The 57,671-nt window shown below is 71.1% G+C and carries 43 protein-coding genes, 2 tRNA genes and 3 pseudogenes (2 of these 48 cut by a window edge); 42 read left to right on the top strand and 6 right to left on the bottom strand.

What is annotated here, in order from left to right:
• The 7 genes and pseudogenes from mrdA to QF034_RS13355 all read left to right on the top strand — a co-directional run.
• A protein-coding gene (mrdA, locus tag QF034_RS13385) for a penicillin-binding protein 2 (RefSeq protein ID WP_307175163.1) crosses the window boundary here: on the top strand, positions 1–967 show its end. 1,280 nt of this gene lie to the left of the window's left edge; only the last 967 of its 2,247 coding nucleotides appear in the window; its start codon lies off the left edge, out of view; its stop codon occupies positions 965–967.
• Positions 964–2,166 (top strand): rod shape-determining protein RodA, encoded by a 1,203-nt coding sequence (gene rodA / locus QF034_RS13380; protein WP_307175162.1) that lies wholly within the window; start codon positions 964–966, stop codon positions 2,164–2,166. Before mrdA ends, rodA begins: the two co-directional genes overlap by 4 nt.
• 21 nt (positions 2,167–2,187) lie before the next feature.
• Positions 2,188–2,796 carry a hypothetical protein gene (locus QF034_RS13375; protein ID WP_307175161.1) on the top strand — a complete coding sequence of 203 codons (609 nt, stop codon included), beginning with the start codon at positions 2,188–2,190 and terminating at the stop codon, positions 2,794–2,796.
• 67 nt (positions 2,797–2,863) lie between these two features.
• Positions 2,864–4,368 (top strand): annotated as a pseudogene (locus tag QF034_RS13370) (CYTH and CHAD domain-containing protein).
• 98 nt (positions 4,369–4,466) lie between these two features.
• The gene (locus QF034_RS13365; protein ID WP_307175160.1) at positions 4,467–6,431 is read left to right on the top strand and encodes a TIGR03960 family B12-binding radical SAM protein; all 1,965 of its coding nucleotides are present in this window, start codon (positions 4,467–4,469) and stop codon (positions 6,429–6,431) included.
• A gap of 57 nt (positions 6,432–6,488) precedes the next feature.
• Positions 6,489–7,268: pseudogene (locus tag QF034_RS13360) on the top strand (hypothetical protein); the annotation flags it as partial.
• A gap of 72 nt (positions 7,269–7,340) precedes the next feature.
• A complete protein-coding gene (locus QF034_RS13355) occupies positions 7,341–8,786 on the top strand; it encodes a hypothetical protein (protein ID WP_307175159.1) in 1,446 nt (481 codons plus the stop codon).
• Here the strand turns inward: QF034_RS13355 and QF034_RS13350 are convergent.
• Positions 8,772–9,758, bottom strand: a complete 987-nt coding sequence (locus tag QF034_RS13350) for a hypothetical protein (protein ID WP_307175158.1) — start codon at positions 9,756–9,758, stop codon at positions 8,772–8,774. The two genes, QF034_RS13355 and QF034_RS13350, sit on opposite strands and share 15 nt — an antisense overlap.
• A gap of 635 nt (positions 9,759–10,393) precedes the next feature.
• Here QF034_RS13350 and QF034_RS13345 point away from each other — a divergent pair.
• The 11 genes and pseudogenes from QF034_RS13345 (at position 10,394) to QF034_RS13295 (ending at position 28,266) form a co-directional block, all read left to right on the top strand.
• Positions 10,394–11,461 carry a hypothetical protein gene (locus QF034_RS13345; protein WP_307179872.1) on the top strand — a complete coding sequence of 356 codons (1,068 nt, stop codon included), beginning with the start codon at positions 10,394–10,396 and terminating at the stop codon, positions 11,459–11,461.
• A 48-nt stretch (positions 11,462–11,509) separates the two neighbouring features.
• The gene (locus QF034_RS13340; RefSeq protein ID WP_307175157.1) at positions 11,510–12,292 is read left to right on the top strand and encodes a TIGR03936 family radical SAM-associated protein; all 783 of its coding nucleotides are present in this window, start codon (positions 11,510–11,512) and stop codon (positions 12,290–12,292) included.
• Between the two features lie 254 nt (positions 12,293–12,546).
• Positions 12,547–16,765 (top strand): annotated as a pseudogene (locus tag QF034_RS13335) (Rne/Rng family ribonuclease).
• A gap of 267 nt (positions 16,766–17,032) precedes the next feature.
• Positions 17,033–17,353, top strand: coding sequence for a 50S ribosomal protein L21 (gene rplU / locus QF034_RS13330; protein ID WP_020269559.1), 321 nt, complete (start codon positions 17,033–17,035; stop codon positions 17,351–17,353).
• Positions 17,354–17,367: 14 nt separating this feature from the next.
• Positions 17,368–17,622, top strand: a complete 255-nt coding sequence (gene rpmA / locus QF034_RS13325; protein WP_010041940.1) for a 50S ribosomal protein L27 — start codon at positions 17,368–17,370, stop codon at positions 17,620–17,622.
• A 126-nt stretch (positions 17,623–17,748) separates the two neighbouring features.
• Positions 17,749–19,185, top strand: a complete 1,437-nt coding sequence (obgE, locus tag QF034_RS13320; protein ID WP_307175156.1) for a GTPase ObgE — start codon at positions 17,749–17,751, stop codon at positions 19,183–19,185.
• Between the two features lie 118 nt (positions 19,186–19,303).
• Entirely contained in the window at positions 19,304–20,839 is a 1,536-nt protein-coding gene (locus QF034_RS13315) for an FG-GAP-like repeat-containing protein (protein ID WP_307175155.1), read from the top strand.
• A 179-nt stretch (positions 20,840–21,018) separates the two neighbouring features.
• Positions 21,019–22,569: an alkaline phosphatase D family protein gene (locus QF034_RS13310; protein ID WP_307175154.1), complete on the top strand. Its 1,551-nt coding sequence runs from the start codon at positions 21,019–21,021 to the stop codon at positions 22,567–22,569.
• Between the two features lie 481 nt (positions 22,570–23,050).
• Positions 23,051–24,547, top strand: coding sequence for a bifunctional cytidylyltransferase/SDR family oxidoreductase (locus tag QF034_RS13305; protein WP_307175153.1), 1,497 nt, complete (start codon positions 23,051–23,053; stop codon positions 24,545–24,547).
• Positions 24,548–24,748: 201 nt separating this feature from the next.
• On the top strand, positions 24,749–26,854 hold the full coding sequence (locus QF034_RS13300; RefSeq protein ID WP_307179871.1) for a CDP-glycerol glycerophosphotransferase family protein: 2,106 nt from the start codon (positions 24,749–24,751) through the stop codon (positions 26,852–26,854).
• Between the two features lie 203 nt (positions 26,855–27,057).
• Entirely contained in the window at positions 27,058–28,266 is a 1,209-nt protein-coding gene (locus QF034_RS13295; protein ID WP_307175152.1) for a glycosyltransferase family 2 protein, read from the top strand.
• Positions 28,267–28,350: 84 nt separating this feature from the next.
• Here QF034_RS13295 and QF034_RS13290 read toward each other — a convergent pair whose 3' ends face one another.
• Positions 28,351–30,423, bottom strand: coding sequence for a CDP-glycerol glycerophosphotransferase family protein (locus tag QF034_RS13290; protein ID WP_307179870.1), 2,073 nt, complete (start codon positions 30,421–30,423; stop codon positions 28,351–28,353).
• A 326-nt stretch (positions 30,424–30,749) separates the two neighbouring features.
• Here QF034_RS13290 and proB point away from each other — a divergent pair, with 326 nt between their 5' ends.
• The 5 genes from proB (at position 30,750) to QF034_RS13265 (ending at position 35,652) form a co-directional block, all read left to right on the top strand.
• Positions 30,750–31,856: a glutamate 5-kinase gene (proB, locus tag QF034_RS13285; RefSeq protein WP_307179869.1), complete on the top strand. Its 1,107-nt coding sequence runs from the start codon at positions 30,750–30,752 to the stop codon at positions 31,854–31,856.
• A gap of 134 nt (positions 31,857–31,990) precedes the next feature.
• Complete coding sequence (locus QF034_RS13280) at positions 31,991–32,449, top strand: DUF8830 family protein (RefSeq protein ID WP_307179867.1); 459 nt, start codon at positions 31,991–31,993, stop codon at positions 32,447–32,449.
• Positions 32,450–32,557: 108 nt separating this feature from the next.
• The gene (locus tag QF034_RS13275; protein ID WP_307175151.1) at positions 32,558–33,844 is read left to right on the top strand and encodes a glutamate-5-semialdehyde dehydrogenase; all 1,287 of its coding nucleotides are present in this window, start codon (positions 32,558–32,560) and stop codon (positions 33,842–33,844) included.
• A 72-nt stretch (positions 33,845–33,916) separates the two neighbouring features.
• Entirely contained in the window at positions 33,917–34,492 is a 576-nt protein-coding gene (locus tag QF034_RS13270) for an SCO2584 family spore wall biosynthesis protein (protein WP_442480574.1), read from the top strand.
• Positions 34,493–34,581: 89 nt separating this feature from the next.
• Positions 34,582–35,652, top strand: coding sequence for an SCO2583 family membrane protein (locus QF034_RS13265; RefSeq protein WP_307175149.1), 1,071 nt, complete (start codon positions 34,582–34,584; stop codon positions 35,650–35,652).
• A 66-nt stretch (positions 35,653–35,718) separates the two neighbouring features.
• On the opposite strand, the gene QF034_RS13260 is transcribed toward QF034_RS13265, so the two are convergent.
• Entirely contained in the window at positions 35,719–36,855 is a 1,137-nt protein-coding gene (locus QF034_RS13260; RefSeq protein WP_307179866.1) for a M48 family metallopeptidase, read from the bottom strand.
• A 125-nt stretch (positions 36,856–36,980) separates the two neighbouring features.
• Here QF034_RS13260 and QF034_RS13255 point away from each other — a divergent pair, with 125 nt between their 5' ends.
• From QF034_RS13255 to QF034_RS13210, 10 genes are all read left to right on the top strand, one after another.
• Positions 36,981–37,142 (top strand): hypothetical protein, encoded by a 162-nt coding sequence (locus tag QF034_RS13255; protein ID WP_307175148.1) that lies wholly within the window; start codon positions 36,981–36,983, stop codon positions 37,140–37,142.
• Between the two features lie 163 nt (positions 37,143–37,305).
• Positions 37,306–37,470: a hypothetical protein gene (locus tag QF034_RS13250; RefSeq protein WP_010041970.1), complete on the top strand. Its 165-nt coding sequence runs from the start codon at positions 37,306–37,308 to the stop codon at positions 37,468–37,470.
• Positions 37,471–37,555: 85 nt separating this feature from the next.
• Positions 37,556–38,299, top strand: a complete 744-nt coding sequence (nadD, locus tag QF034_RS13245; protein ID WP_086559311.1) for a nicotinate-nucleotide adenylyltransferase — start codon at positions 37,556–37,558, stop codon at positions 38,297–38,299.
• 16 nt (positions 38,300–38,315) lie between these two features.
• Entirely contained in the window at positions 38,316–39,995 is a 1,680-nt protein-coding gene (locus QF034_RS13240) for an LCP family protein (RefSeq protein WP_307175147.1), read from the top strand.
• A gap of 104 nt (positions 39,996–40,099) precedes the next feature.
• The gene (rsfS, locus tag QF034_RS13235) at positions 40,100–40,546 is read left to right on the top strand and encodes a ribosome silencing factor (RefSeq protein ID WP_307175146.1); all 447 of its coding nucleotides are present in this window, start codon (positions 40,100–40,102) and stop codon (positions 40,544–40,546) included.
• Positions 40,537–41,208: a histidine phosphatase family protein gene (locus QF034_RS13230; protein WP_307179865.1), complete on the top strand. Its 672-nt coding sequence runs from the start codon at positions 40,537–40,539 to the stop codon at positions 41,206–41,208. Before rsfS ends, QF034_RS13230 begins: the two co-directional genes overlap by 10 nt.
• Before the next feature lie 75 nt (positions 41,209–41,283).
• Positions 41,284–41,356 (top strand) — tRNA-Ala (locus QF034_RS13225).
• A 200-nt stretch (positions 41,357–41,556) separates the two neighbouring features.
• Positions 41,557–41,727, top strand: a complete 171-nt coding sequence (locus QF034_RS13220) for a hypothetical protein (RefSeq protein WP_107400425.1) — start codon at positions 41,557–41,559, stop codon at positions 41,725–41,727.
• Positions 41,728–41,730: 3 nt separating this feature from the next.
• Entirely contained in the window at positions 41,731–41,964 is a 234-nt protein-coding gene (locus QF034_RS13215; protein WP_086559315.1) for a hypothetical protein, read from the top strand.
• Between the two features lie 127 nt (positions 41,965–42,091).
• Positions 42,092–42,164 (top strand) — tRNA-Ala (locus tag QF034_RS13210).
• A gap of 126 nt (positions 42,165–42,290) precedes the next feature.
• On the opposite strand, the gene QF034_RS13205 is transcribed toward QF034_RS13210, so the two are convergent.
• Both QF034_RS13205 and QF034_RS13200 read right to left on the bottom strand, forming a co-directional pair.
• The gene (locus QF034_RS13205) at positions 42,291–43,907 is read right to left on the bottom strand and encodes an NADH-quinone oxidoreductase subunit NuoF family protein (protein ID WP_059416958.1); all 1,617 of its coding nucleotides are present in this window, start codon (positions 43,905–43,907) and stop codon (positions 42,291–42,293) included.
• A complete protein-coding gene (locus tag QF034_RS13200; protein WP_307175145.1) occupies positions 43,904–45,169 on the bottom strand; it encodes a ferric reductase-like transmembrane domain-containing protein in 1,266 nt (421 codons plus the stop codon). Before QF034_RS13200 ends, QF034_RS13205 begins: the two co-directional genes overlap by 4 nt.
• Positions 45,170–45,636: 467 nt before the next feature.
• Here QF034_RS13200 and leuS point away from each other — a divergent pair, with 467 nt between their 5' ends.
• The 9 genes from leuS to holA all read left to right on the top strand — a co-directional run bounded on the left by leuS (position 45,637) and on the right by holA (position 57,460).
• Complete coding sequence (gene leuS / locus QF034_RS13195) at positions 45,637–48,516, top strand: leucine--tRNA ligase (protein ID WP_307175144.1); 2,880 nt, start codon at positions 45,637–45,639, stop codon at positions 48,514–48,516.
• A gap of 138 nt (positions 48,517–48,654) precedes the next feature.
• Positions 48,655–49,416 (top strand): hypothetical protein, encoded by a 762-nt coding sequence (locus QF034_RS13190; protein ID WP_307175142.1) that lies wholly within the window; start codon positions 48,655–48,657, stop codon positions 49,414–49,416.
• A 72-nt stretch (positions 49,417–49,488) separates the two neighbouring features.
• On the top strand, positions 49,489–50,334 hold the full coding sequence (locus QF034_RS13185) for a DegV family protein (protein ID WP_307175141.1): 846 nt from the start codon (positions 49,489–49,491) through the stop codon (positions 50,332–50,334).
• 119 nt (positions 50,335–50,453) lie between these two features.
• Positions 50,454–51,515 carry a ComEA family DNA-binding protein gene (locus QF034_RS13180; protein ID WP_307175140.1) on the top strand — a complete coding sequence of 354 codons (1,062 nt, stop codon included), beginning with the start codon at positions 50,454–50,456 and terminating at the stop codon, positions 51,513–51,515.
• Complete coding sequence (locus QF034_RS13175; protein WP_307175139.1) at positions 51,512–54,184, top strand: ComEC/Rec2 family competence protein; 2,673 nt, start codon at positions 51,512–51,514, stop codon at positions 54,182–54,184. The genes QF034_RS13180 and QF034_RS13175 overlap by 4 nt, the downstream gene beginning before the upstream one ends.
• Positions 54,185–54,188: 4 nt before the next feature.
• The gene (locus QF034_RS13170; protein ID WP_307175138.1) at positions 54,189–55,028 is read left to right on the top strand and encodes an arylamine N-acetyltransferase family protein; all 840 of its coding nucleotides are present in this window, start codon (positions 54,189–54,191) and stop codon (positions 55,026–55,028) included.
• Positions 55,029–55,249: 221 nt separating this feature from the next.
• The gene (locus tag QF034_RS13165; protein ID WP_307175137.1) at positions 55,250–56,131 is read left to right on the top strand and encodes a YceI family protein; all 882 of its coding nucleotides are present in this window, start codon (positions 55,250–55,252) and stop codon (positions 56,129–56,131) included.
• Between the two features lie 38 nt (positions 56,132–56,169).
• A complete protein-coding gene (locus QF034_RS13160) occupies positions 56,170–56,415 on the top strand; it encodes a hypothetical protein (RefSeq protein WP_086561908.1) in 246 nt (81 codons plus the stop codon).
• Positions 56,416–56,470: 55 nt separating this feature from the next.
• A complete protein-coding gene (gene holA / locus QF034_RS13155; protein WP_208641572.1) occupies positions 56,471–57,460 on the top strand; it encodes a DNA polymerase III subunit delta in 990 nt (329 codons plus the stop codon).
• A gap of 11 nt (positions 57,461–57,471) precedes the next feature.
• On the opposite strand, the gene QF034_RS13150 is transcribed toward holA, so the two are convergent.
• Positions 57,472–57,671: the final stretch of a VOC family protein gene (locus tag QF034_RS13150; RefSeq protein WP_307175136.1), read on the bottom strand. 226 nt of this gene lie beyond the right edge of the window; the window shows 200 of its 426 coding nt (coding positions 227–426); its start codon lies off the right edge, out of view; the stop codon is at positions 57,472–57,474.

Genomic DNA, 57,671 nt, shown 5'->3' with positions numbered 1-57,671 from the left:
GGACGGCGGCAGCAAGCCGAAGAAGCACCCGAGCGACTGGTTCTACAAGACTGCGCACCAGTTCGGCCTCGGCAAGGAGACCGGCATCGACCTGCCCAACGAGGTCACCGGCCGCGTCCCCGACCGCAAGTGGAAGCTGGACTACTGGAAGGCCAACAAGGACGCCTGGTGCCGCACCGGCAAGCGCAACGGCAGCTACGCCGAGAAGATCGCCTACGAGAACTGCCTCGAAGGCAACCGGATGCGCGCCGGTGACTCCGTCAACTACTCCATCGGCCAGGGCGACACGCTCGTCACGCCCATCCAGATGGCCACCATCTACTCGGCCATCTCCAACGGCGGCACCCTCTACAACCCCTCCGTCGGCAAGGCCGTCATCAGCGCCGACGGCAGGACCGTCACGCCGATCAAGCCCCGGTCGCACGGCAAGCTGCCGATGACGCGGCAGACGCGCGACCGCATAGACGAAGCCCTCGAGGGAGTCGCCACCCGCGGTACGGCCGCCTGGCGGTTCGGCGGCTGGCCGCAGGACAAGATCCCGATGCACGCCAAGACGGGTACGGCGGAGGTCTACGGCAAGCAGACCACCTCCTGGTTCGCCACGTACACCAAGGACTACTCGATCGTCATGACGATCTCCCAGGGTGGTACGGGCTCCGGCGCCTCGGGCCCCGCCGTCCGCAACATCTACAACGCGCTGTACGGCGTCTCCGAGGACGGCGACATCGACGCGAAGAAGGCCCTGCTGCCCGCCCCGGAAAAGGCCCTGCCGAAGGTCAAGACGGACGGCACCATCGCCTCCCCGAAGGTCCCCAAGGACCCGGCCAAGGACCAGCAGGCGAAGAAGAAGGATCCGAACGCCCCGGCCGACCCGCTCCAGCCGGCCACGTCGGCCCCGCCGTCGCCGGAGAACCGTGACACCCGAAGGCGCCGGCGCCGGCGGGGAAGCCGGAGGTTGCCGACATGACCGGCGGTGTGAACAGCTTCCAGGTCTCCGGCTACGGCCCCGAGCGCTCCGGCTGGACCAGGCTCCTCGCCCGTGACTCGGTGGCGCGGCGACTCGACTGGCCGATCCTGCTGTCGGCGATGGCCCTGTCGCTGCTCGGCACGCTCCTCGTCTACTCGGCGACCCGCAACCGCACGGAGCTCAACCAGGGCGACCAGTACTTCTTCCTCATCCGGCACCTGCTCAACACCGGCATCGGCCTCGCCCTGATGGCCGGCACGATCTGGCTCGGCCACCGCGGTCTGCGCACGGCCGTGCCGGTCCTGTACGGCTTCTCGCTCCTGCTGATCCTGCTGGTGCTCACCCCGCTCGGGTCCACGATCAACGGCGCCCACTCGTGGATCAAGCTCCCCGGCGGCTTCTCCCTCCAGCCCTCGGAGTTCGTGAAGGTCACGATCATCCTGGGCATGGCGATGCTGCTGGCGGCCAGAGTCGACGCCGGCGACCGGCAGTACCCCGACCACCGCACGGTCCTGCAGGCACTGGGCCTGGCCGCCGTGCCCATGCTGATCGTGATGCTCATGCCCGACCTCGGGTCGGTCATGGTCATGGTCATCATCGTGCTCGGCGTGCTGCTCGCCTCCGGGGCGTCCAACCGCTGGGTGTTCGGCCTGCTCGGCGCGGGCACCCTCGGCGCGGTCACCGTCTGGCAGATCGGCGTGCTCGACGAGTACCAGATCAACCGCTTCGCCGCCTTCGCCAACCCCGAGCTCGATCCGGCCGGCGTCGGCTACAACACCAACCAGGCCCGTATCGCCATCGGCTCCGGCGGCCTGACCGGCTCCGGCCTCTTCCACGGCTCGCAGACCACCGGCCAGTTCGTACCCGAGCAGCAGACGGACTTCGTCTTCACCGTGGCGGGGGAGGAGTTGGGCTTCGTCGGCGGCGGCCTGATCATCCTGCTGCTCGGCATCGTCCTGTGGCGGGCCTGCCGTATCGCCCGGGAGACCACCGACCTGTACGGCACGATCGTCGCCGCCGGCATCGTCGCCTGGTTCGCCTTCCAGACCTTCGAGAACGTCGGGATGACGCTCGGCATCATGCCGGTCACCGGCCTGCCGCTGCCGTTCGTGTCGTACGGTGGGTCGTCGATGTTCGCCGTGTGGATAGCGGTCGGCCTGTTGCAGTCGATCCGGGTACAACGACCGATGTCGGCCTAGCGGCAGTAACGGGGGAGTGGAATGTCCGGGGAGTACGTGGCCCTGTGCCCGGTGACCGAGGAGCTGGTGAGTCAGCTCCTCGCGCTGGCGGAGCTGGACCTGACCGACGACGACGCCATCGAGGCGCGGATGCGCGAGGGCGGCTGGCCCGACTGGTCGCAGGCGGTGCAGGGACCGGCGTACGAGGACACACTCGATGTTCCCGAAGCCACCCACGTCACCCCGCAGGGCCACTTCGTCACCTGCGACGGCGACGGCTCGCTCTACCTGCCGTTCGCCTACCTCTACTCGGTCGACGGCGGCCTGCTCGACGAGGACTGCTGGGGCACCCTGCCCGGCTGGACCAGCGAGGAGGGCGCCTGGCGGCCGGAGTTCGACGCGCTCTTCGGCAGCGTGGTGCGGCGCTTCACCGACCGGCTGGGCCTGCCGGACCACGACATCCGGCAGCCCAGGTTCACGACCCGGTACGTCAGCTGGCGCCTGGAGCACAACGTGCTGATCGTCGGACAGGGCCCGGAGCCGCTGTCATACCACCAGTTCGAGGACGCCCACGTGTACCTCGTCTCCCGGACGGTGAAGGACGCGCCCTTCCCGGACGGCGAGGAGATGCGGGCCCTGCTGACGACCTGAACGCGACGCCCTTGGTGAGGGAGCCCACCACTGCCCTCCCGGCCGGTCAGCCACTAGATTCCATGTCATGGCGGAGACGAAACGCGAGGTCGAACGCAAGTACGAATCCGACGAGAGCGGGCTCCCCGACCTGACCGGTGTCGCCGGCGTCGCGACCGTGCTCGACCAGGGCGTCGCCCACCTCGACGCCACCTACTACGACACCGCCGACGAACGCCTCGCCGCGTCGTCCGTCACCCTGCGCCGCCGCACCGGCGGCTCGGACGCGGGCTGGCATCTGAAGTTCCCCGTCGCCCCCGGCGTCCGCGACGAGATCCGCGCCCCGCTCTCCGACACCCTCCCGGGCGACCTCGCCGGCTCGTCCGCTCCCGCGTCCGCGGCGGCCGACTGCTGCCCGTCGTCCGGCTGCGCTCCGACCGCGACGTACGCCACCTCGTCGACGCCGACGGCAAGCTGCTCGCCGAGGTCAGCGTCGACGCCGTACGGGCCGACCGGCTCACGGCCGGCGGCGGTGCAGCGCAGTGGACGGAGATCGAGGTGGAGCTCGCCGACGGGGGAGACCCGGCCTTCCTCGACAAGGTCGAGAAGCGGCTGCGCAAGGCGGGCGTACGGCCGTCGGCCTCGCCGTCGAAACTGGCGCGGGCCCTCGCGGAGACGGCGCCGCACCGGCAGCCCGCGTCCGCCCCCGCCGCGCAGCCGGTGACCGCCTCAGACCACGTCCTGGCGTACGTGCGCGCCCAGCGGGACGCCATCGTCGAACTCGACCCGGCCGTGCGGCGGAACGCCGAGGACTCCGTGCACAGCCTGCGCGTCGCCACCCGCAGACTGCGCAGCACCCTCAAGACGTACGGCGAGCTCCTCGACCGGACCGTCACCGACCCGGTCGGCGACGAGCTGAAGTGGCTGGCCGGTGAGGTGGGCCTGGACCGGGACCGCGAAGTGCTGACCGCACGGCTGACGGCGGCTCTCGACGAGGTGCCGGCCACCCTGGTCCGCGGCCCGGTCCGCGAGCGGCTGCGCACCTGGGCGAGCGCCGAGCACGGCGGAACCCGCGGCCGGCTCATCGGGGTCCTGGACTCCCGCCGCTACCTCGCCCTGCTCGACACCCTGGACGCGCTGATCGCCGACCCGCCCCTCAAGAAGGCGGTCGGCAAGAAGCCCCACAAGAAGATCGCCAAGGCCGTCACGAGGGACGTCCGCAAGGTCGCCGGGCTGGTCGAGCGGGCTGTGGAACTGGAGCCCGGCACCGACCGCGACGTCGCGATCCACGAGGCCCGCAAGAAGACCAAGCGCGCCCGCTACGCGGCGGAGGCCGCCCGGCCGGTCCTCGGCAAGCCGGCCAAGGACCTGGTCAAGACCATGAAGGCGCTCCAGATCCTGCTCGGCGAGCACCAGGACAGCGTGATGGCCCGGCAGGCCCTGCGCGAGCTGGCGGCAGTCGCCCACGCGGCCGGGGAGAACACCTTCACCTACGGCCTGCTCCATGAGCGCGAGGAGCAGCGGGCGGTGCGCGTGGAGACCGAGCTGCCCGGATTCTGGGACGGGATCAAGGGCGGGGCTGCGGGCCTGTGATCTTCCGCTGATCCTCCGCGCGTACGAAGGCGCGTCCGGGTCGCGTTAGTCTGGATGGTCACCCTGTCCGTTCAGTCCAGCCCACGAAGGTGCGCGACATGTCTGCCGAAGTCGCTGCGTCGGTGTTCCCGCAGCTCGAAGCTCTGCTCCCGCACGTGCAGAAGCCGATCCAGTACGTCGGCGGAGAACTCAACTCCACGGTCAAGGACTGGGGCTCCTGTGACGTCCGCTGGGCGCTCATGTACCCGGACGCCTACGAGGTCGGCCTGCCCAACCAGGGCGTCCAGATCCTCTACGAGGTGCTCAACGAGCAGCAGGGCGTCCTCGCCGAGCGCACCTACAGCGTCTGGCCGGACCTGGAGGAGCTGATGCGGGAGCACGGCGTCCCGCAGTTCACGGTGGACAGTCACCGGCCCGTCAAGGCCTTCGACGTGCTGGGCCTGTCCTTCTCCACGGAGCTGGGCTACACCAACATGCTGGCGGCCCTGGACCTCTCCGGGATCCCCCTGGAGGCCAAGGACCGCGGCCTGGACGACCCGATCGTCATGGCCGGCGGCCACGCCGCGTTCAACCCCGAGCCGATCGCGGACTTCATCGACTGCGCGGTGATCGGTGACGGCGAGCAGGCCGTCCTGGAGGTCACCGCGATCATCCGCGCCTGGAAGGCGGAGGGCCGCCCCGGCGGCCGCGAGGAGCTCCTCTTCCGCCTGGCGAAGACGGGCGGGGTGTACATCCCCGGCTTCTACGACGTCGAGTACCTGCCCGACGGCCGTATCGCCCGCGTCGTACCCAACCGCTCCGGCGTCCCCTGGCGCGTCTCCAAGCACACGGTGATGGACCTCGACGAGTGGCCGTACCCCAAGCAGCCCCTGGTCCCGCTGGCCGAGACGGTTCACGAGCGCATGTCGGTGGAGATCTTCCGCGGCTGCACCCGCGGCTGCCGGTTCTGCCAGGCCGGCATGATCACCCGCCCGGTCCGTGAACGCTCCATCACGGGCATCGGCGACATGGTCGAGCAGGGTCTGAAGGCGACGGGCTTCGAGGAAGTGGGCCTGCTCTCCCTCTCCTCGGCGGACCATTCGGAGATCGGCGACATCGCCAAGGGCCTCGCCGACCGCTACGAGGACGACAAGGTCGGCCTCTCCCTCCCGTCCACCCGCGTGGACGCCTTCAACATCGACCTGGCGAACGAGCTGACCCGCAACGGCCGCCGCTCCGGGCTCACCTTCGCCCCCGAGGGCGGCTCGGAACGCATCCGCAAGGTCATCAACAAGATGGTCTCGGAAGACGACCTGATCCGCACGGTCGCCACCGCCTACGGCAACGGCTGGCGCCAGGTGAAGCTGTACTTCATGTGCGGCCTGCCGACGGAGACCGACGACGACGTCCTCCAGATCGCCGACATGGCGACGAAGGTCATCGCCAAGGGCCGCGAGGTGTCGAAGTCCAACGACATCCGCTGCACGGTCTCGATCGGCGGCTTCGTCCCCAAGCCCCACACGCCCTTCCAGTGGGCGCCGCAGCTGTCGGCGGAGGAGACGGACGTCCGCCTGGAGAAGCTGCGCAACAAGATCCGCGGCGACAAGAAGTACGGCCGCTCCATCGGCTTCCGCTACCACGACGGCAAGCCCGGCATCGTCGAGGGCCTGCTGTCCCGCGGCGACCGCCGGATCGGCGCCGTCATCCGCGCGGTCTACGACGACGGCGGCCGCTTCGACGGCTGGCGCGAGCACTTCTCGTACGACCGCTGGATGCGGTGCGCCGAGAAGGCCCTGGCCCCCTTCGGCGTCGACGTCGACTGGTACACGACGCGCGAGCGCACGTACGAGGAGGTCCTCCCCTGGGACCACCTGGACTCCGGCCTCGACAAGGACTGGCTCTGGGAGGACTGGCAGGACGCCCTCGACGAGACGGAGGTCGAGGACTGCCGCTGGACGCCGTGCTTCGACTGCGGGGTGTGTCCGCAGATGGACACCCAGATCCAGATCGGCCCGACGGGCAAGAAGCTCCTGCCCCTGACGGTCAAGAACGCGGCGCCCGCGGCCGGCGGACACGCTCACTGAGACCGGTCCGGTCATGGAGCCCCCTCCGGCTGCGGAGGGGGCTCCTCTGCTCGATGCGGGCTGCACCCCCATGACATCCAGCGGATGAACGGCCTGCTGCTCCAGTTGCGCGACAAGGGCAACACCGTGCTGGTCGTGGAGCACAAGCTGGGTCCACGCGCCGGCGAGGTGGTGTTCGAGGGCACCGTCCAGGGGCTGCGGCGCAGTGGCACGCTCACCGGGCGGCATCGGACGACCGGGCCGTGCTGAAGCCCTCGGTGCGCAAGCCGTCGGGCGTGCTCGAGGTGCGCGGCGCCGACGCGAACAACCTGCGGGACGTCGCCGTCGACATCCCGCTCGGCACGCTGGTCGTCGTCACCGGGGTGGCGGGCTCGGGAAAGAGCTCTCTGATCCACGGCTCGGTGTCCGGGCGGGACGGAGTGGTCTCGGTCGACCAGACCGTGATCCGCGGCTCCAGACGGAGCAACCCGGCGACGTACACCGGGCTGCTCGACCCGATCCGCAAGGCGTTCGCCAAGGCCAACGGCGTCAATGCCGCGCTGTTCAGCGCCGACCCCGAGGGCGCCTGCCCGGCCTGCAACGGCGCCGGTGTCGTCTACACCGACCTGGCGATGAGGGCGGGCGTCGCCACCACCTGCGAGGCCTGCGAGGGGAAGCGGTTCCAGGCGTCGGTCCTCGACCTCCACCTCGGCGGCCGTGACATCAGCGAGGTGCGACCTCGGCCCCGGCGCAGGACACGACGGCGGCCGCATCGTCTTCGAGGGCACCCCGGCCGACCTGGTCGCCGCGCGTTCCACCCTCACCGGAGAGCACCTTGCGGCGTACGTCGGCGCCTGAAAGGGGCCCTCGCGGGCGCCGAACGGGGTAGTTCCGCGTGCACACGGCTGTTCGGGGTTCGAGCCTGGCGGCATGAGGAGCATCCGTCCGTGGGTCGTTGTCGAGCCACCGGACAGCCGTGGGCTGCGTCGGGTCGTCGTGGGCGGCGAGACGGTGGGCCGTGCCTGGTCGCTGGGCGAACTGCGGAAGATGCTCGGACGCCTCGGCTACCCCGAGGACCTGAATGTCGACGATGCGGCTTCCGTGAGCTGGCGCGGGGGTGACAGCGGCACATGGCCCGACCGCGCCTGGAGAAGGCGCGCGGTTACCGTTCTCATGGTGGCCGGGCTGTTCGCGTCCATGGCCCTCAACGCGGCCATCGGGTGGCCGGACGCCTCCGGGGCGCTGACCTTCGCGCAACGGATCAGTGGGGTTCTGTTCGTCCTGTCGGGTGTGGTGCAGGGGGTGGCGGCCCTCGCGGCCCTCGACTACGGGGGGAGGCGGCAGTTCAAGGCCTCCGGGGCGATCGTCCTGCTCGGCGTGCTCATCGCGCTGGCCACGGGCAGTCTCCTGCTGTTCATGTGGCTCGAGGAAATGGAGTTCACGCCGTATGTGCTGGTTTTCATGCCCCTGTGGTTCTGGTCCCTCTGCACGCTTTTCCTTCTTGTCCGCGACAAGTCGTGGAAGGGAGTTCCGCAGCCCAAGAGGTTCGCGGCCGGGGTGGTCGCCACCGCGCTTCTGACCGGCATCAGCCTGGCGTATTCCACCATGTACCAACCTGCGGCTGCCCCGATGCACTTCACTCTGAGGGCTGAGTTCGGGAAGTCGCGGGCGGACCGTGTGCTCCCCTTCGTCCAAGTCCCGCTGACGCTTTACATGAAGAACACCGGAGGGATTCCGGTGTACATCGTCAATGACATCTACACCGTCCGCGGAAGGGGCGCCGAGTACTCCAGGTACCCTGATCGCAGGGCTTTGGTGAGGGAGTGGAGCGAGCGCGCGGGCGAGCGGGGCGAGGAAGCAGAACGTTATGTCAGCCGACTTAAGTACACCACGGTAAGCAGTGGGCACTTCTACGGTCCGGGCAAACGGCTCGAGATCGGGCAGGAATACTCCCTCAAACGTGTGTTCCAGCTCCCCAAGGACGCCCTATATGACACGGTGAGTGTCGACTTGCGGGTTTCGTACATGAGGAAGGACCGAGGAAAACTCGATGTCGACGAGTTCGAAACTCCTCATTACTCATGGGATAAAGAGGCTGGGCGTTTCCACTGTTCGGCGTGTGGTCGACTGGTCATCTATCACGGGATGGTGCGGCACAACAACAACCTCGTCAATGTGACCCGTAATCCGCGTTATGTGACGGCGATCTGGTCTCCGGTGCGCGATCCCATCTCCTCCATTTCGGCGTTCGACTTCAAGGGGGAGTCTGATTTCGTGAAGGAAGAAAAGAGAGAGCTGGAAAGATATGGGGCCGCGGAGGTGCGCGCCAATGCAGAGGTGTCTCTCGCGGAATTGCTGATGTCATCCGGCGTCTGACTCCGCGAGCCAGGTGCCTGCTGCGATCCCGAAGTCCTGGTCGAGAACAGAAGCCGTCTCCAGGCAGTTGAGAGATTTTTTGCCGAGGGTGCCCAACAGCTCGCTTCCCGGTACGAGGTCGGCGAGCTCGGTGATGAGCTGCGGGATTTCGAAGGGGGCGTGGACGCGCTCGTCGTTCTGCAACTGGGCCAGGACGTCGAGGAGATCGTCTCCCTGTTCCTCCGCCTTCCAGAAGTCCTTGACCCCTTCGGTGCCCCAACCCTCGGGAATCAGGCCCCCGAGCTGCTGAACGAGGGCGCTCTCTCCGACCGACTCGAATATGGCGGTGGTACACACCACGGCCGCCTCGGAGAGGGATTCGTCCGGTTGGTCCTGAGCCGAGGCGGCCTCCTCCTGCTGGTCGCTCATCCGGGCGGCCTGTTCCTTCAGCTCTTCCTCCGGGTCTTTGCGTTTCGCCCGGTTCTCCTGTGACGCCGCGAGGTCGTTGATCTCCTCCAGCTTCTCAGTGCCCTTAAGTGTGGACTCGGCGAGCGCGTTCTGTACCTCCTGAGGCGTCCCAGGGGCGGTGATCCAGTCCACCGAGGAACCTGCCAGCATCGCGAACGAACGAACCAGCTCCCTGTCCCAGCTGCTCTCCAGGACGTAGTTCAGCTGCTCCACGACGGCGATCAGCTGCCCCCGCAGTTCTTCTGGGGTTTCGGGGTCGCAGATCATGTCCAGCGCGGATGTCGTCCGCTTCACGATCACGAGGAGGAACGACCGCTCCTCGGGCGGCACCTCCGGGTCGTGGCCCACTGTCAGGGTGGAGGACACCTGCTGCACGAGCGTGACCAGCTGTTCCCGCAGCTCGTCGGATGTGTCGTCGCCGATAGTTGTCAGCGCTGTCGTCAGCTGCTGTGCGCTCTCGATGACTTCTTGCCTGTCCTGCAGTGACGTCTCCGGGTCCGCGACTGCTTCGAGGGTGGCCGTCAATTCGTCAACAGTCGGCGCCAGTTCCTCGGGGAGGCTGGCCTTGGTCTCGTTCAGACTCGTCGTTACGTCTTCAATCTGTTCCGTCTGTTCAGCCGGGGGACCGGACCCCTCTTGCTCTGCGTCACCAGTGTCTGACGAGTTGTCAGGGCTGTCAGGGCTGTCAGGGCTGTCAGGGGGCAATGTGCCGCCCGAACTCGACGTGTCGGTCGGTTCGGAGGCAGTGGGCGGAGGTGGCGTCGTATCACCCGGTGTCGACGGGGGAGGCTCGGAGTCCGTGGGTTCAGGAGGTGGTGTCGTCTGCGCGGGCACGTCCGTCCTGCTCGCGCTCGGGGCCTGAAGCGCCGTCACCGCACCTGTCAGACCTGCTGGAAAGGCAAGCGCCGCAGCCAAGAGAGGACGCGTTGACCCTGTGGAAGGCGTATCGCCGGGGTGTTCTGGCCATAGTGGTTCCAGATGCGCTTGGCGTGTGCTGCTTCGTCCGTCGCCTTCATCCGTCGCGGACCCGGGCCCATGAATCCACTGTTCACCCGGTCGGCGCATCCCGCAACGCGGTCGAGGCGTGGGGAGTTCGAGGACAAGTGGAGTAGACGGTGCCGAACGGGATCCGGACAGACGCCCACGGCGTCTACGCCGTTATGGACCTCGAGAAGTCACCAGCTCAGCCGCAGCAGCAGGCACCGCCCGAAGGGTGTCTCGCCGTCGCGATCCGGATTCCCGTGCGGATCGTGGTGCTTGTGCTGGTCGTGCCGGTGCGGGTGGTGTGGGACGCGCTCGTCGTCGTCGGGCGCGTCCTGAGGGACACCGTGCTCAGGCCGCTCGGGCGGGCGCTGCTGTGGCTGGGGAAGGTCCTGTTCGTCTGGCCGGTCGTCGGACTGTGGCGCTACCTCCTCGTCCCCGTCGGCAAGGCGCTGGCGTGGCTCGGGAACGTGCTCGTCGTCGTGCCGCTCGTGTGGTTCCACCGGTACGTGCTCACACCGGTCGGCCGTGCCCTCGCGTGGCTGTACGCGCACGGGCTGACGCCGATCGGGCACGGGATCATGTGGCTGCTCAGGGGCATCGGGGTCGGGTTCGCCGCCCTCGGCCTCGGCATGTACACCGCCGCGGCCTGGCTCGCGCGGTACCTGGTCGTCGTACCCGCGGTATGGCTGTACGAGTGGATCCTCGCGCCCGTCGGCCGGGCCGTCGCCTGGTGTGTGACCGGGCTCGTGCGGCTGGTCGGCATGGTCCTGTACTGGACCACCCGCGTCCTGGTCGTGTTGCCCGCGCTCGCCCTGTGGCGCTGGGTCCTCACACCCGTCGGACGCGTCCTCGCGGTCGTCGGGCGCGAGGTGTGGGACGCGCTCGGGCACGCCTGGCGGATCGCCGGGTACGTCTCGCTCGCCGTCGGACGGTTCTTGGGGACCCTCTTCCGGTGGACCTTCGTGGAGCCGGTGCGCTGGGTGTACCGAACGGTGCTCACCCCGGTCGGGCACGTCGTACGGGACCTGGTGCTGCGGCCCGCCGCCGACGCCGGCCGCGCCGTGGGGCGGGCCACCCGGCAGGCCCTCGCCGCCGCCCGTGACTCCGTACGACAGGCGCGCGCCGACTTCCGTCGCATGCTCCTCGGTGAGCCGCGGGAGCGGGAGGTGGTGGCCCGGCGGGAACCTCACGGCCGCGAGACACGTACTCTTGGTAGCAGTACGACCGCTCTCACGAAGGACTGAACGACACTGGGCAAGCGACAGCCCGAAGGCCCGCCGCCCGCACCCGCGGTGCAGCGCATCCGACTGCGCTACACCAAGCGCGGCCGCCTCCGGTTCACCAGCCACCGTGACTTCCAGCGCGCCTTCGAGCGTGCGTTGCGCCGTGCCGAGGTGCCGATGGCCTACTCGGCGGGCTTCACACCGCACCCGAAGGTGTCGTACGCCAATGCCGCACCCACCGGCACGGGCAGTGAGGCGGAGTACCTGGAGATCGCGCTCACCGCGCCGCGCGACCCGGAGCAGCTCAGGATCCTTCTCGACGAGTCGCTGCCCACCGGGCTCGACATCGTCGAGGCGGTCGAGGCCCGCACCCCGGGCCTCGCCGACCGGCTGACGGCTTCCGTGTGGGAGCTGCGGCTGGACGGCGTGTCGCAGGAGGAGGCCCGCCGGGCGGCGGACGCCTTCACCGCGGCCGAGACCGTCGAGGTCCAGCGCCTCGCCAAGAACGGGGTACGCACCTTCGACGCCCGCTCCGCCGTCGCGAGCCTGGAGATCCCCGACCTCACAGAAACGCACAGTTCGCAGGCTGATAGGCCGACCGACCAGCCCTGTGCGATACTGCGGCTGGTTGTTCGGCACGTGACGCCTGCCGTACGACCCGACGACGTCCTGTCCGGTCTCCGCGCCGTGGCCGACCTGGCGCCGCCGGTCCCCGCAGCGGTGACCAGGCTGGCGCAGGGGCTGTTCGATGAAGAGACCGGCACGGTGACCGACCCGCTCGCGCCCGACCGCGAGGCAGCGGAGGCCCACTCAACGGCCGAACCGTCTGCCACCGCGACGGCGCCGGCGTAGGTTCCGCGAAGGGACGGACGTCGTAGCGCCGCCCTCGGACTCGGGAGCCACCTGGGTCGGGCAGCGCACCGACCAGAAGACTTTCGCCAGGCCGTACGCATTCGGCGTACGGAACCGGCGAGACAGGACACAGAGAGCTCCCGTGCGGCGCCCGCGCCCCGGACGGCGGCGACGCGCACAGCGCGAGCCGCGGACGTCACCGGCACAGCCGGACCAGGTGCGGCGCCCGGGAGCCTGACGGGAGAAAAGCCCGCATGCTCGAACCGACCGAACCCACAGAGCCCGCCACGGACTCCGAACAGAACACCCCCAGCGACACCCTGCCGCCCCGTCGGCGGCGCCGTGCCGCGTCCCGGCCGGCGGGTCCGCCCGTCGGCGCCTCCTCCGACGCTCCCGTGGAGACCGTCACGCCGGCCATACCGGCCGCGGAGCCCGACGACCTCGCGGCCGACGCCGTAGAGACCGGCGAGGCCGAGGAGACCGCCGCCGAAGAGACCGTCGCGGCGGCGCAGGAGATCCCCGAGGCCGCCGAGAGCGCCGGGGAGGCCGCGCCTGCCGCTCCGAAGCGGCGCCGCGTGGTGCGCCGTGCCGCCGCGCCCGCAGGGGCTCCGGCGGGTGCTGAGGCCGCCGAGACCGTGGTGCCGGCGACCGCGTCCGCTCCCGCCGCCTCCGAGGCGCCGGAGCAGACCGAGGCCGCCGCGTCCGCCGAGGTGTCCGAGGACGCCGCTCCCCGGCGCACCCGGCGTCGTGCGACGCGCACGGTGACCTCGCCTCCTGCGGCTCCGGCCGAGGCGGTGGAGCCGGCGGCGCCCGCTGCCGCCGCCGCACAGGCCGAGCCGAGCGCCCCCGAGGCTGCCGCCGACGGCGCCGGGACCGCGGAGCCCGCCGAGGAGGCTGCTCCGCGCAGGACCCGGCGGCGTGCCACGCGACGGGTGACCGCGCCCACCGCAGCACCTGCCGCCGCCGAGGCGGCGGAGGGAACCGCCGACGCGGGCCGGTCCGGCTCCGTCGCCACGACCGACGCGCCCGCCGAGGCCGCCGCTGCCGTGTCCGGTGGGCCCGCCGAGGCCCCCGTCGGCACGCCCGCCGAGGAGGCGAAGGCACCTGTGACCGAATCCCCTGCAGCCGAGTCCGACGGAGCCGACGAGGCCGCTGCCGCCGAGGCCGCCGCCCAGGCGTCCGAGCCCGCCGAGGATGCCGCTCCGCGGCGCCGTCGCCGGGTCGTCCGCCGGGCCGCCAGTGGTTTCGCCGAGCCCGCGCAGCCCTCCCGGGCCTCCCGGGGCGCCAAGTCCGCGCGGGGCGCCGCCGGTGCCGAGGCCGCCGATGAGGACGAGACGTCGGCGCGGCCCGCGCGGCCCGCCCGTCGCCCTGTTCCAGGCGCCCGTGTTCACCGAACCCCAGTTCCAGACGCCGGAGCGGGCCGCCGCCGCGGCCGCCGCCGAGGCGGCCGGGACCGAGGAGCCCGAGGAGCCCGAGGAGACGGAGGAGTCCGCGCCGGCGGAGGTGCGGGACGAGCAGCCCAGCGGATCGCGCCGCCGTCGCCGTCGCCGGGGTGCCGCGGACGAGCCCGAGGCCCAGACCACCGAGGCCCCCGCCGAGCGTGCCGCCGCCGAGAGCGCCGTCGACGAGGCCGAGGAGCCCGAGGAGTCCGCCGAGGGCGACGACCAGGACGACTCCGAGGGCACCGGCTCGCGCCGTCGCCGTCGCCGGGGCGGCCGCCGCCGTCGGCGTGGGGAGTCCGCCGAGACCGACGCCGAGGCCGGCGAGGGCACGGACGCCGAGTCCGAGCAGGTCGCCGCCGGACAGGCCGCGCAGGACGCCGAGGACACCGCGGAGCAGACCGAGGAGGACCAGGACGAGTCCGACGAGGCCGCCGACCGCGACGAGTCGTCCGGCGGGGGCGGCTCCAGCAGCAGCCGCCGTCGCCGTCGCCGCCGTCGCCGTGCCGGTGACAGCGCGCCCGAGGCCGAGCCCTCCGAGGACGACCCGGAGCGCACGGTCGTCAAGGTCCGCGAGCCCCGGCCCAAGGCCGAACCGTCCGACGAGGTGCAGTCCATCAAGGGCTCGACCCGTCTGGAGGCCAAGAAGCAGCGCCGCCGCGAGGGCCGCGAGCAGGGCCGCCGGCGCGTCCCGATCATCACCGAGGCCGAGTTCCTGGCCCGGCGCGAGGCCGTCGAGCGCGTGATGGTCGTCCGCCAGCACGGCGACCGTACGCAGATCGGCGTCCTGGAGGACGGCGTGCTCGTCGAGCACTACGTCAACAAGGAGCAGGCGGTCTCGTACGTCGGCAACGTCTACCTCGGCAAGGTGCAGAACGTGCTGCCGTCGATGGAGGCCGCCTTCATCGACATCGGCAAGGGCCGCAACGCGGTGCTGTACGCAGGTGAGGTCAACTTCGAGGCGCTCGGCATGGCCAACGGGCCGCGGCGCATCGAGTCCGCCCTGAAGTCCGGGCAGTCCGTGCTCGTCCAGGTGACGAAGGACCCCATCGGGCACAAGGGCGCCCGCCTGACCAGCCAGGTCTCCCTGCCCGGGCGCTACCTCGTGTATGTGCCCGAGGGCTCCATGACCGGCATCAGCCGCAAGCTGCCCGACACCGAGCGGGCCCGGCTGAAGACGATCCTCAAGAAGATCGTCCCCGAGGACGCGGGCGTCATCGTGCGCACCGCCGCCGAGGGCGCGAGCGAGGACGAGCTGCGCCGGGACGTCGAGCGGCTCCAGGGGCAGTGGGAGGAGATCCAGAAGAAGGCCAAGAACGGCGGCAACGCGCCGACGCTGCTGTACGGCGAGCCGGACATGACCGTCCGGGTCGTGCGCGACATCTTCAACGAGGACTTCTCCAAGGTCGTCGTCAGCGGCGACGAGGCGTGGCAGACCATCCACGGCTATGTCTCGCACGTCGCGCCGGACCTCGCCGATCGGCTCCAGAAGTGGACCTCCGAGGTCGACGTCTTCGCCACCTACCGGATCGACGAGCAGCTCGCCAAGGCGCTGGACCGCAAGGTCTGGCTGCCCAGTGGCGGTTCGCTGGTGATCGACCGGACCGAGGCGATGGTCGTCGTCGACGTCAACACCGGCAAGTTCACCGGGCAGGGCGGCAACCTCGAGGAGACCGTCACCAGGAACAACCTGGAGGCGGCCGAGGAGATCGTCCGCCAGCTGCGGCTGCGCGACCTCGGCGGCATCATCGTCATCGACTTCATCGACATGGTGCTGGAGTCCAACCGGGACCTGGTGCTGCGGCGCCTGCTCGAATGCCTGGGCCGGGACCGTACGAAGCACCAGGTGGCCGAGGTGACCTCGCTGGGGCTCGTGCAGATGACCCGCAAGCGGGTCGGGCAGGGGCTCCTGGAGTCCTTCTCCGAGACCTGCGTCCACTGCAACGGACGCGGTGTCATCGTGCACATGGAGCAGCCGACCAGCGCCGGCGGAGGCGGCGGCAAGCGCAAGAAGCGTGCCCGTGCCGGTGCCGCCGATCAGCCGCACGTGCACGAGGCGGCCATCGAGACCGCCGAGCAGGAGGCGGAGACCGAGGCCGAGGTCGGTGCCGAGATCGCCGAGCCGATCGCGCTGCCCGAGCCGGCCTTCGAGCCCGACGAGGAGCTGTACAGCAGTGCCGCCGAGGCGGAGGCCGCGGCCACGCGCGGTCGGTCGCGGCGCCGGGCGAGCCGGCGGGCGTCGGCTCCGGCGGGTGCGCCGCGCGGTGAGACGGCGGAGCCGAAGGCCGAGCAGGACAGGCAGGCCGAGGTGCCGACGGCTCAGGACGTGACCGCCGCAGAGGAGGTCGCCCGTCCGGTGCAGCCGGAACCGGCCGCCGAGGCGCACGCCGAGCCGATCGCCGTCGAGGACCCGGTCGTCGAGGCCCCGGCCCCTGAGGAGGCCGCGCCCAAGGGCCGTGGCCGCCGGCGGGCGACGCGCAAGGTGTCCGCGCCGGCCGGTTCTCCGGCGGGGGCGGAGGCGACCGTGGTGACGGTGTCCGAGACGGCGCCCGCCACGGCCGAGGCCGCACAGGAGCCCGAGCAGGCCGAAGAGCCCGCGGCGGCTGCCGAGGCGGTCGCGGAGGCACCCGCCGGGAGCGCCGCCCCGGCCCGTCCGCGGCGCCGCGCCGTGCGCAAGCCCACCGTGTCCACCGCGCCCGAGGAGGCGGCCGTCGTGGTCGTCCCGTCGGCCGCGCCCGAGGAGGCCCCTCAGGCCGCCGCGGTTGACGGTGCCGCCCCGCAGGAGGCCGCCGAGGAGGCCGCCGAAGAGGCGGCCCCGGCCAAGAAGACGGCCCGCAAGACGGCCAAGAAGGCCACGGCGAAGAAGGCCGCCACCAAGAAGACCGCGGCGAAGAAGACCGCGGCCAAGAAGACGACGGCGAAGAAGGCGGCGGCGAAGACCACCAAGACCGCCGCCAAGAAGACCACGTCGAAGAAGACCGTCGCGGCGGAGCAGTCCCGCTCCTCCGTCTCGGCCTCCACCGACGAGGACTGACCGTCTCGACGTCCGCCGGGGCGTGCGCGGATCGCGCGTACGCCCCGGCGGACGCGACCGGCGTGACCGGTCGCACAGGCGGCGGGCCCGGCTCGGTTTGACCCTCTTGGCCGCGGCCCCGTAACCTTGACCGTCGGCGTGTCGAATGACGCGTCACATCCCCGTAAACCTCATCCTCCGGGCGCCGGGCGCCCAGGAGAGGCCGCTCGTGTGTCGGGCGGCTGGCCTGCGGGGGTGCCGTTTCCCCGAGCGAGAGAGTGAGTCCGCGTGTACGCCATCGTGCGCAGCGGTGGTCGCCAGCACAAGGTTGCTGTCGGCGACATCGTTGAGGTTGACAAGATTTCCACTGCCCAGGTTGGCGACACGGTCGAGCTCTCGACCCTGCTCGTTGTCGACGGCGACGCCGTGACCAGCGACCCGTGGGTGCTGGCCGGCATCAAGGTCCAGGCCGAGGTCGTGGACCACCACAAGGGCCAGAAGATCGACATTCTGCGCTACAAGAACAAGACCGGTTACCGCCGTCGCCAGGGCCACCGCCAGCAGTACACGGCGATCAAGGTCACTGAGATCCCCACGGCTGCGAAGTAAGGGACTGAGGAGAAATGGCACACAAGAAGGGCGCATCGTCCACCCGGAACGGTCGCGACTCCAACGCCCAGCGGCTCGGCGTGAAGCGCTTCGGCGGTCAGGTCGTCAACGCGGGTGAGATCCTGGTCCGTCAGCGCGGCACCCACTTCCACCCGGGCGCCGGTGTCGGCCGTGGCGGCGACGACACGCTGTTCGCCCTCCAGGCCGGTTCGGTGCAGTTCGGCACCCACCGTGGCCGCAAGGTCGTGAACATCGTTCCGGTCGCCTGACCGGAAGCTTTCGCGAGGCGGACCTCACTTCCCTCCCGGGAAGCGGGTCCGCCTTTCGCGTGTTACGCAGAGAACAACCCCGTACAACCCGTACACAACGGCCGTACATCACTGGAGGCACACACCATGACCACCTTCGTGGACCGCGTCGAGCTGCATGTCGCCGCGGGTAACGGAGGTCACGGCTGTGCCTCCGTTCACCGTGAGAAGTTCAAGCCACTGGGCGGACCCGACGGCGGCAACGGCGGTCGCGGCGGGGACGTGATCCTCACCGTCGACCAGTCCGTCACCACGCTCCTCGACTACCACCACTCCCCGCACCGCAAGGCCACCAACGGCAAGCCCGGCGAGGGCGGCAACCGCTTCGGCAAGGACGGACAGGACCTCGTCCTGCCGGTGCCGGACGGCACGGTGGTGCTCGACAAGGCGGGCAACGTCCTCGCCGACCTGGTCGGGCACGGCACGTCGTTCGTCGCCGCGCAGGGCGGCCGCGGCGGGCTCGGCAACGCGGCGCTGGCGTCCGCGCGGCGCAAGGCGCCCGGGTTCGCGCTGCTCGGCGAGCCGGGAGACGTGCGCGAAGTCGTCCTGGAGCTGAAGACCGTCGCCGACGTGGCGCTCGTCGGATACCCGAGCGCCGGCAAGTCGTCCCTGATCTCGGTGCTGAGCGCCGCCAAGCCGAAGATCGCCGACTACCCGTTCACCACGCTCGTGCCGAACCTCGGTGTCGTCACGGCCGGTTCGACGGTGTACACGATCGCCGACGTGCCCGGGCTGATCCCCGGAGCCAGCCAGGGCAAGGGCCTGGGCCTGGAGTTCCTGCGGCACGTGGAGCGATGCAGTGTGCTCGTGCACGTCCTGGACACCGCCACGCTGGAGTCGGACCGCGACCCGGCCTCCGACCTCGACGCCATCGAGGCGGAGCTGCGGGAGTACGGCGGGCTGGACAACCGTCCGCGGCTCGTCGTCCTGAACAAGATCGACGTACCGGACGGCAAGGGGCTGGCCGAGATGGTGCGGCCCGACCTGGAGGCGCGCGGGTACCGCGTGTTCGAGGTGTCGGCCGTGGCGCACATGGGGCTGAAGGAGCTGTCGTACGCGCTCGCGGAGCTCGTGGCGAAGGCGCGGGCCGCGAAGCCGAAGGAAGAGGCCACGCGGATCGTGATCCGGCCCAAGGCCGTGGACGACACGGGCTTCACCGTGACGCGCGAGGACGACGGGCTGTTCCGGGTGCGCGGCGAGAAGCCCGAGCGCTGGGTGCGGCAGACCGACTTCAACAACGACGAGGCGGTCGGCTACCTGGCGGACCGGCTCAACCGGCTCGGGGTCGAAGAGGAACTGATGAAGGCCGGGGCCCGGGGCGGCGACGGTGTCGCCATCGGTCCCGAGGACAACGCGGTCGTCTTCGACTGGGAGCCGTCCGTGATGGCCGGGGCCGAAATGCTCGGCCGACGCGGTGAGGACCACCGGTTGGAGGAGGCGCGACCGGCCGCGCAGCGCCGCAGGGACCGGCAGGCCGAACGGGACGAGGCGGAGCGGGAGTTCGACGACTTCGAGCCGTTCTGATCCTTTTCTAGGTCCGAACGTCAACGCAAAGCAAAGACGAAACGGATCCCGAGGCAACCAACCGGCGCTCCGGTGAGTCGTACTGGGCAGCGCGGATGAGGATCTTGTTCTTCGCCGCGTGGCAACGGCCCAGCGGATCACCGGAGTTCACGTGCCCCACTCCAAGAGCAAGCGCAGCATCGGCCGAGGAGCCACAGTCGCGGCGGCGATCGCCGTGGTCGCGGCCGTCACCCTCCCGATGGCCGCGCACGCCGCCGACGCCGCCCCCACCACCCCGGCCGCCGCGGCGAAGCTCCACGACGACTTCAACGGCGACGGCTACCAGGACCTGGCCGTCGCCGCCCCGCGCGGCAAGGTGGGCGGCAAGGTCCGCGCCGGGTACGTGGCCGTCGTGTACGGCTCGGCGAAGGGCATCGACCTCGCCCACAAGCAGGTCATCAGCCAGGACACACCGGGCATACCCGGTGCCGCCGAGGCCGAGGACTACTACGGGGACGGCCTGGCCGCCGGTGACCTGGACGGCGACGGTTACACCGACCTGGTCGTCGGCGCGCAGGGCGAGGACGTCGGGGACGTCGTCAGCGCCGGCACGCTCGCCGTGCTGTGGGGCGGGCCGCAGGGCCTGTCCGGCGGTACGGCCGTGGCCACCGGTACCGAGGAGGACCGCGTCGACCCGCTCCGCCCGGCGCTCGGCGACTTCAACGGTGACGGTCACCTGGACCTCGCCACCGGGAACCGCCTGCTGTACGGGCCGTTCGACCGCACCGCCGGTGCCGCGAGCAGCCACCGCCTCGCCCTGGAGGCCGAGTGCTTCACGGACGACGTGGCCGCCGGTGACGTCGACCACGACGGCACCACGGACCTGGTCGCGCTCATCCACGACCGCAGCGACGACGACCTGCACGACCCGGACGCCAAGCACCGCCGTGCGGTCTACCTGCGCGGCACCGCGGACGGGCTGAGCGCCCCCGCCCCGCTGAAGAACCCCGACGGCACGCGGATGCGGGGCGGCGAGAGCCTCGGCATCGGCGATGTGAACAAGGACGGGTTCGGCGACCTCGTCATCGGCCGCCCGGTCGACGGCTCCGGTGAAGTCCCGCTGGAGGATCCGCTGCTGAAGGGCGGCCAGATCGGTGTCGTGTACGGCTCGGCCGACGGCCCCGACACCTCCCGTACGACGATCATCACGCAGGGCACCCCCGGTGTGCCCGGCAGCCCGGAGTGGGGCGACGGCTTCGGCGGGGGCATCTCGGTCGCCGACGTCAACGGCGACGGCTACGCCGACGTTTCCACCGGCAGCGGGACCGAGGGCATCGGGGACGTCTACGCGGCCGGGCAGTTCACCGTCCTGCGCGGCGGGAAGTCCGGGCTGACCGGCGACGGCGCCGTGTCCATGAACCAGAACACCGCGAACGTGCCGGGCACGGCGGAGCAGAACGACTTCTTCGGCGCCGAGACCAAGCTGCTCGACGTGGGCGGCGACGGCCGGCCCGAGCTGTTCGTCAGCGCCACCGGGGAGAACCGGGACGGGGGAGTCTGGGCGTTCCCCAACCCGGTCGACGCGCCCACCGCCACCGGCTCGGTCAGCTTCGGCGCGGGCACCCTCGGCACCGTCGCGGACGGCTCCGCCCTCGGCGCGGGCTTCGCCCGGTGATCCCTGGCTGATCATCTGTCAGACCCGCCCCGGCAACGGCTTGTTCCGACGCTGGCGGTGGGTCTTCTTTTGTCTGCTTAGTTGTCATGTACGTGAACTCCGGCGTTCAGCGGGCGGACCGCCCGCGAGCGTGAAGCTTCCCAGTGTCCAAGTGGCCAGCGAGGTAAGGGAGTCAGACGATGACCGGAGCAGTATCCCCCGACCGACGCCGTTTTCTGACCGCCGGTGCCGCGGTCCTCGGTGCGGCGGCCTCCGCCCAGCTGTGGCTCCCCGCCACCGCCCACGGGGCCGAGACGCCGCTGCCCGACGGCGTGTTCAGCCTCGGCGTCGCCTCCGGAGACCCGCTGCCGGACGGCATCGTGCTGTGGACCCGGCTCGCCCCGGACCCGCTGAACGGAGGCGGTATGCCCGACCGGGTGGTGCCCGTGGAGTGGCAGCTCGCGGAGGACCAGCGGTTCAGAAAGCTCGTCCGCCGGGGCACCGCCCAGGCCCGGCCCGAGTACGGGCACAGCGTTCACGTGGACGTACGCGGCCTGCGCCCGGACCGTGCGTACTGGTACCGCTTCCGCACCAGCGGGCAGCTCTCGCCCGTCGGCCGCACCCGCACCGCGCCCCACCCCTACAGCTCCGGTGGCTCCCTGCGCATGGCGCTGGCCTCCTGCCAGAACTGGCAGCACGGCTATTTCACGCCATACGCCGACATGCTGGAGCAGGACCCGGACGTCGTGGTGTTCGTCGGCGACTACATCTACGAGTCCACGCCCTCGGCGACGGGCGTACGGCGCCACGAGGGGACCGGTGAGCCGGTCAGCCTCGTCCAGTACCGCAACCGGTACGCCCAGTACCACACCGACCCCGACCTCGCGGCGATGCACGCGAACGCGCCCTTCGTGGTGAGCTTCGACGACCACGAGGTCGACAACGACTTCGCCGGCGAGATCCCGCAGGACCCGGACAAGCAGCCGCACGACGCGTTCGTGGCCCGGCTGACCGCGGCCTATCAGGCGTACTACGAGCACATGCCGGTCCGTGCGACGGCCGTCCCGGACGGTCCGCACATCCGGATGTACCGCCGTCTGGAGTTCGGCCGGCTGGCCCGGCTCAACGTCCTGGACACCCGGCAGTACCGCAGCGACCAGGCCACCAGCCAGGCCGGTGCCCAGGACCCGTCGCTGACCATGCTGGGCGCGCGGCAGAAGCAGTGGCTGCTGAACGGGCTGCAGTACTCGCCGGCCCGCTGGAACCTGATCGCCTCGCAGATCATGATGGCCGAGACGGACCTCCAGGTCGGCGAGGGCAAGCTCTGGTTCTACGACGCCTGGGACGGCTACCAGGCCGAACGCAACCGCTTCCTGCAGGAGTTCAAGCAGGTCCGCAACCCCGTCGTGCTCTCCGGCGACCGGCACCTGACGATGATCAGCGACCTCAAGGAGGACTACGCCGACCCGGGCTCCGAAGTCGTCGGCGCCGAGTTCGTCGGCACCTCCGTCTCCAGCAACGGCGACCAGGACCAGGCGGCCTTCCGCAAGGAGTGGGACCCGCGCCGCCCGGACAACCCCCACTGGAAGCTGCTCGACGCCCACCGCGGCTACCACCTCTTCGACATCGGCCGCGCCGGCATCGACGCGCAGGTGAGGGTGGTCGACACCGTACGGCAGCCGTCGGCGACGCCGAGCACGCTGGCCAGACTGCGGGTCGAGGCGGGCCGGCCGGGCGTCGAGGTGGTCTGACCCGACTCCTGGCACACGCGTGAGCCCGGTACTCCTCGGAGTGCCGGGCTCTTCGTCGTGCGAGACGCGTGAGCCGTGTGAGAAGTCCGCCCCGGGCTGCCGCTGTATTGCTCTCGCCGAGACCGAAACGCTGCGGAATCTTGACCAGGAATTCCGCGGCAATGAGCCGCCGCGACCGGCGCCGGGGCGACGGTGCGGGCCGGAGCCGTCAAAGCGCGTACCGTGCACGAGACATCGTCCAAGGAACTCGTGAAGGTCCTGGGTCACCGCTGTCCCGTGCGGCTCCGACGCCGCTGGGCACCTGTGGAGTTACTCACAGCGCATTTCCCGGAGGGTCGCGGAACCGTCTCACCAATCACCAGGAGTGGGAGGTGAATGACAGGTTGCGCGCACATATGCGGCGGAGGGCGCTCACCTTGCACTGCGGTAACCACAAGTGGGACCATTTCCAAGTTCCCTGTCGCCCCAAGGTAGGTCACCTGTGTCCCAGCACATAGCCAAGCCCCGTACCACCGCAGTGATCCTGGCCGGTGGCACCGGTCAGCGGGTGGGTCTGTCGATCCCCAAGCAGCTGCTGAAGATCGCCGGCAAGGCAGTCATCGAGCACACGCTGACCACCTTCGAGAACACCGACTCGATCGACGACATCATCGTGCTGATGGCACCCGGCTACGTGCCCGACATCGAGAAGATCGTCGCGAAGGCCGGATTCAAGAAGGTCTCGAAGATCATCGAGGGCGGCGCCACGCGGAACGAGACCACCGAGCGCGCCATCTCGGCCCTGGGCGAGGGCCTGGCCGAGGGCGAGGACGCCAACGTCCTCTTCCACGACGCCGTGCGCCCCCTGCTGTCGCAGCGCGTCATCGACGACTGCGTCACCGCGCTGGAGCGCTACCAGGCCGTCGACGTGGCCATCCCCTCCGCCGACACGATCATCGTGACGCGCACGCACGGCGAGGACGGCGAGTTCATCACGGAGATCCCGGACCGCTCCCGGCTGCGCCGCGGCCAGACCCCGCAGGCCTTCAAGCTGTCCACGATCAAGCGGGCCTACGAGGTCGCCGCCGGTGACCCCAACTTCCAGGCCACCGACGACTGCTCCGTCGTGCTCAAGTACCTGCCGGACGTGCCGATCCACGTCGTGGCGGGTGACGAGTACAACATGAAGGTCACCCAGCCCGTCGACGTCTTCATCGCCGACAAGCTCTTCCAGCTGGCCTCCACGGCCGCGCCCGAGCAGGTCTCCGAGGAGGCCTACCGCGAGCTGCTGACCGGCAAGACGGTCGTCGTCTTCGGCGGCTCCTACGGCATCGGCAAGGACATCGCCGAGCTCGCCGAGTCCTACGGCGCCAAGGTCTACGCGCTGGGCCGCTCCACCACCGGCACCCACGTGGAGAACCCGGAGGAGGTCGACGACGCCCTGTCCAAGGCCTACGCCGAGACCGGCCGCATCGACTACGTGGTCAACACCGCCGGCGTGCTGCGCATCGGCAAGCTCGCCGAGACCGACAACGCCACCATCGAGGAGGCGCTGAAGGTCAACTACCTGGCCCCGGTGCAGATCGCCCGGTCGTCGTACAAGTACCTGTCCGAGACCAAGGGCCAGCTGCTGCTCTACACCTCCAGCAGCTACACCCGGGGTCGCGCCGAGTACAGCCTGTACTCCTCGACCAAGGCCGCCATGGTGAACCTCACCCAGGCCCTGTCCGACGAGTGGGCCGGCGACGGTGTCCGCGTCAACTGCATCAACCCCGAGCGCACGGCCACCCCTATGCGCACCAAGGCCTTCGGCCAGGAGCCGTCCGGCTCGCTGCTGTCCTCCGAGGCCGTGGCCCGCACCTCGCTCGACGTGCTGCTGTCCGAGCTGACCGGCCACGTCATCGACGTCCGCCAGCAGGACCCGACCGCCGGTGCGGCCCGCGCCTCCGGCTTCGAGCAGGCGCTCGCCTCGGTGCTGGACCGGCAGGACGGCGTGTAATAATTGGCGCCAAATAGACTTCGGTAATTCAGGCCTCTGCGCTCTTCTGTTAACGGTTTGTCAACAGGAGTGTTCGCAGGGGCCTGAATCCATACAGTCTCGCGAATATTCACAGACCAGCCGCATTCTAGAACCAAGACCGGCACACCCCTCCCAAGAGCAGGTTTCTCCGTGATATCCACCGCTATTCGCGTCGCCCGGGTGGGCAGCGCGGCCCAGCTGGCCGCGGCGGTCCTCATGATGCTGGGCTTCCCCTGCCTCATGCTGGCCGCGCTCGTCCCGAGCGTCCCCGCCTTCGCGGCAGCGGCCGCCGTGACGTACCTGGCGGACCACTATCTGCACCGCAAGGGCAGCTACCTGATCAACCGCCTCAGCAAGGTGCGGGCCGGCCTGTCGATCCGCTTCCTGATCCGGCAGCTGCTCCTCGTCCTGCTGCTGGCCCGGCTGTCCCTCGCGGACAACCTGATCTACTACGGGGCGATCGCCTGCTTCATCGCCTTCTACGGTCTGCAGGCCCCGCACGGCGCGCTGGTCCAGCTGATCCGCAACCGCCGCCGCATGCCGGTCGCCACCCGCAACGTCGACCTGAAGTCGCGCATCCGCATCCCGGACGCCCCGCCGCGCCGGCTGCTGCACCGCTCCGCCGAGAAGATGCTGCACCTCGACCTCTTCGCGGTCGCCGGCATCCTGCTCGCCGCGCAGGTGAAGTCCTCCCTCGTCGGCTTCGTCGGCATCGGCATCACGGTGGCCGTCGCCACCCTGTACGTCCTGGCGCTCATGCCGTACGTCCGCGGCCGGAAGGTTCCGCCGAACGCCGAGAAGGTGCTGGCCGCCGTCGACGACTGGCTGGGCGAGTACAAGCCGGAGACGGTCCTGTACTTCTCCGGTTCCAAGGACTCCGCGTACCAGGTGAACATGTGGCTGGACACCATGGAGAAGCTGGACTCCAAGCCGCTGATCATCCTGCGTGAGCGGGCCATCCTGAACAACCTCGCACCGACCACGGTCCCCGTCATCTGCGTGCCCGGAGGGGTGCACCTGATGAACATGGACCTGTCCACGGTGCGGGTCGCGCTTTACGCGGCGAACGTCGGCAAGAACATCCACATGCTGCGCGTGCCCACCATCAAGCACGTCTTCATCGGCCACGGCGACAGCGACAAGCTCGCCAGCGTCAACCCGTTCAGCAAGGTCTACGACGAGGTGTGGACGGCCGGCCGCGCGGGCCGCGACCGCTACGCCATCGCCGACGTCGGTGTCCGCGACGACGACATCGTCGAGGTCGGCCGCCCGCAGCTCGCCCCGATCCAGACCTGGCAGGGCGTCCCCGAGGGGCCCCGCGGCGGAGCCGCTGATGGACGCTGCCCGACCGTCCTGTACGCCCCCACCTGGGAGGGCTGGGACGACAACCCCGGCAACACCTCGATCCTGCTGGCCGGCGAGAACATCGTGCAGAAGCTCGTCACGGCCGACCCGCCCGTGCGCGTCCTGTACAAGCCGCACCCCTTCACCGGCACGCGCAGCAAGGACGCCAAGGCCGCCCACCAGCGCATCACCGCCCTGGTCCGGCAGGCCGCCGCCGAGCGTGCCGCCGACGCGCGCTTCGTCACCGACAGCGCCGCCCAGGCGCAGGCCAAGAGCGAGCTGGCCCGGATCGAGGCCCGGATCGCCCAGCTGGTCGGCAACGGCGGCGACAAGGGCCGCGACGAGGCCGAGGCCACCCGTGACGGGCAGGTCGACATCGCCCGGCACGAGGAGGTCGCCCGGCTGCGCGCCGAGTGGAACGACGCCTACTGGCGTTCCTTCCCCACCTGGGAGCACCGCGTCATCACCGGCGCCGAGCCGCGGCTGTACGACTGCTTCAACGTCTCCGACGCGATGGTCTCCGACATCTCCAGCGTGGTGTCCGACTTCATCGCGAGCGGCAAGCCGTACGCGGTCACGGACTCCGCGGAGGTGGGCGCCGAGGAGTTCAAGCGGAACAACACGGCCGTGCGTGCCGCGGTGATCCTGTCCAACAGCGCGGACGAGCTGGGCGAGCTGCTGAGTGCCGTCCGCGACCCGGCCGCCGATCCGCTGGCGGAGGACCGCAAGGAGCTCAAGCAGTACCTGCTGGGCCCGGACGAGCCGGCCTCCATCGACCAGTTCAACACCGCCGTCGCGAACCTCGCGCTCAAGGCCGAGACGCGCAACGTCGGCCAGGAGTCACGGGTCGCGGCCGCCACGGCCGAGTCGGAACTGGCGAACGCCGTGCCCGGGCAGCGGGTGTCCTCCGCCGGTGACACGGACGGTGTCGGCACGGCCTGAACCGCCGCCGCCTGCTTCAGAGTTCGGCCCCCGAGGAGTCTCCTCGGGGGCCGAACTCTTTCCCGTCCCCGCTTCCTGTCGGTTCGTCATGTGAGGTGACTCACTAACACGTGTGATCGAGGCAACCGCTTGCCCCGATCACCCGTCTACCAAGTAGCGAATGAGGCGATACGGGGGGAATATCCCATTGACTAGGGGGAAACGTGACCGTTGCGCAGCCTGATGTGAGTGTGATCATCGGTGCGTACGAAGCGATGCCGTACCTGATCGAGTGCCTCTCGTCCGTCGAGGCACAGACCATCGATCCGGAGCGCATCGAGGTCATCGCGGTGGACGACGGATCGACGGACGGTACGGGGGAGTACCTGGAGGAGTTCGCCGAGCGCGCTCCGATGCGCGTGCTGGTGATCCGGCAGGAGAACTCCGGCGGCCCCAGCGGCCCGCGCAACGTCGGTCTGGCCAAGGCGACCGGGCGTTACGTCTTCTTCCTCGACGCCGACGACCGGCTGGGCCCCGAGGCCCTGGAGCGGATGGTCGCCATGGCCGACCGCGCCGGCACGGACGTCGTCCTCGGCAAGGTCGAGGGCGTCAACCGCTCGGCACCGAAGTCCATGTGGGGCAAGACGGTGGAGCGCACGGACGTCTACTCCTCCAACATCAAGTTCACGCTCAGCGCGCAGAAGCTGTTCCGCCGCGCGCTGCTCGACCGGCACGGCATGCGGTTCGACGAGTCGCTGTTCACCGGCGAGGACGCCCTGTTCACGATGGAGGCGTACCTGCGGGCGGACGGCGTCTCCGTGGTCGCCGACCACACCTGCTACTACCTGGTGGGCCGTGACGACGGCAAGCACGTGACGAAGAGCGGCAGTTACACGCTGCGCTTCGACTCCGCGCGAGCCCTGATGAACCTCATCGCCGAGCTCGTCCCCGCGGGCGGCCGGCGAGACCAGCTGATGGTCCGGCCGTTCCTCGTCACGCTGCTGCCGCAGTTCGGGCCCAAGTACCTGACGGACAGCGAGGAGATACGCCGCCACAAGTTCGAGCTGGCCAAACCGCTGATGGACGCGTACTGGACCGAGGGCGTCGCCCAGCGCCTCAAGGTCCACGAGCGGCTGCGGCTGCACCTGGTCGCCGAGCAGCGGCCCGAACTGCTGCTGGACGTCGTGAAGTTCGTCAAGGCCAAGAAGCAGGCGGCGGCCCTGCTGGAGAAGAAGGGCCGCCGCGTCTACCTGGTCTATCCGCACTTCCGCGACCGCGCGGCGGGCATCCCCGACTCGGTGTACCTCGCCGAGCCGCGCGAGGCCCGCGCCTTCCCGGGCTACCGCGAGGGCGGCGTCGACACGTTCGTCCGCCGGGCGGTGCGCAAGGCGCGGCGAGCGCTGACAGCGCGTGAGGTGCGGCAGGCGGCTTGAACGCGGGCGCGGGGCCGGTGGGGTGATCGCCCACGGCCCCGCGTTCGGCCGGTCGGTTCGCCGGCTGGTCGGTCGTGTGTGCTGCTAGCGCGGTGCCGCCGTAGACAGGCCCGCCCCGCCGCTCGCCGGCTCCGTGCGCTGGCCGGGCAGTTCCGCTGCCGGCCGCTCCGCCGCCAGGCGCTCCGCCACCCGAGCCCGGTGGTCCCGGGCCTGAGCGCACAGGGCCTGTACGGCCGCGTTGAAGCGCTCCTGCGACGGCGGATCGGCCGGGCCCAGCAGGCGCAGCTTCAACGCGGCGCGTGCCTCGGCCAGGGTGTCCTTCTCCGGGTGCCGGACCGTCTCCAGCAGGCTCGGCACCCCGGCCGCGTCCGGCGTCAGCACGGTCGCCGCCGCCACCGTCGGGAACGCCGTACGGAAGACCTCCTCGGGCAGCCCGCTGGTGTTCGCCACCGCGTACGGTTTCTCACTCGCCAGGAAGTCGCTGATCACGCTCGACACGTCACTGATCAGCAGGTCGGCCACGTTGAAGCAGGAGTACAGCGCGGGCCGGGCGTCCGTGATGATCTGGTGCTCGCCCTCCGGCAGCGAGGCCCAGTACGCCTCCTCCCAGGCCGCCGTCGCCCGTGCCACCGCCTTGGCGCGGCCCGGCTCCGGCGCCGACTGGACGAGCATCCGCTCCAGTGTGTCGGCCCCGGCCCGGAAGTCGGCCGTGGTGAGCCGGTCCAGCTCCTCGGTGAGACGGGCGAGTCCGGCACCGGCCGTAGGGCGACGCGCGCCCGTGCGCTCCCGGTTGGCCGCCCGGATCAGCTCCCGGATCCGCAGATCGGCCGCGCCCGCGCGCGGGTCCACCGAACCCGTCAGCGGATGCGGCTTGTACAGCAGCCGCACGCCCGGGTCCGCGAGCAGCGCCCGCACCAGGTTCTCCCCGGCCGCGATCACCGACGTGTTGCCGGGGTTGCCGTCCCAGCCCTCCCAGGTCGGTGCGTACAGCACGGTGGTCCACGACCCGGCCGGCGGGCCCGCGTAGGGGAGCACGCCGTCCAGTTGCGGGCGGCCCGTCTCCACCACGTCCTTGTCCTCGACACCCACCTCGGCCAGCGCGTAGCGCTCGCGCGCGGCGGGACCGGCCACCCAGACCTCGTCGTACGCCTTCGCGTACGGGTTGCACGAGGACAGCTTGTCGCTCTCGCCGTGGTTGACGAAGGTGTGCCTGATCGTGGGGATGCGCAGCACCTGGGAGGTCTTGCCGGAGTTCGACGGGTGGATGAGGACCTGGAGCGTGGAGTGCTCCAGACGCATCAGCGTCGACACCTTCGGCAGGCAGACGATCGGGATGTCCGTCGCCGCGATCTTCTGCACCATGAACCGCTCGCGCAGCACGATGACCGGCTTCCCGTCGAGCCCCGCGAGCGGCTCCAGCCACATGTTCGCCTGGTAGGCCGAGGAGGCCCCGCCGGAGAAGTACAGGCCCACGGTCGGCCGGTACTCGGCCAGCCACGCGTCGAACCAGTCGAGCACCTCCTGCTCGCCGGCCGGGCGGCGTCCCGGGAGCAGCCGGAAGAGCAGTGCGCCGAGGCCGGTCAGCGCGAGCGCGAGGGAGAGCGCGATGCCCGCGGCGGCGAACAGCGGCTCGTCGCCCTGCGCGGCGGCCAGCAGCCCGGCCGTCGCCGGCAGGCCGAACACCAGGAGCCGGTGGCCGGGGCGGCGCAGCAGCACGGCCGGGGCCGGGGACAGCCGCAGGGCCGAGGCGTCGATGTTCCGGGTCACCACCGGCAGGGTGCGGGTCCGGCGCACCAGCACGGAGAGCGCCTGGATCGCGCAGTGCAGCACGTAGAAGGCGAGCAGAGCGGCTACGAGCGGGGCGTACACCGTCTCCCGGTCCTGCTCGCCGAGCCGCAGCAGAACCACGACCAGCAGCAGGTCCCGCAGGACGTGCCGCACGGTGATGTCCGCGTGCGACTTGGCGAACAGCGACAGCACCCCGCGCTGCCACCGGTACAGGACACCCTCGGTGGCCAGGGAGACGGTGGTCGCGGCGAGCAGCAGGGGGACGTGGGGGAACAGCGCCGCGAACGCCTGAGCGGCGAACGCGGCGGCCAGGACGATGGTGACCAGCCCCTTCAGCAGGGCCGGTGGGCGGGGAAGAGGTAGGGGCACTGCGGTCACTCCAGGAGCGTCGGGTCGGCGCGGCGCAGGTCGGCCGTCCGGGTTAACGTGCGGCGACCTCCTGACGACACGCGTGTGTCGTCAAGGCGTGGGGGTGGCTGCCGTCCCGCGTGTCGTCGGACCGTAGCGGAAGATCACGTTCCTGTCGTGGGGTGGGGTGGCACCGAAGCAGGGCGACGGCGCTCCCGTGACGTGAGCAGCACCGTCCGTAGCGTGGACCGGCGCCGCGCCCGGCCCGCCCGTCCCGTAGATTTCCTGGTGAGCGAACGGATCGACGCGAGGGGACGGACGGCGACGTGGCAGGGGCAAGGCAGGCCGTGGGCGAGGCCCGCAGGATCGTCGTCAAGGTCGGGTCCTCCTCGCTGACCACCGCCTCGGGCGGCCTCGACGCGGACCGCGTGGACGCGCTGGTGGACGTGCTCGCCAAGATCCGCAGCGGCGGGGAGCGGGAGATCGTCCTGGTCTCCTCGGGCGCCATCGCGGCCGGCCTCGCCCCGCTGGGCCTGCGCCGCCGCCCCAGGGACCTCGCCCGCCAGCAGGCCGCCGCCAGCGTCGGCCAGGGCCTGCTGGTCGCCCGCTACACCGCCTCCTTCGCCCGCTACGGCGTCGGCGTCGGCCAGGTGCTCCTGACCTCCGACGACATGAGCCGCCGCGCCCACCACCGCAACGCCTCCCGCACCCTGGACAAGCTGCTCGCGATGGGCGCGTTCCCGATCGTCAACGAGAACGACACCGTCGCCACGGACGAGATCCGCTTCGGCGACAACGACCGCCTCGCCGCCCTCGTCGCCCACCTCGTCCGCGCCGACCTGCTGGTCCTGCTGTCCGACGTGGACGGCGTCTACGACGGCGACCCCGGCAAGCCCGGCACCTCCCGCATCGCCGAGGTGCGCGGCCCGTCCGATCTCGCGGGCGTCGAGATCGGCAGCGCGGGCAAGGCCGGCGTCGGCACCGGCGGCATGGTCACCAAGGTCGAGGCCGCCCGCATCGCCGCCGCCGCCGGCATCCCCGTCGTGCTGACCAGCGCCGTCCACGCGGCCGACGCCCTGACCGGCCAGGACACCGGAACCTTCTTCCACCCCACCGGCAAGCGCTCCGCGGACCGGCTGCTGTGGCTCCAGCACGCCTCTACCCCGCAGGGCGCCCTCACCCTGGACGACGGCGCCGTCCAGGCCGTCGTGGAGCGCCGCAAGTCGCTGCTGCCGGCCGGCATCGCCGCCGTCGAGGGCGAGTTCAGCGCCGGCGACCCGGTCGAGCTGCGCGACGACACGGGGCACGCCGTGGCCCGCGGGCTCGTCAACTTCGACGCCAAGGAGATCCCCCGGCTGATCGGCCGCTCCACCCGCGAACTCGCCCGTGAACTCGGACCCGCGTACGAGCGCGAGGTCGTACACAGGGACGACCTGGTGCTCCTGCACCCGTAATGTGTCGAAACATCCGACCCCGGTGGTGGACGTTCCGCAAAACCGCCCCGCGATCTCCCGCGGCCTGCTCAACTTTGTCTCGGGGACATGTTCCGCAGCAGCGCCACAGTGCAAAGGAGGCCGTCGTGAGACGAGTGCGCCCTGGGGCCGCGGCGTCCCGTGGTGGTACCGGCTCCCGTGCGGCCGGTGAGGAGCGGGCCCTGACGAGCGTGGCAGCGGGGGACCGCTTCGAGGGCGAGCAGCCCGGTGACACCCCGCGCCTGTGGCACGTCACCCTCAGCGTCTCCGGCAAGGAGGCCCCGCTCCCCGAGCTCCGGCGCGCCCTGGAACAGCTCGCCCACGACCATCCCTTCCTCCTGACCAGCCGATACGCGGTCGACCACGCGGAGATCCGCTACTGGGAGGAGGCCCGCGACCTGCACGACGCGGCCGCCGTCGCCCTGCGCCTGTGGGGCGAGCACCGGCAGACCGCCGGGCTGCCGCCCTGGGAGATCGTCGGCCTGGAGGTCATCGACCGCGCGACCTACCACCAGCGCATCGCCGAGGGGTACGGGCCCCCGCCGGCGTCGCCGGTCGGAGTCCATCCGTTCTGACCGGGTCCGGCGGGTGTTCCGGCCCGTGCCCCGGGAGCTGTCTCGGGAAGTGTCTCGGGGTGTGGAACGCGCCGTGAACGGTCCCGCCCGGCACACTACGCTTCCCTTATGACCACGCTTTCGCCGTACGACTCCATGTCCCCGGTCACCGAGGCCGCCTACCGCGCCAAGGCCGCCGCCGCGAGCCTCGCGCCGCTGCCGCGGGCCGACAAGGACGACGCGCTGCTCGCCATCGCCGACGCGCTGGAGGTCCGCACGAGCGAGATCGTCGAGGCCAACGCCAAGGACGTGGCCAAAGCCCGCGAGGCCGGCACCAGCGAGGGCATGATCGACCGGCTCACGCTCACCCCCGAGCGGATCCGTGCCATCGCCTCCGACGTGCGCGACGTTGCCGCGCTGCCCGACCCGGTCGGCGAGGTCGTGCGCGGCTCCACGCTGCCCAACGGCATCGACCTGCGCCAGGTCCGCGTGCCGCTCGGTGTCGTCGGCATCATCTACGAGGGCAGGCCGAACGTCACCGTCGACGCCGCCGCCCTCTGCCTGAAGTCCGGCAACGCCGTCCTGCTGCGCGGCTCCTCCTCGGCGTACCAGTCGAACACCGCGCTCGTGCGCGTCCTGCGCGACGCCGTGGGCGGGGCCGGGCTGCCCGCCGACGCCATCCAGCTCGTGCCCGGCGAGAGCCGCGACAGCGTGCGCGAGCTGATGCGCGCCCGCGGCCTGGTCGACGTGCTCATCCCGCGCGGCGGAGCCTCCCTGATCAACACGGTCGTCCAGGAGTCCGTCGTCCCGGTCATCGAGACCGGCACCGGCAACTGCCACGTCTACGTCGACGCCCAGGCCGACCTCGACATGGCCGTCGAGATCCTGATCAACTCCAAGGCCCAGCGCGTGGGCGTCTGCAACGCCGCCGAGACGCTGCTGGTCCACCAGGACATCGCCGCCGAGTTCCTGCCGCGCGCCCTGGACGCCCTCGCGGAGGCCGGGGTCACCGTGCACGCCGACGAGCGCGTGCAGGCCTACGCCAAGGACTCCAAGGCCACCGTCGTCGAGGCGACGGCCGAGGACTGGGAGACGGAGTATCTGTCGTACGACATCGCCGCGGCCGTCGTGGACTCGCTGGACAAGGCCGTCGAGCACATCCGGCTGTGGACCTCCGGCCACACCGAGGCCATCGTCACGACCTCCCAGCAGGCCGCCCGCCGCTTCACCCAGCTGGTCGACTCGACCACGGTCGCGGTCAACGCCTCCACCCGCTTCACCGACGGCGGCCAGTTCGGCTTCGGCGCGGAGATCGGCATCTCCACGCAGAAGCTGCACGCCCGCGGCCCGATGGGGCTGCCCGAGCTGACCAGCACGAAGTACATCGTCACCGGCGACGGGCACGTGCGGCGCTGAACGCCGTCTCAACCGGCGGATGAATCTCCATACCGTCTGCCCAAAATGACCCCCCAGGTCTACTCTGGAACCGTGCCGGAGGACGTGGGGGGCACGCCGTTTCCTGACGGCCGGGAGCCCGACGACGACCACGACCGCGGGGTGTCGGACGAAGAGTTCGCCTCCGTGGTCTTCGACGAGGCCTTCGTACGCGCGGCCGTGGTGCACGAGCCGACCGCCGTGGAGCGCCTCCTGGCCGCCGCCAAGGCGAGAGCCGAGGCCTCCGAGGCGGAGGCGCGCCGCGCCCACTCCCGAGGCGAGCGGTACGACGAGGGGTACGGTCCGGACGGGCACGGCGATTTCGGCCATGATCCCGACCTGGACGAGCTGGACGACCCCGACATCCTCGAGGACCGCTACGGCGGCACGGGTCCGTACTCCAAACAGGTCCGCTGGCACCGCCCCGTCGCCTGGCTGCTCGCCCTCGTGATGGGCATCGGCATGGTCGCGCTGGCCTTCACGGCGGTCTACCGGGGCGCGTCCTCCAACCGCGAGGACCCCGTGCCGGCGCCCACCTCCACGGGGCTGGAACAGGGCAGCGGGGCGGCTCCCTCCGCATCCGCCGAGTACTCCCCGCCGGCGGTCTCGGTGATCCCGCGCAACCCCTGACCTGAACTCGCCGTTCCTGGTGAGGACCTGTCAGAACTTGTGGTGCGGCCGGGCGTTTACCCGAGCTTCCGGAGACCTACCCTGAAGATATGGGCGGGCCTGGAGACCCACCTGAGGGGACACCCGAGGGCGCCCCCGGAGGTGGAGAGGACGAGTATCGATCCGTCGTCTTCGACGAGTCGTTCGTCCGGGCTGCCCGCCTCAAGGAGTACTCCGCGCAGGAGCGCATCGGCGACCACGCGCCCGCCGTACGCCGCGCGGCGCCCCTGCGCCGGGGCCTGTCCCGGCAGGCGCTGGTCCTGGTCCTGCTGATAGCCGTCGCCTTCGGCACCGCGATCTACATGGGTGTACGGCACCCCTACCAGACCCCCGCCGCCCGGGAATCCGCCGAGCCCCTGCGGATGACCGTGATCCCGCTCGTCCCCGAGGGCAAGGTGCCCGGCACGGCCGACGCGGCGCACCTGTACGAGCGCAGCCCCGCCGCACAGTTCAAAAGCGGCGCGGAGGGCGTGCCGCTGCCCGCCTCGCGGCGCACCGCGCACTTCTCGGACAGCCAGGTCGTCAGCGCCCTGACCACCGCCAAGGACTACGTCGTCCGCTCCGCACTCGACCCGGACGTGCTCATGGGCGGTGAGGTCCGCGCCGTCCGCGTCCTGCTGGACCCCGACCAGCTGGACCAGTTCGACCAGAGCTTCGCCCGTCCCACCGCGGACGGACGCCACGCGCCCACCGGCTGGCTCGTCCGCTTCGACCCCTCCCGCGCCGAGCTGGCCGACCGCAGGGTGCGGGTCCAGGGCACGCTCCAGGCCGCCGAGGTCGACTCGTCCACGCTGGAGGTCACCGCCGACCACACGCTCGTGTACGCGCTGCGGCCGGCCCGGGCCGGCGGCAAGGCCGAGGCGTCCCTGTTCACCGTCCGGCGCGAGCTGCACTTCCGCTTCGACCGCGACGACCTGCGCCTGCACCAGGGCCAGCTCGTCGTCTCCTACGTCCAGGCCGGCCCGCTCTCCTGCGCCGAGGACTCCACGAGCCACCTGCGGCCCCTCCTGGCCGGCCAGACGGCCAAGGAAGGCGGCCCCGCCGGCACGGACCCCTATGCCACGGGCAGCGCCACGGCCCTGTGCGGCACGCTGGCGACGAGCGCGCAGCCGAGGGTGTGAGGCGGCTTCCAGGGCAGTGTTTCCCGGGCGTACGTCCAGGGCGTACCCAGGGCGTGTGTGGGCGCCTCAGCTGCCGTCGCGCGGCGGCTGGTCGTCGCCCGGGGAGTCCGAGGAGGAGTCCGACGGGCCCGGTGACTCGGGGCCCCGGGGCGGCTTCTGGCCCGGGCTCGTGAAGCCGCCGAAGCCCCGGCGGACGCGGTCGCCCAGATCGCCGGCGCCGCCGGCGAGGTCCGTGACCAGCTTCATCAGCGGATCCTTGGAGCTCTTCACATGGGTCGAGTAGTGGTTCGCCGACTCCCGCCAGGAGTCCCGCACCGAGGTGTCCTTGTCCTCGTCGCGCCTGGGATAGTGGCCGTCCATGATCCGCTGGTAGTCCCGCGACTCGGCCCACTTCTTCAGCTCGGCCGCCCGCACGGTGGTGAAGGGGTGGGAGCGCGGAAGCACGTTCAGGATCTTCAGCACCGAGTCGCGCAGGTCGCCCCCGGCCTCGTACTCCTCGGCCTGGGCGAGGAACGCGTCCACGTTCATCTCGTGCAGGTGGTTGCCGCCCGCGATCTTCATCAGACCCCGCATGGACGCCTGAAGATCCTGCCCGACCAGCAGCCCCGCCCGGTCCGCGGACAGCTCCGACTTGCGGAACCACTCCCGCAGCCCGGTCACGATCGCCATGATCGCGAGGTTGCCCAGCGGGATCCAGGCGACCCGGACGGCGAGGCTGGTCAGGAACAGCAGGATGGTCCGGTAGACGGAGTGCCCGGACAGCGCGTGCCCCACCTCGTGCCCGATGACCGCCCGCATCTCCTCCTCGTCGAGCAGCTCGACGAGCCCCGTCGTGACGACGATGATCGGCTCGTCCAGGCCGATGCACATCGCGTTCGGCTGCGGGTCCTGGTTCACGTACATCGGCGGGACCTTCTCCAGGTCCAGGATGTAGCAGGCGTCCCGCAGCATCACGTTCAGATGCGAGAACTGCTGGTCCGACACCCGCACCGAGTCGGACAGGAACAGCAGCCGCAGACTGCGCTCGGGCAGCAGGCCGCTGAGCGCCTTGAACACCGTGTCGAAACCGCTCAGCTTGCGCAGGGCCACCAGGGCGGAGCGGTCGGCCGGGTGCTCGTACGTACGCGAGGAGATTCCGGGGAAGCGCCTGCGCTGCCTGCTCGGCACGTGCTCGTGCCCGTTGTGCTCGTGGCCGTCGGACATGTCTTCCCCCATGTGCGTCTGTATGACCTTTGCGGCCCCTTGTGCGGCCTTTTGCTTCCCCGAGGCAGAGCCCAGCCTAGGCGGAGTTACGGTGGTCGGGCAGTACAGCGAAGGAGACCACCGCCATGGAGCACCACCCCGCAGCCGCCTGGCTCGCCGAGGCCGCGACCGCCGCCGGGCGGCAAGGGGGACCGGGGATGCTGCGGTACGTACTGCTCGTGATGATCGTGGGCTGTGTGCTGGCCGCGTGGTTCCTGCTGCGTGGCTACAGACGGAAGGACGACTGAGCCACCGGGAAGGTTCCCCGCCGGGCCCCGGGACCGGGCCGGGCGGGAGGGCCCGCCGGCTCCGTGTCACAAACAGACGGAGTCGGGGTGATCGCGGTCGGGGCGCCCGCTTACGATGAGCCGACGTCTTTAACCCGCCCACACGCGATAGGTCCTGCCGAAGATGAGCTTCCACAGCACCGCTGCCCAGTTGGTCACCCTCGCCGCCGAGGGCGAGGAGCACGGCGGTAACCACGAGAGCCTCAGCCCCTACCTCACCGGTGGCGGCGCCCTCTTCGCCCTGCTGCTCCTGCTGTGGATCACCACCCGCTTCAACCGCGACCGCTGAGCCCGGCCGGGCGCCCCGCGCCGGGGCGCCCCGGGGACCACGGGGCGGCCGGAGCCCTCAGGCAAGGCCGGTAGGGTCTGCACGCATGGGAGAGCAGGACATGCCTACCGGTCCGGCGAACGAGACGCCGCACGACCCGGCACAGGACACGGCGAGCGGCACCGAGCGACACTCGGAGCCCCGGCGTGCCGCCACGGCGCACCGCCAGATCGACGGCCCCGGAAACGGCCGGCCCCAGCCGGGCAAGCGCCGCCTCGGCGTCATGGGCGGCACCTTCGACCCGATCCACCACGGGCACCTGGTGGCGGCCAGCGAGGTCGCCGCGGCGTTCCACCTCGACGAGGTGGTCTTCGTCCCGACCGGCCAGCCCTGGCAGAAGAGCCACCGCAAGGTCTCCCCGGCCGAGGACCGCTACCTGATGACGGTCATCGCGACCGCGGAGAACCCGCAGTTCTCCGTGAGCCGCATCGACATCGACCGCGGCGGCCCCACCTACACCGTGGACACGCTGCGCGACCTGCGCGCGCTCAACCCCGACACGGACCTGTTCTTCATCACCGGCGCCGACGCGCTCTCCCAGATCCTCACCTGGCGGGACAGCGAGGAACTGATCTCCCTCGCGCACTTCATCGGGGTCACCCGGCCGGGCCACCACCTGAACGACCCAGGACTCCCGGAGGGCGGTGTCTCGCTCGTCGAGGTGCCCGCCCTCGCCATCTCCTCCACGGACTGCCGTGCGAGAGTCGCCAAGGGCGACCCCATCTGGTACTTGGTGCCGGACGGAGTCGTGCGCTATATCGACAAGCGCGAGCTGTACCGCGGCGAGTGAGCCGAGAGGGGCACCGGTGAACGACCGATACGACCCGGGGTACGGGGGCGACCAGTACGAACTCGTCGGCTACGACGAGTACGGCCGGCCTGTCTACCGGCAGGTCCAGACCCAGCAGCAGGCGTACGACCCGTACGCCCAGCAGCAACAGCAGGGCTACGGCTACGACCCGTACGCCACGGCCGGGCAGCAGTCCCCGCCCGCGTACGACTACGGCACGGGCGGGCAGGCCGGCTACGGCCCTTACGACCCCTACGCCGCCGGGCAGCAGGGCGGCACCGCGTCTCGCGAGCCCTATGGCCAGGCCGCGGCCGGCGCCGGTACGGCCCGGCAGCCCCGCGTCGCCGAACAGACCGCCCACATCCCCCAGCAGGCGGGCCCGGCCGACGACGAGGACCTCCGAGGCGGCCCCCAGCGGGATTACCACACCGAGCAGTTCGCCTTCGTCGAGGAGCCCGACGACAACTCCGAAGACGTCATCGACTGGCTGAAGTTCACCGAGAACCGCACCGAGCGCCGCGAGGAGGCCCGGCGCCGCGCCCGCAGCCGGATCGTCGCCCTGGTCGTCGTCCTCGCGCTCGCCGCGGTCGGCGGCGTCGGTTACCTCTGGTACGCGGGGAAGCTGCCCGGCCTGCCCTCCGACGACTCCGCGACGGGCACGGCGACGGCCGCGGGCGCCCAGAAGCGCGACGTGATCGTCGTCCACCTGCACGACACCAAGGGCGGCGGCACCGCCACGGCCCTCCTCGTCGACAACACCACCACCAAGCGGGGCACCACCGTCCTGCTGCCCAACTCCCTCGCCCTGACCAGCGACGACGGCACCACGACGACGCTCGCCAAGTCGGTCGAGGACGACGGCTCCGACGGCACCCGCGACGCGCTCGACACGGTCCTCGGCACCGACATCGAGGGCACCTGGCGCCTGGACACCCCCTACCTGCAGAACCTCGTCGACCTCATCGGCAACATCGACGTGGACACCAACGCCGAGGTCCCCGACCCCGACGCCAAGAAGAAGGGCGAGGCCCCCCTGGTCAGCAAGGGCAAGGCCCAGACTCTCAGCGGCAAGATGGCCGTCGCCTACGCCACCTACCGCGCACCCGGCGAGGCCCAGGACGCCCAGCTGGAGCGCTTCGGACAGGTCCTGCAGGGCGTCCTGCGCAAGATGTCCTCCGACCCGCAGGCCGCGACGACCACGATCCAGACCCTGGCGCAGATCCTGGACCCGTCCCTGACCGACAAGGACCTCGGTTCCTTCCTCGCCGGGCTCTCCGACCTCGCCAAGGGCGGCGACTACCGGACGGACCTGCTGCCCGTCCAGGCCGACGGCACGCTCAGCGCCCAGGCCGGTGCGGGCGTGGTCGAGAACGTCCTCGGCGGCACGGCCAAGAGCCCCGACAAGGACGCCGCCGTCAGCGTCTCCGTCCAGAACGCCAGCGGCGTGAAGGACAACACGGAGAAGGCCCGCGTCGTGCTCCTCAACGGCGGCTTCACCTTCCTGGAGGGCGGCACGGCCGGCTCCGCCCGGGCCACGTCCAAGGTCACCTACGCCGACGCAGCGGACAAGGCCAACGCGGCCGAGGTCGCCAAGACCCTGGGCCTGCCCGCGGGCTCCGTCACCAAGGGCCGGATCTCGGCGAGCGCCGACGTCGCCGTCGTCCTCGGCCAGGACTACAAGCCGTCGTCCGACTAGCCGGCAGGAGTGTGCTCCCCACGTGGTCCACGCAATCGCGTGGGGGGCGCGCGGCGGTCCGTGAGACCCTTGGGGGCAAGTGCCCGCCGACCGAAAGCCTTGTAGTGACCGTGACCGACCGCTCTCACGAGCTGATCAACACCGCCGCCCAGGCGGCCGCCGACAAGCTGGCCCACGACATCGTCGCCTACGACGTCAGTGACGTGCTGTCCATCACGGACGCCTTCCTGCTGGCCTCCGCACCCAACGACCGCCAGGTCAAGGCGATCGTCGACGAGATCGAGGAGCGCCTCAACAAGGAACTCGGCGCCAAGCCGGTGCGCCGCGAGGGCGACCGTGAAGCACGCTGGGTGCTGCTCGACTACGTCGACATCGTCGTCCACGTCCAGCACAGCGAGGAGCGCGTCTTCTACGCCCTGGAGCGGCTGTGGAAGGACTGCCCCGAGCTGGAGCTCCCCGAGGACGCCAAGGCCACCCGCGGCAAGGCCGAGGAGCACGCCAAGCTGCAAGCGGCCGAGGAGGCGGCGGAGCTGGACGGTGACTGGCGGTGACCTCCAGTGAGGCGTCCGCCGGCAAGGGCCGGGGCCGCCGCATCATCCTCTGGCGGCACGGGCAGACCGCGTGGAACGTGGAGCGCCGCTTCCAGGGCACCACGGACGTCGAGCTCACCGAGACCGGCGTCGCCCAGGCCCGGCGCGCGGCCCGGCTGCTGGTCGCCCTGAAGCCGGACGCGATCGTCGCGTCCGACCTGAAGCGGGCCGCGAACACGGCCGCCGAACTCGCCGCGCTCACGGATCTCGACGTGACCCACGACGAGGCGCTGCGCGAGACCTACGCGGGCGCCTGGCAGGGTCTGACGCACGAAGAGATCATCGCCCGGTACGACGCCGAGTACACCGCGTGGAAGCGCGGCGAGCCGGTGCGCCGCGGTGGGGGCGAGCTGGAGACCGAGGTCGCCGACCGCGCCGCCCCCGTGGTGCTGCGGCACGCCGAGAAGCTTCCCCAGGACGGCACGCTCGTGGTGGTCAGCCACGGCGGCACCATCCGCACCACCATCGGCCGCCTCCTCGCCCTGGACTCCCACAACTGGGAGAGCCTCGGCGGACTCTCCAACTGCTGCTGGTCCGTCCTCGGTGAAGGCGCCCGCGGCTGGCGCCTGCTGGAGCACAACGCCGGCACCCTGCCGGAACCGGTGCTCGGCGACGACGACTGACCCCCGGATTTCACTTTCCGGCAGGTCGCAGGCTAAAGTTCTTCTTGTTCGCCCGGCCCGCCGGGAAGAACACGAGGGGCTATAGCTCAGTTGGTAGAGCGCCTGCATGGCATGCAGGAGGTCAGGAGTTCAATTCTCCTTAGCTCCACGCGAAGATCCCGTTCCCGTCAGGGGGCGGGATTTTTCATGCTCCCTCTTGAGTCACCGGGGCACCCTGAGGCGTATACCTCTACGGCCCCGCCGGGTTGCCGTGTCCGGACTGGTACTGAGGCGTCGCTGACCGTATTGGTCCGGTCGTGGCAGAATCAAACGGCCGGAAGGGGGCGCGGCCCGACGGGAGGAGTAGCGATGCCTGCGAGCATCCAGGAGGTCGACCACCTCCTCGGAGCAGCATTCACACGGGACATGTCCACCCGCCTCAGCTGCCCTTCCTGCGGATCCGCGCACGTGGCCCAGATGCTCGGCGACAACGGCGGGATCTCCTACGTGTGCACGGCCTGCGGCCACAGCTGGAGCTGATCGATGGGTGCACACAGGCGGAAATGCGACTGGTGTGGCAGCGGGACTCCGATCGTCCGCGACATGGAGCCGATCAATCCCGACTACCAGTACTGGTGCGAGGAGTGCGCGCGGGCGCTGATCATAAAGGGCGACCCGATCGTGACGTACCGCGAGCTGGAGGGCGAGCCGATCTACGGTCGGCTTCTGGAGGAGCACTGCACGCTCAAGCGGTTCTATTCGTTCGTCACGGCATAGCCCCGCAAGGCCGGTGCGAATCCGGCATAACGGGCATCTTCGTGCGAGGCGAAATCGATTTGGTGTTGGGCCCGGAGGACCAGTAATGTTGGCGTCGCCGCCGGGGAAACCCGGAGGGGCGCAGCAAGGGGCTATAGCTCAGTTGGTAGAGCGCCTGCATGGCATGCAGGAGGTCAGGAGTTCAATTCTCCTTAGCTCCACAGCAGATGAGAAGAAGGCGGGCCATCCGATCGGATGGCCCGCCTTCTTCGTGTGCGGTGCCCGTGCGTGTGTCCGTATACGCCTACGGCGGGCTCCCCTGGGGGAAGCCCGCCGTACGCGTCTGGTCAGCGGCCGAGAGCGCGGCGGCCGCGGCCCTGGGACAGGACCGGGAGGTTGCGGGACGGCGCGCCGCCCTGAGCGCGCGTGTCCTCCTCGATCCGCAGGGCCAGCGCGGGGCAGCGGCGCACCGCGCGGAGAGCCTTGGCCTCGGCGTACCGCGGCACCTGTGCCTGCGCCACGGTGGGGAAGCCGTCGGCGCCGAGCTGGAACACCTCGGGGAGGATGTCCGCGCACAGGCCGTGGCCCCGGCACAGCGTCCAGTCGACGTAGATCTTCTGGCGGCTGGGGCCGTTCTCCTCGGACTCGCCGCCGCCCGGGATGCCCGTAGGGGCCCTGCCGCCCTCGAAGAGCGGCAGCACGCCCTCCACGGGCCGTCCGCAGCCGTTCCCGAGGACGTGGGCGGCCAGGTCGTCGGTGAAAGCCTTGATGGTCGACTCGATGAACATCGCAGAGCCGTCCGGGTGCGAGCACGCGCCGCGCCGCTTCACGTTCTTGGCGACCTGCTTGAGGGCCTCCAGGGCGGCCGGTCCGCCGCCGTTGAGGATGTCCTCCAGACCGCGCGCGGCGGCCGGCAGGCCGAGGTAGCAGGGGCCGCACTGGCCCGCGCTCTCCTCCGCCAGCCACTGGGCGACGCGCAGTGACTCGCCCAGCGGGCAGGTGTCCTGAGTGATCGGCAGGATCGCGCCGGCGCCGAGCGCACCGCCCACGGCGTCCAGGGAGTTGCGCGAGACGATCGCCTCGTTGACCGTCGCCGCGTCGATCCACTTGCCGTGGTAGCCGCCGGTGAGCACGCCCTGGGGCACCGGCGGGGCGCCGGCGAGCTGGAGGACGTAGCGCAGCGGCACGCCCGTCGGGACCTCGATCACCATGGGGCGGGCGACCGCACCGGAGACCGTGAGCATGACCGTGCCCGGCTCGTCGTACAGGCCGGTGTTGCCGTAGCGCTCCGGGCCGATGCGGGCGGCGATGGCCAGTTGGGCGAAGGTCTCGGCGTTGGACAGCAATGTGGGCGCCCCGCCGACGCCGTTCTGCGAGGCGCTGACCTTGCGGCCCGGCGGGATGGCCGGGCCGCCGTCGATGGAGCGGATCAGCGACGCGGCGGCGCCGGTGACCATACGGACCGGGTTGCGCTGCACACGCGCGCGGAGAGCCGATCTGCGGCCGTTGCTGAGCCCGCGTTCGGCGAGCGCGGCCTCCATCGAGCGCTGGGTCGACTCACGGGTGACCCCCACCACGAGCGTGCGGGCACCCAGGGCCTCGGCGCACAGCAGCGCGCCGTCCAGGATCAGATGCGGAGCGCGGTTGATCAGCACCGTGTCCTTGCGGCAGGCCGGCTCGTCCTCGCTTCCGTTCACGACGACGACCGGCCGGACGCCGCGCTTGATCGCCGCCTCGGCGACCGAGCGCAGCTTCTTGTGGAAGGGGAAACCCGCGCCGCCGCGGCCCTTCAGGTTGATGCGTTCGGCGAGTTGCGCGAGCTGCTCGCCGCCCATCGGCTCCAGCGGCCCGTGCACCTTCAGGTGCATGGGCAGATCGAGCCGATCGACAAGGTCGAAGCCAGACGTGAGCTGGGGAAGACCGACCACGCGGACTTCGGGTACGTCAGGCAAAGCCTCGTTCACTTAAAGCCTCCGGAAGGCGTGTTCCAAGGTTCGCCCGATCCCGGTGCGTCGAAGTCGTAGGACGCACCGGGCAGTGTTTCAGTGGCGGGACCGCTGTTGTACGTGTCGTTCGGGTAGTACGTGTCGTAGACGGCGTTCGTCTCACCCGTGTCGTACACGTCACTCGATCCATAGCCGGCGGTGCCTGGATTGCCATAGGCCGGGATGCTTTGTCCGGTGTCCTGCAGGGGGTCGTAGGGCGGGATGTTGAAGCCCGTGTCCTGGAGCGGGTCGTAGGCCGACGGCGGGGCCTCGCCGACCGGCGGCGGGGACGGGATCGGCCAGTTGCCCGAGGTGCTGGAGGGGCCGTCCACGGTCGGGATGGTCTGGGTGGGCTGCATGTCCAGCGGCAGTTCCGTGCGGTCGGTCGGCCCCGGAGCGAACGCCTGCTGGCCCAGGGGCGGGCTCGAGACGGCCCGGTAGGCCGCGGCGAAGCCGTTCGTGGACTCCTGCGGCGCGGCGCGCTCCGCCTTCTCGTATAGCGGCCCCGAGGAGGAGGCCGCGGCCCCCACGGGCACGTCCCGGCTCTCGTAGCCGGGCAGCGCGGAGCCCGTGCCCGCCCGGGCCCGGCTCTCCTCCAGGTCCCTGCGTCCCAGGCCCTCCCCGGGGCCGATGAACTGGACGAACTTGTCGGCGACCTTGCGCTTGACCGGGCGCGGAGCGGCGCGCAGGGCGAGGGCTCCGGCCACACCGGCCAGGGACAGGCAGTACAGGATGACGAAGATCGGCTTGGCCGAGCGACCCGCGTAGAGGCCGTGGACCAGGGCGGCGCACCAGGCCGGGTAGGCCAGCATGTGCATGGCCCGCCAGCGGGCCGCGACGGGCGCCGGGGACGCGAAACGGTTGCGCAGCACGCCCGTGACGCCCACGAAGATCATGAGCATGCTGGCCAGGGTGCCGAGGCCGACGAGGAACGACCGGCCCATGAGCTCGTCGTTGTCGCTGGCGATGAGCCCGAAGGGGATGAACACCGCGACCCACGTGGTGTGGGCGAGCGCCAGTTTGACCCCGATGTGCACCAGGAGGAAGACGATCGAGGCGACCGCCGTGGTCCGGTGCACGGCCTGCGCCAGGATGCGCCTGCGCGTGTCCAGCAGGATCCGGTCCTGGGCGACCAGCCCCCAGATCACCGAGCAGGAAAGGCACACGAGGGCCAGCACGCCGGCGCCGAAGTTGAGGAAGTCGGCGAACGAGTCGTCCACGGTGGAGTCGTAGTTCGTCACGGCCGGCCTCCCCGCATCCCGGTGACCGGGTGTAGCGAGGTGTTACTGCGATGAGGGTTCATGGGGGCAACTCCGAGCGGTTCGGGAAAGCGGTCCCGCTGCCGCACTCTAAGCGGCGCCATACCGATGGGTACGAGGTTTGAGTTATTGCGTTGTTATCAAAGGACAATGTGGCTGTTGTGATGTCCCTTAGCGGCTGTTACGCGAAGTAACTTTTGACCCTCGTTCAGCTTTTTTGGGTGCGGGACGGCCCCCCGGAAGCGCGTCGCGGCGCGCTGGGGGGCTGCGGTACCCTAACGCCATGCGTGCCGTACGCCTTCTGCTTAGCGGGCCGCGCTGATCAGTCCCGGCCACCGGACGAGTCGAGTGGCCGGAATCGGCGCGGCGTCCCCTCCTGTGCGAGGGGATTTTTCGTTTCTCGAACGACACAGCCGCAGGCAGAGACGATCGATGGAGCTTTGAGGATCATGAGCGAGACGAACCCCGCTGCCGCCTCCGAGGTGGCAGCGCCGCACCGCTACACGGCCGCGACGGCTGCCGAGATCGAAGCACGCTGGCAGGACTTCTGGGACGCCGACGGCACCTACGGCGCGCCCAACCCCAAGGGCGACCTGGCGGGCGACCGGGAGACCGCCGCCAAGCCCAAGAAATTCATCATGGACATGTTCCCGTACCCCTCGGGTGCGGGCCTGCACGTCGGCCACCCGCTGGGCTACATCGCCACGGACGTCTTCGCCCGCTTCCAGCGCATGACCGGCCACAACGTCCTGCACACCCTGGGCTTCGACGCCTTCGGCCTGCCCGCCGAGCAGTACGCGGTGCAGACCGGCACGCACCCGCGCGTGTCCACCGAAGCCAACATGGAGAACATGAAGTCCCAGCTGCGCCGGCTGGGCCTGGGCCACGACAAGCGCCGGTCGTTCGCCACGATCGACCCGGAGTACTACAAGTGGACCCAGTGGATCTTCCTGCAGATCTTCAACTCCTGGTACGACCACGAGGCGAGGAAGGCCCGCCCGATCTCCGAGCTGATCGACCAGTTCGAGTCGGGTGAGCGGCCCGTACCGGGCCACACGCGCGCGTGGAGCGAGCTGAGCGCCGCCGAGAAGGCCGACGTCCTGGGCGAGTTCCGGCTGGCCTACGCCTCGGACGCGCCGGTCAACTGGTGCCCCGGGCTGGGCACGGTGCTGGCCAACGAGGAGGTCACCGCCGACGGCCGTTCCGAGCGCGGCAACTTCCCGGTCTTCAAGGCCAAGCTGCGCCAGTGGAACATGCGCATCACGGCCTACGCCGACCGCCTGCTGGAGGACCTGGAGGAGCTGGACTGGCCCGAGGCCATCAAGCTGCAGCAGCGCAACTGGATCGGCCGCTCCGAGGGCGCCCGCGTCGACTTCCCCATCGACGGCGAGCGCATCACCGTCTTCACCACCCGCCCGGACACCCTGTTCGGCGCGACCTACATGGTGCTGGCGCCCGAGCACCCGCTGGTCGAGAAGTTCACCCCGGCCGCCTGGCCGGAGGGCACCCACGAGGTGTGGACCGGCGGCCACGCGACCCCCGGGGAGGCCGTCGCCGCCTACCGCGCGCAGGCCGCGTCCAAGTCCGACGTGGAGCGGCAGGCCGAGGCCAAGGACAAGACCGGTGTCTTCATCGGCGCGTACGCGACCAACCCGGTCAACGGCGAACAGGTCCCGGTCTTCATCGCCGACTACGTGCTGATGGGCTACGGCACCGGCGCGATCATGGCCGTTCCGGCCGGTGACCAGCGCGACTTCGAGTTCGCCCGCGCCTTCGAGCTGCCGATCACCTGCATCGTCGAGCCGACCGACGGCCGCGGTACGGACACCGCGACGTGGGAGGACGCCTTCTCCTCCTACGACGCCAAGATCATCAACTCGTCGAACGACGAGGTCAGCCTGGACGGCCTGGGCGTCGCCGAGGCCAAGGCGCGCATCACCGAATGGCTGGAAAGCAAGGGCATCGGCGCGGGCACCGTCAACTTCCGGCTGCGCGACTGGCTGTTCAGCCGGCAGCGCTACTGGGGCGAGCCCTTCCCGATCGTCTACGACGAGGACGGCATCGCCCACGCGCTGCCCGAGTCGATGCTGCCCCTGGAGCTGCCCGAGGTCGAGGACTACTCGCCGCGCACCTTCGACCCGGACGACGCCGACACCCAGCCCGAGACGCCGCTGTCCCGCAACGAGGACTGGGTCAACGTCACCCTGGACCTGGGCGACGGCCGTGGTCCGCGCCCGTTCCGCCGCGAGACCAACACCATGCCCAACTGGGCCGGTTCCTGCTGGTACGAGCTGCGCTACCTGGACCCGCACAACTCCGAGAAGCTGGTCGACCCGGAGATCGAGCGGTACTGGATGGGCCCGCGCGAGGGCCGGCCGCACGGCGGTGTGGACCTGTACGTCGGCGGCGCCGAGCACGCCGTGCTGCACCTGCTGTACGCCCGCTTCTGGTCCAAGGTGCTGTACGACCTGGGGCACATCTCCTCGGCCGAGCCGTTCCACAAGCTGTTCAACCAGGGCATGATCCAGGCCTACGTCTACCGCGACAGCCGTGGCATCGCGGTGCCGGCCGCCGAGGTGGAGGAGCGCGACGGCGCCTACTACTACCAGGGCGAGAAGGTCTCCCGGCTGCTGGGCAAGATGGGCAAGTCCCTGAAGAACGCGGTCACTCCGGACGAGATCTGCGACGAGTACGGCGCCGACACGCTGCGGCTGTACGAGATGGCGATGGGCCCGCTGGACGTCTCCCGGCCCTGGGACACGCGCGCGGTGGTGGGCCAGTTCCGGCTGCTGCAGCGGCTGTGGCGCAACATCGTCGACGAGGCGACCGGCGAGGTGACCGTCGTCGACGCCGAGCCGGACGAGGAGACGCTGCGCGCCCTGCACAAGGCGATCGACGGTGTGCGCGGGGACCTGGAGGGCATGCGGTTCAACACCGCCATCGCCAAGGTCACCGAGCTGAACAACCACCTGACCAAGGCGGGCGGGCCGGTGTCGCGGTCCGTCGCCGAGCCGCTGGTGCTGATGGTCGCGCCGCTGGCCCCGCACATCGCCGAGGAGCTGTGGCGCAAGCTGGGGCACGAGGACTCGGTGGTCCACCAGGACTTCCCGGTGGCCGACCCGGCGTACGTGGTCGACGAGACCGTGACCTGCGTCGTGCAGATCAAGGGCAAGGTCAAGGCGCGGCTGGAGGTCTCGCCGTCGATCGCCGAGGACGAGCTGGAGAAGGTCGCCCTGGCCGACGAGAAGGTCGTCGCCGCGCTGGGCGGGGCCGGGATCCGGAAGGTGATCGTGCGGGCGCCGAAGCTGGTGAACATCGTTCCGGCGTAAGCGCGGGGCCTGACAGGCCTCCATCAGGGTGGTCCCCTACGGGCAGGTTCGGGGTTTTTCTGGAACTCCGGGCCTGCCTGTTGCGTTTACCGTTGAAGAGCGGCGTGAGATGTGCCGAGACGCCCTGAGGAGGAGCCGGTGGAAGCAGTGATCGCAGTATTCGCTCTGCTCTTCGTGCTCTTTCTAGGGCTGGGGGCGTACGCCACGGTGAAGGTGGTCGGCGCCGCCAAGCGCGGCGTGGACCGCGGCCTCACACAGGCCCGCCGCACGGTCGAGGACCACACCCTGCGCGCCAAGTCCTTCGCCCAGCCGGGCGCCGCGGGAGAACTCGCCCAACTCCGGCTGAAACTGCGTACGTCGATGCGTGCCACCCAGGAAGCGCTGCACGCGGCCGTCGCCGAGGACTCGTCCCTGAAGGAGTCCGTCGGCCTCTTCGAACGGCTCAGTGCGCATGGTCACGAGCTGGACGACGAGCTGAAACGCCTGGAGTCCGAGCCCGACCGCGCCGCGCTCGCCGAGCGGCTGCCCGAGCTGCGGGAGCGCACCGAACGCATCACCCATTCCGCGGACTCCCTGCGCTGGGCGGCTCGCGACCGCGCCCGCCGCTTCGCGGACGACGACCTGGACTCGCTCAGCGCCCAGATCGACCTGGAGTCGGGGGCCCTGCGGCACTGGATGACGGAGCCGGAGTCCCGGCCCGCCGCCTCGCCGAAGCCGCAGTCCGCCGCGACGCCCTGGCCCGAGGCTCCCGCCGCCGATGCCGCCACGGCCGGGCAGACCTGGCCGGAGACGCCGCAGTCGAGCCCGGCGCACGAGCCGGCACGGCCCGCCATCAGCCCGTCGGCACCGCGCCCGACCTACCCCTGGCAGAAGAAGCCCCGCCCCGAGAGCACCACTTGATCCGGCCACTCGCGTCACAGGGCACGGGGGCCGGGCTGCCGCACGGGCACTACGGCAGGTAACCTCCAGCTCATGTCCCGCCATGTCGCGATCGTCACCGATTCAACGGCCTACCTGCCGGCCCGGACGATGGAGCGCCACGGCATCACAGCGGTACCTCTGACCGTCGTCCTCGGCGACCGGGCGCTGGAGGAGGGCACCGAGATCTCGACCCGTGCCCTCGCCCAGGCTTTGCAGAAGCGGCGCCCGGTGACGACCTCGCGGCCCGGCCCCGCCCTCTTCGAGGAGACCTACCGCAAGGTCGCCGAGTCCGGTGCCACCGGCATCGTCTCCCTCCATCTCTCCGCCGAGCTCTCCGGTACGTACGACGCGGCCGTCGTCGCCGCGCGGCAGGCGCCGGTGCCCGTGCGGGTGGTGGACACCGGCATGATCGCGATGGCGCTCGGCTTCTGCGCGCTCTCCGCGGCTCAGACCGCGGAGTCGGGCGGCACGATGGACGAGGCCGTCACAGCCGCGGAGAAGCGGGCCGCGGGCACGTCCGCCTACTTCTACGTCGACACCCTCGACTATCTGCGCCGCGGCGGCCGTATCGGTGCCGCGCAGGCCCTGCTGGGCTCGGCGCTCGCGGTGAAGCCGCTGCTGCAACTGGCCGACGGCCGCATCGAACCGCTGGAGAAGGTGCGGACCGCGTCCAAGGCGATCGCCCGTCTGGAGGAGATCGCGGCCGAGCGTGCGGGCAGCGCCCAGGTCGACGTCGCCGTCCACCATCTCGCCGCCCCGGACCGGGCGTCGGCCCTCGCCGACCGGCTGCGGGCACGGGTGCCCGGGCTTGCCGATCTGCATGTCAGCGAGGTCGGGGCGGTGATCGGGGCGCACACGGGGCCCGGGTTGCTGGGGGTCGTGGTTTCGCCGCAGTGAACGGTCACAGCGGGCCCTGATCGCCCGTGTGAGTGGCCGCGTTATCCACAAGCCGGCCGTTGTCCCCGGGAATTGACCAAGATCATCGCGAGGGTGCCGGGGTGGCCGATCCTCGTCGCATGGCACTTCGATCACGTTCACGCACAGCGACTGCGACCAGCGGGCCGGGCCGTGGACCGGCGTCCGACGGCCGCGTCCGTCACCGCCGTCACCGGCCTGTCGCACGCGGCCGGGCCCGGCATCGGCACGCCTCGGCGGAGGACCTCCGCCGGCGCGCGGAGGTGCTGTTCGGCGAGGATGCCGAACGGGGCGGGGAGCGGCAGAGGTCCGGTCAGCCGGAGGCCGGTCCGCAGGCCGCTGTCCCCGTCGGGGGCGATGGTGGGGCGGGCGCCGGGACAGTCGGCGGGGACGGTCGCCTCGCGGAAGGGGCCTGGCGGGAGCGAGCCGGGCTCGCGCTGCGGGAGCGCATGCCTGTGTGGTTGCAGGCGAGGTGTGGCCTGGAGCCGCGGAGCGTGCTCGCACTGACGGTGGTGCTCGTCGTCGCCGCCGCGTTCGCCGTGCAGCACTTCTGGGCGGGCCGCCCCCAGTCCGTACGGCCGCCCGAGGTGGTGCGAGCGGCCGCACCCTACGAGGAGCGGGGACAGGGTGGACAGGCCGAGCCGGAACGAGGAGCGGGTGCGCCCGCGGGGGCGGCGAAGGCGGCGACAGGTGCGGCCGAGATCGTCGTGGACGTCGGCGGCAAGGTCCGTGAACCCGGAATTCACCGGCTGCCGGCCGGCTCGCGTGTCGCGGACGCGCTGCGCGCGGCGGGCGGGGTGAAGCCCGGCTCGAAGACCGACGGTCTCAACCGTGCCCGGTTCCTCGTGGACGGAGAGCAGGTGATCGTCGGGGGACCTGCCCCGACTCAGGCCCCGGCTGCGGGGACCGGGGTGGGCGGTACGGCTGCCGGAGGCACGGCCGGCGTGGCGGCGGGTGGTGGGATGCCGGGGGCTCCCGTCTCCCTCAACACGGCCACCGCCGACCAGCTCGACACCTTGCCGGGGGTCGGCCCGGTGCTGGCGCAGCACATCATCGACTACCGCACGCAGCACGGCGGTTTCCGATCCGTGGACGAGCTGCGCGAGGTGAACGGCATCGGCGACCGCCGCTTCGCCGACCTGCGGAATCTCGTACGGCCATGAGGAGCTCCCGTGACGTGCCGACGGGACGGGACGAGGCGGCACCGGATGCCGGGTCGGCGCTTCCCGTCCAGCCGGCCCCGCCCGCCCGTTCGTCCGTGCACGCCTCCTCCGGCAAGCGGCTGGGCAGCTCCCGTCCGAGGCAGGAAGGACCCACGGACCTGCGGCTCGTCCCACCCGCCCTCGCGGCCTGGGGCACGGCGGCGCTGGTGCTGGACGCGTCGCCGGGGTGGGTCCTCGGCATCGTGGCCGGCTGTCTGGCCGCCGCCGGTCTGCTGCCGCTCGCCCGGCGCGCGGGGTGGGCCTCCTGGCCGCGAGCGTCGGCCGCAGCCGTGCTGCTGTGCGCGGCCGCGGCTGCCGCCTCGGCCGGGCTGCATGGGGCGGATCTGCGCCGCGGACCTGTGCCTGGCCTGGCGCGGGAGTACGCGACGGTCACCGCCGAGCTGGAGCTGACCTCCGATCCCCGGCTCACCCGGCCGAAGGTCCGGGGCGATCACGTCGCTCCGACCGCCGTGCTGATCGAGGCCGATGTGCGGCGCGTCCAGGAGGCGGGCGGGGCGACGGTGGCGACGCGGACGCCGGTGCTGATGATCGTCGACTTGGGGTCGGCCGGCCGGACGGCCGGGGCTGGACGGTCGGCACCCGCAACCGGGGTGGTCGACGGCGGGCGGTCTGTTGCCGGTGGGGCGGTGCGGTCGCCGTGGATGGGCTTGTTGCCGTCGACGCGGGTGCGGGTCAGTGCGCGGCTGGCGCCCGCGATGACGGGCGGTGACCGGATCGCGGCGGTGCTGCGGGTGCGGGGCAGGACCGAACCGGACGTGGTCGGGGATCCCTCGGCCGCTCAGCGGCTCGCCGGGCGGTTGCGGGCGGGGCTGCGGGAGGCGACCGACGGGCTGTCGGCGGATGCCCGGGCGTTGTTGCCGGGGCTGGTCGTGGGGGACACCTCGCGGATCACCCCGGAGCTGGAGGAGGCCTTCAAGGAGACCGACCTCACCCACACTCTGGCCGTGTCCGGGGCCAACTTCACAATCCTGCTCGCCCTGCTGCTCGGGCCGCCGGGCCTGGCGCAGCACGTCGAGCGGCGGGGGCTCGCGCCTCGCCTCGGTGTCTCCCTGCGGGGGACCGCCGTGCTCGGGGGCGTGCTCTGCCTCGGGTTCGTCGTCGTGTGCAGACCGGACCCGAGCGTGCTGCGGGCCGCAGCCTGCGGAGCCGTCGCGCTGCTCGCCCTCGCGACCGGCCGTCGCAGGTCACTCATCCCGGCGCTGGCGACGGCGGTCCTGCTGCTGGTGCTGTACGACCCGTGGCTGGCGCGGAGTTACGGGTTTCTGCTCTCCGTCGCGGCCACCGGCGCCCTGCTCACGCTCGCGCCGCGCTGGAGCGCAGGGCTTCGGCGGCGCGGGGTGCCGCCGCGGCTCGCCGAGGCGCTGGCCGCCGCTGCCGCCGCGCAGGCCCTGTGCGCGCCCGTCGTCGCCGTGCTGTCGGCACGGGTGAGTCTGGTGGCCGTGCCGTGCAACCTGATCGCGGAGTTCGCGATCGCTCCGGCCACGGTGCTGGGCTTCGCCGCACTGGGCACGGCACCGATGGCGATGCCCCTGGCCAAGGCGCTGGCGTGGTGTGCGCAGTGGCCCGCCGAGTGGATCGCGGAGGTCGCCCGTACCGGGGCCGCGCTGCCGGGAGCGGGAGTGGACTGGCCGGGCAGTTGGGCGGGTGCGGCGCTGCTCGCTGCCGTGACGCTGGTCGTGCTGCTCGTGGGGCGGCGGCTGCTCGGGCATCCCTGGTGGTGCGGGGTCTGCGGCCTGGTGCTGGTGCTGGTGATGGTGCAGCCGCCGCCGCTGACCCGGGTGATCAAGGGCTGGCCGCCGCCCGGCTGGCGGCTGGTGATGTGCGACGTGGGGCAGGGCGACGCCCTGGTGCTCGCGGCGGGCGGGGGCGCCGGTGTGGTGGTGGACGCGGGACCCGATCCGCAGCTCGTCGACCACTGCCTGCGCTCACTCGGCATCACGAGGATTCCGCTGGTCGTGCTCACCCACTTCCACGCCGATCACGTGGCGGGCCTGCCCGGTGTGCTGCGCGGACGGGCGGTGGGCGCGATCGAGACGACCGGCTTCGAAGAGCCCTCGGACCAGGCCGCGTTCGTCAGGAGACAGGCGGCGGCCCGGCGGGTTCCCGTGACGCGGGCCGCCGCCGGGGAGCAGCGCCGCGCGGGGGAGTTGTCCTGGCAGGTGGTGTGGCCGCCTGCGAGTCCGCCCCCGAGCCCTCCGCCGGGCCCGCAGCCACAGGTGCTCCCGGCCCACCCGGCGCCGGAGGGGCCGAACGACGCCAGCGTCGCCATGCTGGTCCGGTCGGCCGGACTGCGCCTGCTGCTCCTCGGCGACCTCGAACCCCCGGCCCAGCGGGCGCTGGCGAGATCACCGGCGGCCGAGGCGCTGGAGAGCGTGGACGTGCTGAAGGTCGCCCATCACGGTTCGGCGTATCAGGATCCCCGCCTGATGGGCCGGGTGGCCCCGCGGCTGGCGCTGATCAGTTGCGGTGCCGACAACAGCTACGGGCATCCGGCGCCCGGCACGGTCGCGGCGTTGCGCGCCGGGGGTGCGATGGTGCTGCGGACGGACCGCGACGGCGCACTGGCGGTCGTGGGAGGGGGCGGGGAGCTGAGGGTGGCGCGAGACTGAGGGCATGAACTCAAGCCAGGTTGACGCCTATCTCCGCCGTCTGGGAGTCGAGCACCCGGCGTCGCCCACCGTCGACGTGCTCCGCGAACTGCATCTGCGCCACCTGAGGACCGTGCCGTTCGAGAACCTGTCGATCCATCTCGGCGAGGAGATCGTGCTGGAGGAGAAGCGGCTGCTGGACAAGGTGGTGGGCGCCCGGCGGGGCGGGTTCTGTTACGAACTCAACGGCGCCTTCGGGGCGTTGCTCGCCGCGCTGGGGTACGACGTGGCGCTGCTCGCGGGACGGGTGTACGGGGACGGGGAGCGGCTCGGGATCCCGTACGACCATCTCGCGCTGCGGGTGCGGACGGTGGACGGGGGCGACTGGCTGGCCGACGTCGGGTTCGGGGCGCACAGCCACCTGCCGCTGGTGTTCGGGGAGAGGGGAGAACAGGAGGACCCCGGGGGCACGTTCCGGATCGTCGAGGCCCAGCCGGACGCGGCCGGGGTGCGCGGTGGGCACGACACGGCGGAGGCGGCGGACCTGGACGTGATCCGCGACGGCAGGCCGCAGTACCGCCTGGAGGTACGGCCGCGGGTGCTCGGGGACTTCGTGGCCGGGGTGTGGTGGCACAGCACGTCGCCGGTGTCGCACTTCACGCGGTCGCTGGTCTGCTCGCGGGTCACGGAGGACGGAGGGAGGATCACGCTCAGCGGCCGCAGGCTCACGGTGACCGGGGCCGACGGCACCCGGGAGGAGCGGGAGCTGGGGACGGACGAGGAGGTGCTCGGGGTGTACCGGGAGCGGTTCGGGATCGAGCTCGGCTCGGTGCCGACGCTCCGGGGCACCGGCCAGGACGGCTGATCCGGGCCGGAGGGGCCGGGCCGGGAGCGGCGGGACCAGAAGGGGCAGAGGGGCCAGACACCCCACTTGGCCCACATGGTGCTACTCGTGCGTAGTCCCAGCACAGGTGCTGGATTCCCGTGATGTGGTCCCGTGTTGCCTCGAAAGCCCCATCGGTGGTCGAATGCCTCCTCGGTGAACAGTGATCAAACCGCTGACTTCGAGTCGGACGAGGTGTCCAGATGATCGGCCGCTGGCTGGGAAGCAGAACCAACCGGGTGCAACGGACGAGCCCCCTGGCGGCGGTGCTGACGCCGCCGAGCGCCGGTGTGCTGGCCTGCCGGGTGCTCGACCCCGTCAACGAGCCGGTGAGACATGCCGAGTTCGCGGTCACCGACACCATGGGGCGTCCGGTGGTCAGCGGCGGAGCGGATCCCTTCGGGTCGTTCATGACGACGGTGCCCGCCGGGGAGTACAGGATCGCGGTGTCGGCGGAGGGGTACACGCCGTACCGGGCGACCACGCAGGTCGCCGAGAGCTCGCTCGCCTCGCTCGGTGACGTGACGCTCCAGGTGGCCCGGCCGCCCGAGCTGCCCGAGCCCGGCGACTGGGAGATCGAGTCGGCGCACTCCTCGATCGGGTTCACCGCGCGGCACATCGGCATGGCCCGCATCCACGGACAGTTCAAGTCCTTCGCGGGCGTCATACGGCTCGGCGAGCCGCTGGAGCGGTCGGCGATGCACGTGGTGATCGACGCGGCGTCCATCGACACCAACATGAGGATGCGCGACGACCATCTGCGGTCGGCTGACTTCCTGGACGTCGCCAAGTTCCCGACCCTCGAGTTCTACAGCGAACGGTTCGTGCACAAGGGCGGGAACCGGTGGGCGGTGACGGGGGCGCTGTCGCTGCACGGCGTGACGCGCACGGTCACGCTGGACACGGAGTACCTGGGGCTGGGCAACGGCATGGAGGGCGAGGTCCGGGCAGCCTGCCGGGCCACGACCGAACTGCACCGGGACGACTTCACGGTGAGCTGGCAGACGATGCTGGCCCGCGGCATCGCGGTGGTGGGACCGAGCATCAAGGTCGACCTCGACGTGCAGGTCGTCCGCAAGGGCTGAGCGGCCGGGTCGTGAGCCGGTGTCGGACAATGGCCCGCGTGAGTGATGTGCGACATGTGCTGGTGCTGCCCGACAGGGACGCGGCGGAAGAGGTGGTGCAGGCGCTCGCCGAGCGCTTCGGCGTCGTCGAGGAGCCGCAGCTGGTGCGGGACGCGCTGGCCGGTGAGGACGACGCCGAGGACGCGCAGTGGCTGGTCGTCCTGAGGGACGAGGAAGAGCGGCTGGATCCCGGGGAGCTGGACCGGTTCGCCGGTGAGTGGGAGGGCTGGCGGGAGGAACCGTAGGCCAGGTCAAGAACCGTCGCCCTGGTTGTCAGTGCCGCGTGGGATGCTTGTCGCGATGGCCAGGAAGACTGCGAATGACGACCCTCTCGCCCCCGTGACGCTCGCCGTGGGCCAGGAGGAGCTGCTGCTCGACCGTGCCGTGCAGGAGGTGGTGGCCGCCGCGAAGGCCTCCGACGCCGACACGGACGTACGGGACCTGACCCCGGACCAGTTGCAGCCCGGCACGCTCGCCGAGCTGACGAGCCCGTCGCTGTTCGCGGAGCGCAAGGTCGTCGTCGTACGCAACGCGCAGGACCTGTCGGCCGACACGATCAAGGACGTGAAGGCCTACCTCGGGGCGCCCGCCGAGGAGATCACCCTGGTGCTGCTGCACGCCGGCGGGGCCAAGGGGAAGGGGCTGCTCGACGCGGCGCGCAAGGCGGGGGCGCGCGAGGTGGCCTGCCCGAAGATGACGAAGCCGGCGGACCGGCTGGCGTTCGTGCGGCAGGAGTTCCGGGCGGTGGGCCGGTCCGCCACGCCCGAGGCGTGCCAGGCGCTCGTCGACGCGATCGGGAGTGATCTGCGGGAGCTGGCGTCGGCGGTCTCGCAGCTGGTCGCGGACGTCGAGGGGACGATCGACGAGGCGATCGTCGGGCGGTACTACACGGGCCGGGCCGAGGCGTCGAGCTTCACGGTCGCCGACCGGGCGGTCGAGGGGCGTGCGGCGGAGGCGCTGGAGGCGTTGCGCTGGTCGCTGGCGACCGGGGTGGCGCCGGTGTTGATCACGAGCGCGCTGGCGCAGGGCGTCCGGGCGATCGGGAAGCTGTCGTCGGCGCGGGGCGGCCGGCCGGCCGATCTCGCGCGGGAGCTGGGCATGCCGCCGTGGAAGATCGACCGGGTGCGGCAGCAGATGCGGGGCTGGACCCCGGACGGCGTGGCCGTGGCGCTGCGTGCGGTGGCCGAGGCGGACGCGGGCGTGAAGGGCGGCGGGGACGACCCCGAGTACGCCCTGGAGAAGGCGGTGGTCACGATCGCGCGGGCGGCCCGCTCCCGGGGCCGGGGCTGAGGCCGCGGGACTCAGTACAGGGGCTGACCGATCCCCAGCAGGTTCCCCTCGCTGTCGTGGAACCAGGCGCCGCGCTCACCCCGGGCGCCCTTGCTCGGGTAGTTCCCCTCGATCTCGGCGATCCCGCCCTCCGTGCGGAAGCCGGGCACGTCGACCTCCTCGAAGACCACGCCGCGCCGCTTGAGCTCCGCCACGGCGGCCTCGATGTCGC

Origin of the sequence: Streptomyces africanus, from assembly GCF_030816955.1 — a bacterium.
GTDB classification, from domain to species: domain Bacteria; phylum Actinomycetota; class Actinomycetes; order Streptomycetales; family Streptomycetaceae; genus Streptomyces; species Streptomyces africanus.
Note: the sequence above shows the minus strand (reverse complement) of the source record. Positions and strands in the feature narration are given on the sequence as shown.

Bases quoted from the DNA above. Each gene is read 5' to 3' on its own strand.
- rodA (WP_307175162.1), top strand. From the start codon at position 964: ATGACCGGCGGTGTGAACAGCTTCCAGGTCTCCGGCTACGGCCCCGAG.
- QF034_RS13375 (WP_307175161.1), top strand. From the start codon at position 2,188: ATGTCCGGGGAGTACGTGGCCCTGTGCCCGGTGACCGAGGAGCTGGTG.
- QF034_RS13365 (WP_307175160.1), top strand. From the start codon at position 4,467: ATGTCTGCCGAAGTCGCTGCGTCGGTGTTCCCGCAGCTCGAAGCTCTG.
- QF034_RS13355 (WP_307175159.1), top strand. From the start codon at position 7,341: ATGAGGAGCATCCGTCCGTGGGTCGTTGTCGAGCCACCGGACAGCCGT.
- QF034_RS13345 (WP_307179872.1), top strand. From the start codon at position 10,394: ATGGACCTCGAGAAGTCACCAGCTCAGCCGCAGCAGCAGGCACCGCCC.
- rpmA (WP_010041940.1), top strand. From the start codon at position 17,368: ATGGCACACAAGAAGGGCGCATCGTCCACCCGGAACGGTCGCGACTCC.
- obgE (WP_307175156.1), top strand. From the start codon at position 17,749: ATGACCACCTTCGTGGACCGCGTCGAGCTGCATGTCGCCGCGGGTAAC.
- QF034_RS13310 (WP_307175154.1), top strand. From the start codon at position 21,019: ATGACCGGAGCAGTATCCCCCGACCGACGCCGTTTTCTGACCGCCGGT.
- QF034_RS13275 (WP_307175151.1), top strand. From the start codon at position 32,558: ATGACCACGCTTTCGCCGTACGACTCCATGTCCCCGGTCACCGAGGCC.
- QF034_RS13265 (WP_307175149.1), top strand. From the start codon at position 34,582: ATGGGCGGGCCTGGAGACCCACCTGAGGGGACACCCGAGGGCGCCCCC.
- QF034_RS13260 (WP_307179866.1), bottom strand. From the start codon at position 36,855: ATGTCCGACGGCCACGAGCACAACGGGCACGAGCACGTGCCGAGCAGG.
- QF034_RS13255 (WP_307175148.1), top strand. From the start codon at position 36,981: ATGGAGCACCACCCCGCAGCCGCCTGGCTCGCCGAGGCCGCGACCGCC.
- QF034_RS13250 (WP_010041970.1), top strand. From the start codon at position 37,306: ATGAGCTTCCACAGCACCGCTGCCCAGTTGGTCACCCTCGCCGCCGAG.
- nadD (WP_086559311.1), top strand. From the start codon at position 37,556: ATGGGAGAGCAGGACATGCCTACCGGTCCGGCGAACGAGACGCCGCAC.
- QF034_RS13220 (WP_107400425.1), top strand. From the start codon at position 41,557: ATGCCTGCGAGCATCCAGGAGGTCGACCACCTCCTCGGAGCAGCATTC.
- QF034_RS13215 (WP_086559315.1), top strand. From the start codon at position 41,731: ATGGGTGCACACAGGCGGAAATGCGACTGGTGTGGCAGCGGGACTCCG.
- leuS (WP_307175144.1), top strand. From the start codon at position 45,637: ATGAGCGAGACGAACCCCGCTGCCGCCTCCGAGGTGGCAGCGCCGCAC.
- QF034_RS13185 (WP_307175141.1), top strand. From the start codon at position 49,489: ATGTCCCGCCATGTCGCGATCGTCACCGATTCAACGGCCTACCTGCCG.
- QF034_RS13180 (WP_307175140.1), top strand. From the start codon at position 50,454: ATGGCACTTCGATCACGTTCACGCACAGCGACTGCGACCAGCGGGCCG.
- QF034_RS13175 (WP_307175139.1), top strand. From the start codon at position 51,512: ATGAGGAGCTCCCGTGACGTGCCGACGGGACGGGACGAGGCGGCACCG.
- QF034_RS13170 (WP_307175138.1), top strand. From the start codon at position 54,189: ATGAACTCAAGCCAGGTTGACGCCTATCTCCGCCGTCTGGGAGTCGAG.
- QF034_RS13165 (WP_307175137.1), top strand. From the start codon at position 55,250: ATGATCGGCCGCTGGCTGGGAAGCAGAACCAACCGGGTGCAACGGACG.
- holA (WP_208641572.1), top strand. From the start codon at position 56,471: ATGGCCAGGAAGACTGCGAATGACGACCCTCTCGCCCCCGTGACGCTC.